Source organism: Chroococcus sp. FPU101, from assembly GCF_017312365.1.
Taxonomy (GTDB): Bacteria; Cyanobacteriota; Cyanobacteriia; order Cyanobacteriales; family Microcystaceae; genus Chroococcus.
Genome location: NZ_BLJI01000036.1, coordinates 1 through 43,488, shown reverse-complemented (window position 1 = coordinate 43,488; position 43,488 = coordinate 1). Strand labels below are relative to the sequence as shown.

Below are 43,488 nucleotides of genomic sequence, written 5' to 3'. Positions count from 1 at the left end.
GATTTAAAAGCTCAAAAGTTTAAGTCATTTGAAATTGTATTAATTAAATACCATGACGATAGATTGTTTCGGCTTTTAAACATAATTTTTGGCAAAAGCAAGCAACCTCATTTCAGATTAAAGATTGACCAATTTGCTTGATTAGTCAAGTTTCAAAGAGTTCTTTAAGGAGTCGCTGGCGCATAGTTTTATCTAAAGTACGCTCTCGATCATCTTTTACAATCGGACAATCAAGACCAATTCTCCTTACATTAAACGATATAACTTTTAAAAGTCATATTTGGGTTGAAGCACCTTGAACCAGTAATACATAGACGTAATCTATCGTATTACTTAGATGAATTACTAGAATGATACTAGAATTCTTTTCTTTAAAGGAGCTAAAACCTTTATAGAACAAACGTTAATACTCAATTAAGACGGGTACGGCAGGATTTGAACCTGCGACTCGCTGCTTAGAAGGCAGCTACTCTATCCACTGAGTTACGCACCCTTTTACACATGGAATTCTATCATATCATAGCAGACACGGAGTTGAGACGCGATCTCTAAAGCCGCGTCTTACTAATATTTAAGGTTTGCCAAATTGTCTTTGATAAACCATGTCTTCTTTGCCAGATTCTAGTTTAATATCCGAGAGAGGATAAGCCACACACAGCAGCGCGTAACCCTCTTGTTGTAATTCGGGTGAAAGTCCCATCCCATCACTTTGTTCAACGGTTCCTGCTAAAAGTTGTGCCGCGCAGGTTGTACAGACTCCAGCATTGCAAGAACTAGGTAAATCTACTCCCACATCATAAGCCGCTTGAAGAATCGTTTTATTTTCTGGAACTTGAATCGTATAACAATTGCCTTGATGGTTAATCTCAACTTGATAGCTATTGGACATAATTATTAAAAGCTCGTTACAGTTTGCACTCACTTGATTTAATTTACCTTGCTCTTGTCTGCTGTTCTAGCTTGATGTAACAAATTATTAAAAAAACAGAGCAAATCCCAATAAAATCGAATTATTCAACCGTGTCATTGTAAAGAAAAGTAGCCATATTTAAAGCTTCATTGCAATATCTTAGTTTTCTCTATCTTTATGAAGACGGGGGGTGATATGTTTGTGAAACGTCAAATTCGGGTAGTCTTTTAGCATCTATGTATAACAACAATTCTGAGAAAGATTTAGTGGGTGCAGCTTTAACGGCCGGTTTAGGTGCAGGAATCGTTACTTCTTTTGCTGTGGGACAGGGACAGCATCCAATGATAGCTCTAGGAATTACAGCTTTTGCGGCTGTGTGTGGTGTTATTTGTCGTCAGTTTGATTTAGTCTAAAATTCGTTATCTAATTTCAATTCACCTTTTTTGTAAAAGATAGGTGAATTTTGTTTTTGTAAAAAGGGTTTGGCGATCAAACCCTTAATTAAGAAATTAACGCTTAGCTAATTTCTTCGATGGCATTTTTCGTAAACGAACTGATTTCGGAGTCACTTCCACCAATTCATCAGAGCCAATGTATTCTAATGCCCGTTCTAAGGTCATTTCGATAGGAGTTTGTAACTGGTCTAATTCATCACCCGTTGCTGAACGGTGGTTTGTTAGCTGTTTAGTTTTACAAACATTAAGTTCTAAATCTTGAGGACGATTATTTTCACCGACAATCATTCCTTTATACACTTTGGTACTCGGAGTAATAAAGAATGCGCCTCGGTCTTCTGCGTTTTTGAGTGCGTAGAAAGTAGCAACACCTTCCTCAAAGGAAATAAGTACACCATTGCGACGAGTCTCGACATCTCCCGACAGTGGGCGATATTCTAAGAAACTATGATTCATGATGCCTTCACCACGAGTCAGACGAATAAACTCGCCTCGGAAACCAATTAACCCTCTTGCTGGAATAGTAAACTCTAACTGAGTCCGTCCATTATTACTAACTTGCATATCTTGCATTTCACCTTTACGTTGTCCAAGGCGTTCAATACAAGACCCCACCGATGCTTCAGGAACATCTAAAATGAGATATTCATACGGCTCACAAGGCTGGCCATTAACTTCACGATAAATGACCTGTGGCTGTGAAACCTGAAACTCATACCCTTCACGGCGCATGGTTTCGATTAAAATCCCTAAGTGTAATTCACCACGTCCTGAAACTAAAAACTTCTCCGCAGAGTCAGCTTCTTCAACACGTAAAGCGACATTAGTTTCTAATTCTCTCATTAAACGATCGCGGATTTGTCGAGAAGTAACAAACGTTCCCTCTTGTCCTGCAAATGGAGAGTCATTAACCGAAAAAGTCATCTGTAAGGTGGGTTCGTCTACCTTAATTAAAGGTAACGCTTGTGGGTCATCGGGAGAGGTTAAGGTTTCCCCAATATTAGCATCTGCAAAACCCGCTACCGCAACAATATAACCCGCGCTGGCTTCGGGTAACTCAACTCGTTTGAGTCCGTCAAAACCCAATAGTTTAGTAATTTTCGCCTTAACAATTTCGCCGTTTTCTCTGACTAAAGCCGCTTGTTGACCTGCTTTAATCGTACCGTTATGAATGCGACCAATAACAATACGACCTAAATACTCAGAATAATCTAGAGTTGTTACCTGTAGCTGTAACGGTTTAGTGGTATCGCCTGCTGGAGGTGGAACATGATGTAAAATCGCCTCAAACAAAGGCTGCATATCTGTTCCGTCGTCGTCTAATTCTTTTTTAGCAAAACCCGCTAAACCTGAAGCAAACAAGGTCGTAAAATCACATTGGTCATCATCGGCACCTAGTTCAATAAATAGGTCAAAAACCTTATCAATTGCGCTATAGGGTTCGGCATTGGGACGGTCAATCTTATTGATAACAACAATGGGTCTTAAACCCTTTTCTAAAGCTTTTTTTAGCACAAAACGGGTTTGGGGCATCGGGCCTTCATTGGCATCGACAATTAAAATACATCCATCAACCATCCCTAAAACCCGTTCTACTTCACCACCAAAGTCAGCGTGTCCAGGAGTATCAACGATATTAATTAATGTATCTTTATAGCGAACTGCGGTATTTTTAGCCAAAATAGTAATACCCCGTTCTCTTTCGAGATCATTGGAGTCCATCACACACTCTGGAACATCTTCACCTTCTCGGAAAATCCCAGACTGTTTGAGGAGAGCATCAACCAAGGTCGTTTTCCCGTGGTCAACGTGGGCAATGATGGCTACGTTACGAATCGGCAGCGACATAGAATTTAGGTACTAAGAATTATATATAAGAAGTAAAAATTTCTTAATACTTCTAGCCTAGCTTAATTCGTTCAGATTTAACAGTTTTTTTATTTTTGACGATTTTGCGGGTCTTAGAATGCTATCATAATCTAAAGAAAGATAAAGTTTTGTAAAGAACCTTGACTGCAACTCTTAGACCCCAAAACAGTTCTCGAATTACCCCGCAGTGGAACTCTCTTGACCCCTTATGGCAGGGAGGAGAAGATGTCGTTAAACAAGGATTACCGCATCAGCAACTTAGCCCACCTTGGCAAATGTTACTATTAGGGGATGGTTCACCCACCCGACATCTTCAGTTACTCACAGGCGAAAAAACTGAAGTAGACGTGATCGATATGTCTCTAGTCGGTTCAGAGGACGATGGCGCACCTCTTCAAGTTCAAGCGATTTCCGAACCGAGATTACGTCGTCAAGTGTGGCTAAGAACGGTTTCGGGTCAACGTTTAGCCTATGCGGCCTCGTGGTGGGATGCCGACCATGTAGACGAATATCTTCAAAATCGATCGTTACCTATTTGGGAAAGTTTAACGCGTTTACACACTGAATTATATCGAGATGTACAGGGTGTTTATTACGGTCATTCCCCCGAATTAGAAAAAGCATTTCAAGAAAAAGGGCCGTTCTGGGGTCGTCACTATCTGTTTTGGCATAATAGAAAACCCCTTACCCTAATTTATGAGGTTTTTTCGCCTTATTTGCGGAAATATCTTGGCCCGATGCAGAAAAACTAATAATTGGTTATTAGTTAAGATGCTCTGCTAGGGCGTTCTTATCATAAATATTACAGGAGGTTATATTGTCGTTTGACAAACCCTCCTGTTGATTGTTGCGTCTAAATAGGGATTTTTTGAATCATGATATTGCGATTAACTAACGAAAATATCTTCATTAGTTAAAGCTAAACCCGTATTGAGGGTAGCAAACTGTATCGCTGCTGCTGTACCAGTGCCATCCCTGTCAAATAACAAGGCACCCGTCGCATTATTATAGATAAAACGTTGAGTCGTAGTTGTAGCAGACGAACCGATGATAAATTGATTTGATTTCAAAACATCATTTGCAGTGAGTCCACCACCAAAACCAGAAGCTTTAACGACAATTAGGTCATCCCCTGCGGTAAAATCAGTAATGCGATCGATTCCTTCATTCGTTCTAGAGAAGGTGAATAAATCTGCATTTGCGCCTCCAGTTAGAATGTCATTCCCACCTCCACCAATAATGACATCATTTTTGTTTCTGCCCAAAATCACATCACTACCATTAGTAGCAATCTGACGACGAGTACCATCATCATTAATTATGGTTGCAGTAACAGCCGATGAAGTTCCAACACCATAACCTGTACCTGATGTCAACTGTAAAATCACGGATTCATTCGATTCAACTGTCGAATCAGAAACAGGATTAATCACAACATTAGCCGTAGAAGCACCCTTAGCAAAGGTTATAGTTTTTGTCGGACTGCTAAAATTAGCACCAGTCTGTAAATAATCAGTGCTAAAAGTTGCGTCACCAGACACATTAAAATTAACAACAAGAGAATTAGTGAGATTTCCAGTACGGGTAAAGGTATAAGTAAAATTGGTGGGACTATTTTCACTAATACCACTGTAGTTAAGAGCGAGTGTGACATTATTTGGAGTTGCCGTATCATCGTTAGTAATGGTTCCAGTGACTGCACCTGTTGTACCAATGGTATAAGCAGCATTACTGGCAAGGGTTAGGGCTACAGTTTCATTACTTTCTACTACTGTATCGGCTGTTGGATTAACAATAACTTGTGCTGTATTTGAGTTAGCCGCAAAAGTGACACTTGTACCGATGTTAGCGTAATCAGTTCCGTTAGTTGCAGTTCCCGTAATGCCATAGTTTACATTTAGAGATGAAGTAAGAACACCTGTACGGGTAAAAGTGTAAACTAGATTTGCTGTTCCATCTTCAGTAACAGAAGCAGGAGAAACCGCAAGAGTAACGGTAGGTAAAACATCATCATTAAGAATGGTTCCAATAACAGGTGAAGTAGTACCAATGGTGTAAGCTGCATTACTAGCAAGGGTTAAAGCTACGGTTTCATTCGGTTCAACTGTTGTATCAGGTGTCGGGTTAACAATTACTTGTGCGGTGCTAGAATTAGCTGCAAAAGTCACACTGGTTGCGATATTAGCGTAGTCAGTGCCTCTGGTTGCCGTTCCCGTAATACCATAATTAACGGTCAAGGGGGAGGTCAGAGAACCTGTACGAGTAAAAGTATAAATTAGATTGCCTGTGCCATCTTCAGTAACACTAGCAGGAGAAACCGCAAGAGTAATATTAGGTAGCGTAGTTGTACTCTGTCCAAAAATTACATAGCTCTGCCCTGAATAGGAACCATTAGGGTCGGCACCAATTGCCCCAATAATAATATCATCAAAACCATCACCATTGATATCACCTGCGCTGCTGACAGACCAGCCTAAACCGTCACCAGTATTAATCCCATTAACCGCAAAGCCGTTCGTCCCGTTAAGAGTCGAAAGGTCGAAACTAGCACTAAAGCCGCTATTTTTACCAAACACGACATAACTCTGTCCTGTATATGTGCTATTGGGGTTAGCATTATATGCACCGATAAGAATGTCATCAAAACCATCACCGTTGACATCTCCTGCACTGCTCACAGAATAGCCTGAAGCATCACCAAAATTAATCCCATTAATCGCAAAGCCGTTTGCCCCATTAAGAGTCGAAAGATTAATATTAGGATTAAAGCCGCCACTTTTACCAAACACAACATAACTCTGTCCTGAATAATTGCCATTGGGAGCGGCACCCCTTGCCCCGATAAGAATGTCATCAAAACCATCGCCGTTGACATCTCCCCCATTGCTGACAGACCAGCCTAAATAGTCACGCTCACTAATGCCATTAATCGCAAAGCCGTTTGTTCCGTTGAGAGTTGAGAGGTCAAAACTAGCACCAAAGCCGCCACTTTTACCAAAGACTACATAGCTTTGTCCTGAATAATAACCATTGAGGTCAACATTTGGTGCGCCGATAAGAATGTCATCAAAACCATCGCCATTGACATCTCCTGCACTGCTGACAGACCAACCTAAAGCATCACCCGAATTAAGGCCATTAATCGCAAAGCCGTTTGTTCCATTGAGCGTCGAGAGATTAATACTCGGACTAAAGTCGTCACTCTTACCAAAGACCACATAGCTTTGTCCTGTATTATAGCTGTAGCTGTAGCCATTGGGGTCTGCACGAAATGCGCCGATGATGAGGTCATCAAAACCATCGCCGTTGATATCCCCTGCACTGCTCACAGTCCTGCCTGAACCGTCACCAGAATTAATCCCATTGAGAGCAAAGCCGTTTGTTCCGTTGAGCGTCGTCGAGAGGTTAAGACTGGCACTAAAACCGCTACTCTTACCAAACACTACATAGCTTTGCCCTTCATCTCTTGTGCCGATAATGAGGTCATCAAAACCATCACCATTAACATCCCCTGCACTACTCACAGAAAAGCCTGAAATACCATAAGGAAAAATTCCATTGAGAGCAAAGCCATTTGTTCCGTTAAGAGTAGAGAGATTAAAACTGGCACTAAAACCACCACTTTTGCCAAACACCACATAGCTTTGTCCTGACAAAGAGCTATTAGGGTCGGCATATGGTGCGCCAATGATGAGATCATCAAAACCATCACCGTTGATATCCCCTGCATTGCTCACAGAACGGCCAGACTGGTCATAAGCATTAATCCCATTAATGGCAAAACCGTTCGTTCCGTTAAGACTTGAAAGGTTAAATACTGCTGGAAAAGGCATTACTATAATCTCCTATGTTTACAATAAATTAATTAATAGTGGAGTTTTCACCAATAGTTATTACCCGTCGAATTTCGTCACTCTTAAAACCAACCGCCATCGGACGACGAATTCTGGGTAAAGTAACTACATCGTAAAGTTCTTCGACTATTCCATCAATATTCAAAGAATGAACGATATCACCTCTGTTTAAATCAATGACGAATAGTCCACAACGTGCGCTTGCATTGAATGAGTTTAATTTTTCATTCAATAACAACCCTGAAAAGGTTTTGTTTTCCCTCGGTTTCGACAAACCAACAATGGCAAAATCCCCACTAAATGCCAGTCCCCGTAAATAGCCTGGACAAAACGCAACAGCGATAAACTTCCCTGCATCTATATCTATATATCCAAATTCTCCAGTTCCCGAATTGTGTAACCAGAGTTTATCTTGATAATATCTCGGTGAATGTGGCATCGATAAACCAGTGGCGATAATCTCGTTACTAATTACATCAATGACACAACCGCCCTGTTGTCTCTGTTCTCTCCACCCTTCAGCGAGATCACTTTGACTAACTGCGGTCACATAACGCGGTTTTCCATCTCGAATAGCCAGTCCATTGAGATGACATCTGTCTTCGGCCGCTATTTTAGAAATAAAGGGAGGTTGCCACAAAGGGATAAAACTATGAGTAGGTGAAACGGTGGCTAAACAGCTAAACAGAGTATTAACAAAAATTAATTTATTATTGACAAGTGTGACATCATGAATATCCAAGTCCCCAGTAACATAACTGATTTGCGGGACATAAAAAGCATCATAATCTTGATACACTTGTTCCTGTTCTAGAGTATTTTCAAACCGCCAAAGCTGATAGAGAGTGCTGATATATAATGAGTTACCTTGAGCATACAACCCCATACAGCGATCGAGAGTTCGTTCAAATACAGATAATTGCCCATTTGGTTGTAACCCAATAAAAAAGACCTTTCCTGCTTGATAGGTCGTAAAAGCAAGACTTAAATTTTGTTCGGCTAACCAAGAGGTAAACTGTCGCGAGCTATTGATTTCAAGCTTTTTCGGATTTTCTAACATTGTTGTGGTTGGCATTTTTATCCTTAGATTTTTCTAGCCACTGGTGTTGATAAAACTCTATGAAAATTCTCTTTCATCACAAGAGACGACTTTGTAGTTCAAGTAAGCCATCAGCTAAATAGATCTTTTAACAAATCAACTCTAAAATATAGTCGAATTAAATTTTAGTTTTTATGAAAATAAAAACTGAGTTGTTCAATAACGTAATATTTCTTCATATTGAACGAATTTGAAGCGATCGTTTTTCCGCTAATCTAATAAACAGTGTTAGAGAAGGTAACCACGCGCCGATTACCCCTAGAATACGGATTTACTTAATTTATCCCTCTTGGCGAACCACTCGACCATTTGTATCCGTTCGATAAACCCAAGTTTGTTTCCCTCTATTGATGACCACTCGCCAACCATCGATTAAAGCCTGACTACACATTTCTCCAGGTTTAGCCAGCCCTAGACAACCATCTGTCCAAGATTCATGGGTTGCATTGCCTAACTTAAATTCTTCAGCAGGTAAGTTCGTTTGTTTAGCTAAATCTTGTTGTACTGCTTTTAAAACAGAGTCAGGTAGTTGATGATTTTGCTTTTCAGTCATGGTATGTGATGAGTCAGACATGGCAAAAGCTGGAGAAACCATCACCAAAGGCAGTAGACAACTCAAAACCATCAATAATACCCAAATAAAGGAAAAGCTTGGCCTAACTATAGACGTTTTGCAAGATCTCATGATGAATATCACCTCATAAATGGGAACACTAAAAATGCAGTCTTTTTCAAACCGTAGCCTTTTAATATGTCCTCTTTGGAACCATCCTATCTTATTTCTCAACTCCCCTCCTCCACCTCTGGGGTTGAAAATCATTCTTTTAAAGACCAATACTGGATGTATAGTACCTTTACCTTATTAGCACTCCTCACGGCGGTGTTAGTATATAGCAAACTGAAACTGACTCAAGCTCAGAAAAATTTGCAATTTGAACAGTTCAAAAGCCAAGACCTCAAAAAGAAACTTAAACTGGCTTTACATACGATTAAAAAAATGGAAACGAATCCCGATTTAGTGCATTCTAGATCATTTAACTTAGATTATCTTCGGATGCGGATGGATGAAGAGGTTTTCCATTATGTCATTGTTAATCAAATCAAAATTAAAATTATACAACTGATTGGTGAAGCTTTACGACCGAGTACCGCGAAAAATGCAGTCGGTATCGTACCAGGCACCCGTCAGATTGAAGAAACTTTTGATGTGACCTATGAAATTGAAACCCAAGAAGGAACATGGAATAAAGGGATACTGTTTCGCATTCAGATTAAACTAACTAAATTACCGACACAAACATCAACAGCAACGGTTAATGAAATTATTGAATGTATTGAAATCTTTTTATCGGCAGCCGAAGAACAGGATAACTGGCAACCTGCTATACATGGTCATGTCGTTTTAATGAGTTGGGATCAAAAAGCGAAACCAACACCTTTAATGATTCTAGAACAATCCGAAGAAGGCGTTAATGTTAGTTTTCGTTCAACTCCCGTTAAATCACTCTCATCTGCACCCTCTAACTTTTCCGAATAAAATTTCAATCATGTTAAGTCTACCGATTTTTAGGTTTGTGAATTAATAACAAGTTGCTTCAACACAAATCAAAGCCATAATAGAATAAGTTTGAGCTTCAGATAGGAACTTAACGAGATATGTCCGATAACTATAGAAGTCGTGTTGTAACTCAAGGAAGACAACGCAGCCCAAATCGTGCGATGCTAAGGGCAGTAGGCTTTACAGATGAAGATTTTACTAAACCGATCGTCGGTGTGGCTAATGGATATAGTACCATTACCCCCTGTAATATGGGGATCAATGACCTTGCCTTACGTGCCACAACAGGAGTTAAAAAAGCGGGTGGAATGCCCCAGATGTTCGGAACCATTACCATTAGTGATGGGATTTCGATGGGAACTGAGGGGATGAAATATTCTTTAGTGTCCCGTGAAGTGATTGCCGATTCGATCGAAACCGCATGTAATGGTCAGTCAATGGATGGTGTTTTGGCGATTGGTGGTTGTGATAAAAATATGCCTGGTGCGATGATTGCAATGGCGCGGATGAATATCCCTGCAATCTTTGTTTATGGTGGTACGATTAAGCCAGGACATTATGACGGGAAAGATTTAACCGTTGTCAGTGCGTTTGAAGCAGTAGGACAGTACAGCGCGGGAAAAATTAGTGATGATTATCTCACAGCAATCGAACGCAATGCTTGTCCGGGGGCGGGATCTTGTGGTGGAATGTTTACAGCCAATACCATGTCGTCCGCATTTGAAGCAATGGGCATGAGTTTACCCTATTCTTCAACGATGTCCGCAGAAGATGACGAAAAAGCAGATAGTACAGAAAAATCGGCTTTTGTTTTAGTTGAAGCTATTCGTAAACAAATTTTACCCAGTCAAATTCTAACCCGACTCGCCTTTGAAAATGGAATTGCGGTGATTATGGCGATCGGTGGTTCGACCAATGCCGTGTTACATTTACTGGCGATCGCACATACAATGGGTGTTAAACTGACGATCGATGATTTTGAAGAAATTCGTCATCGAGTTCCCGTCCTGTGTGACCTCAAACCCTCTGGACGTTATGTAACAACAAATTTACATCAAGCGGGTGGTATTCCTCAAGTGATGAAATGCTGTTGGTTCACGGACTCTTACACGGTGATGCGTTAACCATTAGTGGTCAAACCGTAGCAGAAGTTCTTAAAGATGTTCCCGATACACCCCCCGCGAACCAAGATGTGATCCGAACTTGGGATCATCCAGTTTATCCTGAAGGACATTTAGCGATCCTCAAAGGTAATCTAGCAATAGAAGGTGCAGTAGCTAAAATTAGTGGGGTGAAAAAACCTTCTATTACTGGGACTGCCAGAGTTTTTGAATCCGAAGAAGAATGTCTAGCGGCTATCCTCGCCAAAAAAATTAACCCAGGGGATGTAATTATTGTCCGTTATGAAGGCCCCAGAGGTGGGCCAGGAATGCGAGAAATGTTAGCCCCCACTTCTGCAATTATTGGTGCAGGTTTAGGGGACTCGGTAGGATTAATTACTGATGGTCGTTTTTCGGGTGGTACATATGGACTGGTCGTCGGACACGTTGCCCCCGAAGCGGCAGTAGGTGGTACAATCGCATTAGTCGAAGAAGGTGATAGCATTACCATTGATGCCACACAACGGCTTTTACAGCTAAATATTTCAGAAGAAGAATTAAACCTTCGTCGAGTTAACTGGCAACCCCGCACCCCTCGTTATACCAAAGGGATTTTAGGGAAATATGCTAAATTAGTTTCATCGAGCAGTCTAGGAGCAGTTACCGATCGAGATTTATTCTAGAGAGATTTGAGTGAGTCAATCGGTGTTAAAACTGCTCAAAAACTATATACAATGAGTAACTGAGCATCTTTAAACGTACCAAAGGATTAAAACGATATGACACCCTCTTTAGCTAATTTCTTATGGAGTCTCTTGGCTGGAACCTTAATCGTTGTGATTCCCGCAACCGTCGGACTAATTTTTATCAGTCAAAAAGATAAAGTTAATCGCACATAGATATCATTCCCACCCTGTTGTTTAATGGGGTGGTTTTTTTGTGGGAATGTTAAATAAAATAAAAGTAAGAGAGCATTTCATTCTTAAAATCGGGAACATTAAAAAAAAGTTAGATTAAATATAAATTATAGATAGGCTCGGTGAATCAAAAACGGAGAATCAATAATGGTCAATTTTGGGCTGAACTCAGCCAGTATTTTAGGAATATTTTTAGCGGTTGCTGGCGCGGGCTTGTATTTCATGCGAACAATACGCCCAGAACTATCGAGAGATCATGATATCTTTTTTGCTGCCGTTGGTCTATTATGTGGCTTTATCTTACTTTTTCAAGGGTGGCGACTCGATCCGATCTTACAATTTGGTCAATTCCTTCTCACAGGTGCCGCCGTCTTTTTTGCTTTTGAAACTATTAAACTACGGGGTGTAGCCACTGAACAAGCACGACGCAATAGCCCTGTAGTCGATGATGAACGTCCAGTGAGTCGCGTTTATCGTGCAGAACTCGACCAACTCGAACCCTATGAAACAGACGAACCCTACGACAACAACCCCCGTCTAAGAGGGTATGATGAGCCGCGAAATACTCGCAGTTCTAAATACGACTCGGATGAACCCCGTTCTACTCGAACCCGTCCGACATCTGAACGTCCAAGCAAAGATACCCAAAAGCAACGTCGCACCCGTCCCAGTTCTCAAACGCAAAATTCTTCTTATAATGAATGGAATGATTCGTCGCCAACAGATTGGGAAGAACCGCCAACCCGAGAAACGCGCCGTCGTCGCCCCTCATCTGACGTAGGAGATCAACAACCCACCCGTCAAAGCAGTCGCAAACGCCCAAACCGTTCTTCAGAAAACCGATCGCTTTATCAAGATGAAGCCCCCGCACCCTATGTGGACTATGTAGACTATCAACCCGTTGATGAAGACAAAGAGGAGAATGGGGAACAAGCTACTAAACCGAAATCATCACCCGAACGAGATGAATCGAATGATGATAATTCAGTCCGCTATGATTATTAATTGACTAAAATGGCTCACCCTATACGCAGGTTCGGTTGGGGCTTTAGCTATAGTTTATTAGTCCTTCTTAGTGCTTGTAACTCCACCACGACATCTTCTGGGCCTGCTGAAATCAACAGCCGTTACAATGAGGAACAACCCGCAATTAGTGGCAATGGTCGCTGGTTAGCAATGGTGTCTAATCGTCGAGGCATGAGTGAAATTATGCTCTATGATCTCCAAGGACGACGCTTTGAGGGACTTTTGGGTTTTTATACGGGTGATGCGATCGCCGAAAGTCCCAGTCTGAGCCTCACAGGACGTTATCTCGTCTATCTTGTCACCTTGGATGGTCGCCCCGCTATAGCCCTCTATGACCGTATTACCAAGCGTTCTGACCTACTTTTCTCTGGCTATCGTCGTTGGATACAGCAACCACAAATTAGTCCCGATGGGCGTTATGTTGTCTTTCAGTCCGCCCGTAAAGGACAATGGGATATAGAGGTTCTTGATCGTGGCCCGAATATTGAATTAGATATTCCAGATGGAACGCCGATCCCTAATCCATAAACTGTGAAACGCTTTATTTTTGCATCTCTAATTGTTAGTAGTTTATTAGGTAGCTGTACGGGCTATCCGCGTCTTCTTAACTTGACGGGTTTAAATAGCTCCTATTTAGAAGCGAGTCCTCAAATTTCGTCGCGTTTTATTGTTTTTACTTCTGATCGTAATGGTTCCCAAGATGTCTATTTGTTTGATACACAAATTCGACGATTTGTCAATAACCCTGGGCTTAATTCATTAGATGAAATTGCCTCTCATCCTTCGATTACTGAAGATGGTAAATACATCGTTTTTGCAGGAAGTCGTCAAGGGCGCACTAATATTTACATTTACAATAGAGAAACCCAGCAAAAACGCAATTTAACCTCAAATTTACAAGCAGATGTGCGAAATCCTTCGATTAGTGCCGATGGATCTCGCGTGGTTTTTGAAGTGGCCAAAAATGGTCAATGGGATCTTGCCGTTTATGATATTGCCGAATCTAGACTCACCGAATAATTAGCCGTGAAGGTCTACCTGGATCTGTTTCAGGTGTTGTACTCGGTGGTGGAATCGGATTCGGATCGGGATCAGGAGGCGGTATAGGAGATGGCATCGGATCGGGATTTGGCTCAGGTATTGGCGGAGTCGGTAATGGACTTGGATCAGGAATCGGGGGTTTCGGAATTTCTGGAGGACTTTCAATAGCAATCATAATTATATTTATGCACTCGTACTTGTTGTTTTGTTATAATTCGCATCTAACCAGCATTGAGGTAAGCTTTCGCCTGAAGGAAAAATCAAATCTTTCTTCTCGAATGATTCGGGATCTTGTTCTTCTTGTCCTGCTTGGATTTGTCCAGAAACCGTATTTTCTAAAGGGCTAAATAAAGCTTCTACATTAAGGATTTCTACTAAAGTTCCAGATTCTTTATCTTGTAAAAACATAAAAACAATTTAATGGATAACGTATAGTCATTATTCTATCCATCTTTAGTCTAGCTACCATGACCCCTAAGAGAGAGGAAGTTTTATGTTTAGGAATAAATTTAAGGAAATAATTGGTTAGACTGAATCCAACTTCTGAAGGATGTCTATTGAGTGAGTTTTTTTTATGATTAAAAGTATAGGTTAAAGCTTATATATTTAACCTAATTAACTAACTATTTATTAATGCAATCGGAGTAAAATCATGAGTTTAGAAGAAAAAGCTAAAGCAACAGCTAAAAATATCGAAGGTAAAGCACAAGAAGCTTTAGGTAATGTGACTGGTGATCCTAAAGATCAAGTAGAAGGAAAGGCTAAACAAGTTGAGGGAGAAGCTCGTCACGCTAAAGAAGATGTTAAAGATGAAGTCAAGAAAAACCTTCACTAACATTAATTTAAAATAAATTGTGTAGAGACGTGCCATGGCAAGGGGCTGTCTAGGCGACCTGTGCGCCCAGTTAATAAGCCCCGTACGTCTTTACTGTTTTTTCTCTTCGGGATAAATCTCGGTTACAACGCGATCGTTAGTATTACCATTCAAGACTAAACTATTATTTTTAATAATTCCAACTGCTTTTTCACCCGTAAAATTCATTTTTGGTTGTTCTTGTTCATAAATTACATTGCCACTCGCTTCAACCATTTGAGTATCCATATTCCAAGCAAGTTGATTACTATAAAGTTTAGAGGGTTGTGATTGATTAATACTTTGAACACCCTCCGATAAAATCGTCATTTTTTGATTCAAATCAACATTAGCGCGATTTCCAGTTACAGTAATATTATCTTTGTAGTGAAGAATTTTAACTGGACTATTAGCGGCAAGTAAACGAGCTTTATAATTCCAACTAATTTGATTTGTTGCTATCTGTACAGGTGGGTCAAAAGATTTGTACTGTACATCATTTTGTAAAGTCGCCACACCATCTTTAAGATTAGCTAGAACTGATTTAGCTGATATTTGATCCGTAATCGTTTTGTCTTTAAAACGAACAATAGTAAGCGGTTGATCTCCACTAATAAATTGATTTTTAATATCCCAAGATAAAAAACTTGTTTTTAACTGTAATGCGGGTTCTTTCACCGTCGCTAAAATATCTCCAATCAATTCTAAACGTTGTTGTTTAGTATAGTATCTTCCTTCTTTTGCTGATGCTTGTAGTTTGGCATGAGTTCCCCTTAAATTTTTACGAATCATAAAAACATTTTCTTGGGGATGCCATTCTACCTCATCACTACGAATTACTACACCATTTCTGGGATCGGTTGCAGTAATATTTTCTCTTAAAAAAATCTTTTTCCCATCTTCTTGTATTAAACCCTTATCAGAACTAATATACAGAACCACTTTTCCATCTTGATAAAGATTTCCTTTAACTTTTTCTAATTGAGCCGTTTTTTTATCTTTACTATAATTAGCTTTGTTAACTTGTATTTTCCACAGCGTTTGACCTTGAGCGTTAGCCTGTTCTAAAGTTGCATTATTTAAGGTTAAACGACTATCTAATTCTTCTTTTGTCGGCGGTTCTGTATCTTTTTGAGTAACAGGATCAGGAGGTTGACAAGCCGAAAGATGAATCATTAAGTATAGAATAAACCCCTTTCCTAGCCATTGATTAGCCTGTCGAAAGGGGAGTAAATTTTTAAACCCGTTCATTCTAAAAATGTCAAAAAGTTAGTGGATGTTTTGAATAATATCACTTTTGTCATAAAGCGAATCTCAATTCAACGAGGACGATTATCCTCTAAAACAGTTCCTAAAGCTGGAAAAGGACTATAATTTAGATGAGATTTGGGGCTTTTTTGAATATCTTCTTTAATTTGATCTAAATCAATATAGCGATCCGATACATTAATTAAACTATCACTGGTCATTGAGCGCAAACTGACTACTTCCACTCTAGCACCTCGATAACTCACAGCATCGGCAGCATAGGCTAAGTCACCATCACCGCTAACAATGACGGCTGTATCATAAGAACCGACTAATGCCATTAAATCTACAGCAATTTCCACATCTAAATTGGCTTTCTTAGAGCCATCAGGCAATTGTACTAAATCTTTAGCAATCACTCGATAACCATTGCGTCGCATCCAGAGTAAAAAACCCTGTTGTTTTTCGTTGGTTCGATCCACTCCAGTATAGAAAAAGGCTCTTAAAAGACGTGAGCCACTGGTCAGACGAAAAAGGAGTTTAGTATAATCGATTTCAATGCCTAATTGTAAAGCCGCATAGAATAAATTAGAGCCATCAATAAAAATAGCAACTCTACCGCGATTTTCTAACACCTGTTCTGGTGTAAATATAGTATCACTCTCAAAATCTTCAAACATTTTAAATTCCTCATTTATTCTTATAAAAAATTAACTTTGATTAAATGATTTTCTGGCCTTGATAAAAATGATTAAAGTAACTGATTAAGTTCTAAAACCATTTCTATTTAGATAGCTCATGAATGATCATTCCGAAAGTTCTAATTTAGTAAAAATGGGTTCAGGTTGACTCAACTCTAAATTAGTAGAAAGTTTACCCCATTGGCTATGAGTAGCAAAGTCGGCAACTTCTTGAATTTGATTTAGATTATTAAAGTCAACTGAAAAACTTAATTGACGATATATTTTAGTACTCAAGTTCGGAATAATTGGAGACAAGAAATAAGCAGCAAGTCTAACGGATTCTAAAACGGCATATAATACCTGTTCAACTTCCGCCTGCTGACCTCGTTTAAATAAACTCCAAGGTGCGCTTTCGTCAATAAATTTATTACTGGCTCGAATTAGGCTTAGAATCTCTTCACAGACTAAGCTAAATCGTAACGCACTATATCCTTGAACTACTTTATTTTCTAATTCTAACCCAATAATCTTTAAAGGATGATCTAATGGTAAATCTACTCCTTTTAGCTGTGGCCCTTTTCCTTGACAATACTTTTTGACCATGCCTAGAGTACGATTTAAGAGATTACCTAAATCATTAGCTAAGTCAGCATTAATAATATTGACAAAACGTGCCTCATTAAAATCACCATCTTTACCTAATTCAATTTCTTTTATAAAATAGTAACGAACTGCGTCTGAGCCATAACGCTGCACTAAATCGAATGGATCTAGCGTATTACCTAAACTTTTCCCCATTTTCTGCCCATTTTTGGTTAGAAAACCGTGTCCAAAAACTTGTTTAGGTAATGAATATCCAGCCGACATCAACATTGCTGGCCAATAAACAGCATGAAACCGTAAAATGTCTTTGCCAATTAGATGTAAATTAATTGGCCACCAAGAAGCAAAAGCATTTTCTAATGTGGGTTCTTGGTCGGGTTCGAGTAAGGCAGTAACATAGGCTAGTAAGGCATCAAACCACACATAGATCGTATGTTTAGGATCATGGGGAATGGGAAAACCCCACTCAACATTAATCCGAGAGATGGAAAAATCTTGTAATCCTTGTTTGACAAAGTTCAAAACTTCATTACGCCGACTTTCGGGTTGGATAAAATTAGGCTGATCGGCGTACAATTGTTCTAGTTTATCTTGATATTTAGAAAGTCGAAAAAAGTAGTTTTCTTCGTCTCGCCATTCCGCTTTTAGGTTGGTGTGAATGGGACAAAAATGAGCACTGAGTAGTTCTCGTTCTTCTTTGAACTCCTCGCAAGCAACACAATACCATCCTTTTTGCTGGGCGGGATAAATGTCGCCTTTGTCCCAAACCTTTTTAAAAAATTCGTTGACTATCGCGTGATGACGGGGGGCAGTCGTGCGACTAAAGCGATCGTATTGTATATCTAGTTTATGCCACAAGGACTCAAAGCTAGTCACAATTTGGTCGCAGTGGGTTTGAGGATCAAGCCCTTTCGCTTTTGCAGTACGTTCGATTTTTTGCCCATGTTCATCGGTTCCTGTGATCAATAAAACGGAATAGCCTTCTAATCGTTTCCATCGGGCGATGACATCAGCGATTAAGGTTGTATAGGCACTTCCAACATGGGGAACATCGTTGACATAATAAAGAGGAGTTGTTAAAGCAAATTTTTGCTGATCGATATCAGGTGTCATGTAAAAGGGTTTTTAGTTATATAGGGAACTATTCTATGTTGATTTTATTTGATGGTTCTTTTGCTTTATCTTAATTTTTTCTTATTGTATCAACAAAAAGACTATTCAAGATAGGCTGGCTTCAAAACTCCTTTTTTTCTTTCAATTTCCTAAAAAGGAAGTTGATTAACTTTTCTTAACTCCTTTATTCATCTATCTAAAGGTACATCTATCATTGAATAAAATAACCTACAATGTCCTAAAAATCAAGCTTTACACACTGATTTTTGCTTTCAAATTTTAATAGTTAATCTAAAATTTTTGTGGAATTTATTCTAATATATCTTAAATTTTTGCTTCTCTAAAATATAAAGATTTAATAAAAAAAATTATTGTTTACAATAACTTCAATATTTCTTAACACACTTATAAGATTCTAATATATATTAAAAAAACACTAAAAGAATCACATAAATTAAAAATCAATTAATAAAATTACTTGAGAAAGTTATAAATCAATAAATATGCAAAAAATAGGATTATTAACGCCTTATTTGACTCAAGATGGCTCTTATACCTTTTTTTCTCAAGAATATGCAGAAACATTTCACTCTAGCTCTGGGGCTAAACAAGAAGCGGAAAAAAAATTTATTGACTCTTGCCGAATTGCTGAAAAAGCACAACAACAGCCATTGATCAAACTTTTAGATATCTGCTATGGGCTGGGTTACAATAGTGCGGCAGCGTTGGCAAAAATTTGGGAAATTAACCCTAACTGTCAGGTAGAATTAATTGCTTTAGAAATTGATGAACGAGTTCCGCAAACTGCGATCGCACTCAACTTACTAGAATCGTGGCTTCCTAGCGTTTCAGAAACCTTAACCACTTTTGTTCAGAACAAAAAAATAATAACACCTAAACTAAAAGCCAGTTTAATAATAGGAGATGCGAGGAAAACAATACAACAAATCTATCGGGATCAATTTCAAGCTGATGCAATTTTCTTAGATCCATTTTCGCCGACTAAATGCCCTCAACTATGGACAGTAGAATTTTTAGATTTAGTCTCAAAATATCTCAGCCCAACGGGGTATTTAGTAACCTATTCTTGTGCAGCTTCAGTGAGAACTGCGCTACAGATGGCAGGATTATTGATTGGTGCTACCGAAAGCGTAGGACGGCGATCGCCTGGAACGATTGCGACTTGGTCAAATAATTCTTTACCCCCTCTCTCCCAACCAGAAATAGAACATTTACAAACCAAAGCAGCCATCCCCTATCGAGATCCATTTCTGAGCGATTCTGATGTAATTATTCGTCAAAGACGGGAGCAAGAACAACAAGCTAGTCCCTTAGAAGCTACAAGTCATTGGAAAAAAAGATGGGAAAAAATCAGTAAAAAAACTGATCTTTTGCCAAGCAACCCCTAATATTGCTCAAGATCGAGTAACTTAGAATTAAATGCTAAATATTAGCGATAATTTTAAATAAAAATTAAGAGGTTTAGATTGTTTTGCAGACATTTAATATAATCAGCCGCCAAAATACAGTTATGACTCCCGTTGTTAATATTGAACGTGCCAAAGTTTTAATCATTGATAATAATCCCTTGAGCCGTATGACTGCTAAAGACATATTATCTTTAGATGGTTATGAGGTGATCGAAACTGATGAGTATTCAGAAATAACAACAGAAATTTTAGAACAAAAACCCGATCTGATTTTACTCGATGTCAGAAGTGGGCTAGAAACTTGTCAAAAACTCAAAAACGATGAACAAACCCGTTTCATTCCGATTATTTTAACAACGGTTGCCGATGAACAAGAAATGCGCCATCGTTGTCATCAGATCGGATGCGATGACTTATTGCTTAAACCCCTAAATCGTCTAGAATTGTCAAATCGGGCTAAATCTCTTATTGAACAGAAAAAACTCTATGAAGGACTGTGTCAGATTGAGCAGGTCTTATTTGCGATCGCCAAAGCCGTAGAAAATCGCTTTCCAGACAGTGATAATTCTTGTATGCGGATTGCCTCTTTAGTGCAGTCATTCGGTGAATATTTACAACTGCCTTTAGTAGACATTCAAAATCTGCGCTATGCTTCCTATTTGCATGATATCGGTACTGTCTCTATTCCAGATGAAATTATGCTCAAAAAAGGTGAATTAACGCCTGATGAGCGGGCGATTATCCAAAAACACGTATTAATCGGTGAAGAAATTTGTCAAGCTTTACCCAATCGGCGCGGCGTATTACCGATTATTCGTCATCATCATGAAAGATGGGATGGTAGTGGTTATCCTGATCGTCTTAGAGAAAATGAAATTCCTTGGTTAGCGCAAGTCTTTCAAATTATCGATATTTATGTGGCGTTGACGAGTAAACGCCCTTATAAAGAGTCTTGTTCATCTCAAGAAGCCTTAGAAATTATTAGACAAGAAACAGACAAAGCATGGCGCAATCCTGAGTTAGTTCAATCTTTTATAGAATTTCTTAATGGTTACATTTGAGCAATTTAACTTATATTATTTATTTTAGATAGTTTATCAATTGGCATATCTAAAAAAATATGAACTTTATGAATTGTCCATTTTCGCTCATAAACGTTATCATTTGCTTGTTCCGTAAGTTTTGAAGCAAGAATCATGGAACTTTTTTATCGTGGTTTAGCGAACTCGCGCTTATCTATTAGCCTTTTTATTCCTCAAGCTCAAAAAACTTGTAAATATCGAGGAGTGACTTACATCAAACCTCGTCCTTTAAATATACCTGTTCAGCCAACGTCAGTACTTAAGTATCGTGGAACTGTTTATTACAAACAGACTTTAAATCTTACTTCTCAATCGGTAAATTATAAGGAAAACGCAAACTATGACATCTATCTATAAAGTTAATCCGTTCTAGCTAAAATCTCTTTAAGTGTTTTAAAGTTTAAGCTTTTGGTGTAATATTGATAAAAATCGTCAATAATGAGAAGAAATAAAAGCATTGAGCAAAAGAATGACCTATAGTTTAGAGATCATTGCTATGCTTGATTTAAATTAATTCTCTTTCAAGGTAAAGATTAAATGAAAACATTTTGTATTTTAGAGCAAGGCGAATTTATTGATGATCCGCTAACCCTCAAGCATAAAAAGTTATTTACAACTGATTTTTCTGATTTTTATCGGCTCAACTGGAGGACTGAAAAAGATCAGAATGCTTTTTGGATCGAAAAAAATATTACTTGGAGTGAAGGTAGAAGTATCTTATTTGAGAAAGTACCGAAGAACTACGATTATTATATATTGATTGATGATGACGTAGAGTTTGATACGGACAACGATGTGGATATCGCACTTAAAATTAAGGAATTATTAATAAAATACCAACCTCTCGCAGGCACATTCTATGATCCTACTCGATGGTGCTTTCAAACAGAAATAGAAAGAGAGCGATATTTTGCTAAAGAGTGTTTTCCGATCGCAGGATATGATGCTCAGGTTCAAATATTTTCTAAATCATTTGCTGATGTTATGTTCCCAGCTATCTATCATGGCTCTGCTAAAGCATTTTGGTATACTTCTTGGGCTTGTTATAAATTATATCCTTTAAAACAGGTATGTTTTACAGATATTAGAGTAAAAAATACGCGACATATGCGAGGCGAAGGGGTTGATAAACAATATTTAACTTATAATGCACCTGAAAAAATTGTCGAACTTTTTAAGTTGCATATTAAGGATAATTCTTTTTTCTCCCATAGAGATGAAATAATCAAGATCAATACATCTCTATTTGAGCAACCTGTTGATTCTCAAAAAATTGATTTCACGCTTGAAGACTTTGGAAAAATTTATGACATCAATAATCATAATTTTAGAAATCGAAAATCGAAAATTGAGTTCTCGAAAATTCAATCAGAACTTAAAAAGTTGTCTCGAAAATTAGCTAAGTTATCTAACAATAGAGTCACCCGAAAATTAAAGCAGTTAAGTAAAAATTTTCTCGTTAAGAGCAATTAAAAAAAATAAATTGATTTTTAATGAAAAACAAATGATCATATCTCATAAACACAAATACATTTTTATTAAGACTCAAAAAACAGCAGGCTCAAGTATTGAAATTTTCCTGTCTAGGTTCTGTAGCGAAGATGATATTATTACTCCTCTAAGTTTAGCCGATGAAAAAATTCGTCAAGAATGGCAAGGATGTACTCCTAGAAATTATACTCGTCCTCTGAAGCTCATAGAGTATAGACTAGAGCATCTTAAAAAATTAATTATTCACCAAGAAAAAGGTACTAAAAATATATTTTGGCCTCATATGCCAGCCAAGTCTATTAAAGCAATCGTTGGTGAGGAGATCTGGAATAGCTACTTTAAATTTTGCTTTGTTAGAAATCCATGGGATGCTGTAATTTCTAGATATTATTGGTATATGAATAAATCAAATGAAACAACTAATCATGTAGAATTAGATGATTTTTTAAACAAATTTGATCCTCACAATAATTTTTATAAATACACGATTAATGATGAATTAGCTGTTGATTATGTAGGAAAGTACGAAGCATTAATTGAGAGCATGAGAGTAATTTGTCAAAAAATCGGCCTTCCTTTTGATGATTCTTTACCGAGAGCCAAAAGTCAAACGAGAAAAGATAAACGTCATTATTCTACTATTTTTAACGAAGTACAAGCTGATTATGTTAAACAAAAATGTCTCAAGGAAATAGAGCTTTTTGGTTATATTTACGAAAATAAATAGAAGATGACACTAGCTCAAATTTTCTACACTAATAGACTTTTATTAAAGCTTAGAAAATAGGTGGCTCAAGTATTAATTTTTTTTGTCTGAGTTCTGTCGAGGAAATAAGATCATTAATCCTTTAAGTTTAGCTATTTCTTTATTCGCCAAATTTATAGCCAAATTTCTTGATATCTTCTGCATACATTTCTGAGACAAACTCAACTAAAGATGGTGTGTAATATTCCCAGTATGGTAATTTGGTAATAGAATTTGTTTTTTTGACCTCATAAGGTTTTTCGCCAATCGTATTACATAAATTGCTAAAATCTTCATTAAAACTTTCTAGTTTTCCTACAAAATCCAATTGATCAGGTAAATAAAGGATTTGAGGTTGCCAATGATGATTTTTCATACTGGCTGCGAAATAAACAAAGTCTTCAAACTTTGAAACATCTTGACTCGTCATCGATTTTAGTTGTTCTATGCGAAATGACTGAGTTGTGAACATTTTCCAGTTAGACACTATTCTATTCCATGGATTTCTAACGAAAGAAAATTTAAAGTATTTTTGTAGATCTTTCTGAGGATTTTGTAGTGATAGCTGATGACTATTATTAAATAATACTTTTCTGATGGTTGAAGATGCACATTTTGGGACATCGTAATAGATCAAATTTCTTTTTTCGCAGATATAAACAAAGCTATAGCGCATTGTGTTGCGAGATGGACATCGACATAGTGGGCAGTCACACTGAATATTATCTTGAGCATACTTGTAATAGTATGGTTTGTTCAGTTTGTCATACTGCTTCTTTAAAGTTGATAAAACTGTCTTAACACTTTGTTTCATTTCTTTAACACCAAAATTAATATAATGCAAACTAACTAAGATTTTAGATTCTAAGCGAGTTAGATACATCCTATACGGAATAATTATATCTAGTCAATTAAATTAGGATAAAAAGACCAATTTTTCTGTCTTTTTATCCGATGAATAATGAACTAAAAAACTGGTTGTATTACCAAAAATCTGAGTTGTCCTCTAAGATTTAGCAAAAGCTTGCGTCTGTACCTTTAACCCGCTTTCGCTAAAATCGGATTCTCGGTTAAGAGTTGAATCGCGGCTTGATACTGTTGGTCTGATTCTGTCCCAAGTTGTTGATAGGTCATGGGATCTTGAGTCACCATTAGATCGGGTTGAATGCCTAATTTATGAATATCTTGGTGATTAGGAGTTTCATACTTAGCCACAGTAATCGCTAAACCTGCGCCATCGGGTAATTCAAAAAGAGATTGGATTAAGCCTTTACCAAACGTTTTATCCCCTAGTAGCGTCGCTCGACCGTTGTCATGTAAAGCACCTGCTAATATTTCACTAGCACTAGCTGTTCCTTTATTGACCAAGACAATTAAGGGATCGTCAGTTAAGGCGGGGCCAGAAGCAGTAAAGCTATCTGAAATTCCTTGACGGTTAACCGTATAAACGATCGTCCCCTCTTTAAGCCATAAACGCGCAATTTCAATACCTGATTGCAGTAAACCCCCTGGATTATTTCTCAAATCCAAAATATAAGCGGCGGCACCTTTTTTTTCTAAATCATGAATCGCATGAGCAACTTCTTTAGCTGCATTGGCACTAAATTGATTCAGTCTGACATAACCAATTGGAATTGAAGTCGAATGATCTAGAGTGGCATAAACGGGACTGAAAGAAATTCGCTGACGAACCAGATCTAGAGTACGGATATCTGGTGCATTACTGGATTGAATTTGAAGTGAAACACTTGTACCACTTGGGCCACGCATTCTAGAAGCAGCTTCATCTAAAGTTAGTGTTAAGGTATCCACTCCATCAATAAACAAAATACGATCGTGAGGAGCGATTCCCGCTTTTTCAGCAGGAGAACCCGCGAGAGGTGCGATGACTTCTAAATTACCTGTGTCAGGGTTGAGATTAATTTGTAAACCAACACCCGACAATTCACCCGCCGTAGTCACTTGTAAATTATGATATTGTTCGGGTCGCAGTAAACGAGTAAAAGGTTCATCTAGGGTCGCTAACATCGCTTCGATCGCTTTATAGGCATCTTCTCGAGTGGGTAGCGGTTGCTGAAGAAACTTTTGTCGGATCTGCCACCAATTTTGATTATTATAGGTTTCATCTAAATAAGATTGATTGACTAACCGCCAAGATTGTAGGAGTAATTTTTGTTCTTCAGTAAAAGCGGCAGCCACAGGTGACCAAACAAGAAAGGAAAAACATAGAGATACGCAAACGGCAAGAGTGACCCAAAACGCTCTTTTTCTCATAGGGTTAGTAACTTTACGAATATTATTTTAAGATTCTTTTCTTTTTAGTGTAAACTGCATCACCTTAAATGTAATTAACAAAATCCAAATTAAGGCGACCATTGCGGATGGAAGCCAACAAGCGGTAATTCTTCTAAATCAGGTTGAGTGACTTCGGTTCCTTCCCTAGTCGGTGGAATGAGTAACCAAAGACGACCCCCGATAATTGCTTCTCCTGCATCGGAAACTGGTGCATCATTAAGAGATGGGTTATTAGATGTCAGGATTTGATCGAATAGAATCGCTAGTCCATCAGGTGACAAACTAATATTAATGTCTCGATAGTTGGGGAGTTCTAATAAAGGTAAGACTTGAGCCGTTTTGATATCAATTTTGGCTAAATAGGGTTTTTCTTGATAGTCTTTGCTGGGGAGAAGTTCAGTTAGTAAACAATATAGGTGTGAGCCACTGGGATTAAACTTACAATCAAGAATCGAACCATCAATATTTAAAAGTTCTTTTTGGATGCCTTGATTGTTTACATAAAAAAGAGACTTAGTGTAACGTAATCGAGAATTTTCCATATTAAAATTCACCATCGCCGCCGCCGCACCATCAGCCGAAAAGTTTAAGACTCGCCCAAATTTAGGCAAAAAGTCTAAAACTTCAGTATCGGGTTTTAAAGGTACGATCGCTACCCCTTCCCCTTTCGTTACAGCCAAAGTTTGACCATCGGGTGTAATTAAAAATTCCCCTCCTGGTAAGTTTAAGCGTTTGGGTTGAGTGCCTGGTTTAATGATCCACAAATCAAAATCAGCAGGATTTGAGCGATTCAGTCTTTGTACAACAATGGTTTCACCATCGGATGAAAGATCAAATTGATTATTTTGATACTCTTTATTATCTAAAATTACTTCTATTTTGGGCTCGAAGGGTTTGGATAAATCTTGATCAAGACCTGTGGTGACTTGATAAAGCTGTAATTCTGTCAGTCCTTGAATTCCTCGATTTTTTGAAGCCGCAGAAAAAAGAATCTTATCTCCATTGGGATAGAATTTAAAATCAACAATATTTAGAGTCGGTGGAGTCAGTAAAAATTTTTTCTTTTGCGTTAGATTATAAAACACTAATTGACCTTGCTCGGCTTGATTTGTGCCAATATAAGCAAAAGCACGATCGCGGCTTTTAAAAGTTCCCACAAAAGGCTGCATTACCACACCCATTTGATCGCTTTGATGACTCCGCTCTCTCCCCCCTTGTAACTGAAGTTGATAGCTTTCGCCATAGGGAATAGGAACCGTTAAAGTATAGGCTAATCGTCTACCTGCCCAACTGATTTTACCTGGTAAAGTGGGGGAAATCTGTAAATTTTGTTCAATACTGGCGATTTCCATCGGTCGATTAAACGTTAAAACAAAAGCCCGATCTTCAATCCCGATTTGTTGATTTTGCCAGCTAAATTCTTTGACTTTGGGCTTTGAGACAAAAGAACAAGTTGTGCCACACCATTGCTCACCCCAAATTAAGCCACCAATCACAAGGCAAAATATCAATATTATAATTATTGCTGTTTTGTCAATAGTTTGTAATGATTTGTTATACATTTTGCTTTGATTTGGGTAAAAGTAAAACAGAAAAATTTCCCAATGTTAATAGCCATAAGGATCAGCAGGTGTGGGAATTTTTTGAACAGATTGAGCATTAATGACGAGTTGTCGTTGACTGGTGGCGGTTTCTTTGATCTGTTGAGGATCGACGGCTAAAGTATCGGTGATCATTTCGCCTTCTATTTCTAACCAAGTATCGGGGGGATATAAACTACGGTTTTGGGATAACTTTACAGGAAGACCGACAGGATAAGCATCGACAGCACAACAAGTCAGAATAAAACGACTTAAAAACAGATAGTTCTCTGGAAGTTCTGGCAAATGAACCACAAAGCCGCTAACCTTGACTTTTTTTCCCGCATAGGCATCAGGTTCAGGATAAACATTCAGTGTCCGAACCCAGTCAATGAGCGATCGTTCTTCGGGTTTAATCGTAGCGCGAAAAGCTTGCGGTTGTACGCGAGTATTCACAAAAAGAGCATCACTAACACCACGTTGTAAGGCGATGTGACTGGTTAGAGGAGTGGGAGGAATGATCCACCCTAGTAAAGCGGTGATCAATAGTAAACTACTACCTAGACCTGCGGGAAGCAAAGTAATATGTTTGATGGTTTCGTCGACTGGGGATAACTTATTTTTGCGCCATTGCTTGAAGAGTTGCCCTGTTTTAATGCCACCGATCACTAATAAAATGATACTGGTGACAAAGACTAAACCAAAATAATTAGGATGGATTAAAAGTTTTAATTGACCACTAAGAGAATATTTTAAGAGTAAGCTGCCCCATGCCAACAGAGCTAAACTTTCTATGCCAGAATAAACAAATTTATTAGAGAACTTAGCTTTTGCATTCATAAAGACTAGAAAAAATAACTATGAACTAGAGCAAGAATAAAGGTTAATTGTGCCGCTAAGATAAATAGATAGATCAAGATGCGGGGTCGGAAAATTGATAACATCAATCCCATACTTCTGAGATCGATCATCGGGCCAAAAACGAGAAAAGCTAGAATCGAACTGGTAGTAAAGCTAGAAGCAAAGGATAACGCAAAAAAAGCATCAACTGTAGAGCAAATCGAGACAATTCCCGCTAAAAGCATCATAGCCACAATCGAAGTCATCGGATCTTGCCCAAGATTCAAAATTACTTCACGAGGGATAAAGACTTGGATACAAGAAGCGATCGCACTTCCGATCACTAACATTCCGCCTAACTCACGCAATTCTTGAACAACGTTATCTAAAAAAGCTTGGAAACGTTTCGGTTCTCTCATTTTATTAGACAACAGAGCTAAATTATTGTCTAAACGAAGAGGTTTTTCGGTTTTGCCTAAAATATAAGTCCCTGACTGCAATAGCATTGATGTAGCACGTACAGGTTCAGGGGATAGTTTAGTAGGCGGCAATTGGTTGATCCGATTAGCTAAAAAGGGTTGTAAGATTGAAGCGAGATTAGTTTGAGTGCTAAAGATCCAGCTAATGATTGTAGCGATCATTAAAGAAAAAACCACTCGTAAAATAACAACTTCTGGCTGATCTCGAAAAGCTGTCCAAGTCGCCCAAATGACGATCGGATTAATGGTTGGGGCAGCTAATAAAAATCCAAGGGCTACAGATGTCGGCATCCCTTGTATTAGTAGTCGTCTTGCGACTGGAACATTGCCGCATTCACAAACGGGAAAAATAAAACCGATACAACTCCCAATGAGTGATCCTAGCAAAGGATGACGGGGCATCCCTTGGATTAATTTACGCTCATCGATCAATATTAGCAGCGCACTAGAGAGTAAAACCCCTAATAAAAGAAAGGGGATCGCTTCTACTAGCAAACTTAAAAATAAAGTGAAGGCATTTTGTATTTGAGCCATTATTGTTGCCTTCAAAGGCGAGAGTTTCATTAATTAACAGCAGACGTAAGCCAATCGTTAAAAGATTCGCTATTCACTCGTTATCTGATTGTAACTGTCTTTATTAATATTTTTTTAACAATTATCCGCGTTCTGATATTTGACCCGAATTTGGTCAATCTAGCATCCTATCAGATTAAGAGCTACAATAAAAGACTCTTAGTGTTTGCTCTCGTTGTCAAAAAGCTTTAATTGCTTGCTCAGAAGCATTTTTAAGTTAAATGACATAAGTTCCGTAGTCTGGTTTACTTTTTTTTACAAAAATCCCGATACAATGCTACATTATCGTCAATGGAAACAAAATCTGGCGATTAACTCAATTATAAAAGGTATCTGAAAATCCAAAAACCAAACTCAATAAAACAAAATCAAGTGTTAAAGGTAGGTTAACTATTGATAAAAAAAAGAGAACTTAGTAGAATAAACAGCTAAAATCCTATAATTGTTACATAATATTTACATATCTATAAACCCTAACCCCCCGCTCCGATAAACAAAATAAGTTACAAAAGGAGAAACAATGAGAAGTTTAACTATCCCCCCCCAGATCGTTACCATTGAACCTATAGGATATGTGACAGCCGCGAATGTCAATGATTTACAAGCTCAACTCACAGAAGCCGTTAAATCACCTAACTATTCGATGTATCTCATCGATATGGGAAAAGTAGAATTTCTAGACAGTGCGGGTTTAATGACTTTAGTGTCTTCCTATCGTTTAGCTCAAAGTCTCGGCAAACGTTTAAATATCTGTTCGATCACTCCTTCGGTGCGGATCATTTTTGAACTGACTCAGCTAGACAGAGTTTTACCCATTTTTGATGATCGCTTTGCTTTTGAAGCCTCATTAAACGAAGAAGTACAAATGACAGCCTAACCAACCAAAAAAGGGTTAAACATTCGGTATAGTAGAAAAGCTAAGAATATGTCATTTGAGTGACCAGAGGTTGAATGGCGGCAGTAATTTTAGAAGATATTCTGACTCCCGACATTACGAAACCCGCTCGCTATCTCGGTAATGAGTTAGGTTCTAAACATAAACAGTGGCAAAGCGCAAACGTTAGATGGGTTTTGACCTATCCTGAAGTTTATGAAGTAGGGGCTTCTAATCTAGGTCATATCATCCTCTATAACATTCTAAATGCTCAACCTCGCCAACTCTGCGATCGCACTTATCTACCTGCACCCGATCTCGCTGCTAAACTTAGAGCTACAAGTACACCTCTTTTTGCCCTAGAGTCCCGCCGTTCCCTAACCGATTTTGATATCTTAGGATTTAGCTTAAGCTACGAATTAGGTGCCACAAATATCCTAGAAATGCTTGATCTAGCAGGCATTCCCAAAAGATGGCAAGACCGATCCTTAGAACACTATCCTTTAATTTTTGCAGGTGGTCAAACCGCCACATCTAACCCAGAACCCTACGCCGATTTCTTTGATTTTATTGCCCTTGGTGACGGAGAACACCTATTACCCGAAATTGGGTTAATCATCGAGGAAGCAAAATTAGCCAATCTCAGTAAAGAAGAATTATTACTCGATCTCGCTCAAGTTCCAGGGGTTTATGTGCCTCGGTTCTATGATACAGCAGACGATGGCTCAGTTCACCCCAACCGCCCCGATGTACCGAAAAGAATTTTAAGACGAGTAGCAACCCCAATACCAGCCTATTCGATCGGTTTAGTCCCTTATGTTGAAACAGTACACGATCGCCTTGTTATTGAAATTCGTCGCGGCTGTACCAGAGGATGTCGTTTTTGTCAACCAGGAATGCTAACACGTCCTGCTAGAGATGTCGAACCAACAGACGTGATAGAAACCATCGAAAAAGGCATGAGAGCGACTGGACATAACGAATTTTCCCTACTTTCCTTGAGTTGCTCCGATTATTTGGCACTTCCCGCCGTTGGGATGGAACTGAAAAACCGTCTCAAAGATGAAAATATTACTTTATCTCTACCCAGTCAGAGAGTCGATCGCTTTGATGAAAACATTGCTAATATCTTGGGTGGAACACGCCAAGGAGGGTTAACGTTTGCCCCCGAAGCAGGTACCCAACGACTGCGTGATGTCGTCAATAAAGGTTTAACCAATGAAGAACTACTCAGAGGCATTAAAACCGCCGTTGAACAGGGATGGGATCGCGTTAAACTCTATTTTATGATTGGTTTGCCTGGGGAAACCGATGAAGATGTGATTGGTATTGCTGATACAGTACGATGGCTCAGACAAGAATGTCGGATGCCGAAACGAAAAGCCTTAGAATTTAATATCACCATTTCTAACTTTACTCCAAAACCCCATACCCCCTTCCAATGGCACTCGGTTTCAACGGCAGAATTTAGCCGCAAACAGGGGTTACTAAAACAAGAATTTAAAACGATTAAAAATGCCAAGGTTAACTATACTGATGTCCGGATTTCTGCAATGGAAGATTTTATCGGGCGCGGTGATCGAAAATTATCTGCTGTTGTACAACGAGCGTGGGAACTCGGCGCGGGGATGGATGCTTGGTGGGAAAGCCTCGATCAAGCTTATGGAGCATGGTCACAAGCCATTGATGAAGCGGATCTTAGCTGGAAATATCGCCAAGTAGAAGCGGGTGAATGGAATGTATTTCATTTCAATTCTAAAACACTTTTAGATGCACCTTTACCCTGGGATCACATCGATAGCGGAGTAGATAAAAAATGGCTCAAAGAGGACTTAAATCGGGCTTTAGAGGCGGCAATTGTCCCTGATTGTTCTTTTGAAGGGTGTTCGCATTGCGGAGTCTGTGGCGTTGATTTTGGTCATAATGTGGTGATCCCTGCTATGGAAGTTCCTCCCTTTGCAGGACAGTTTCAACCCAATACAGAGCGATCGCAACGGCTACGGGTTTGGTTTGGCAAACTAGGCGAAATGGCTCAAATCAGTCATTTAGACATGATTCGCTTATTTGATCGTGTGATTCGACGTGCGGCTATTCCCATTTCTTTTACAGGGGGTTTTCATCCAGGCCCCAGAATATCGATCGCCAATGCGTTACCATTAGGGGCGACAGGGGCTGGGGAAATTGTCGATTTTGAACTGACGCAACGCCTCGAAGTCGAAGCATTTCAAGAAAAATTAGTCGCGCAACTCCCTTTAGAACTGCCAGTCTATCGGGTAGAGGAAGTATATGTAAATTCTCCTGCTGCAACTCAATTACTCGAAAAAGCCGAGTATCACATTACCATAGCAACCGATGATACCCTTGAGCAGTGGCAACATTGGATCGAACAGCTATTACAGGAGACTGAAATACTGTGGCACAAAAAAACGAAGTCAGGGAAAAAAGTAACACTCAATTTATGCGAGCGTTTGTATGAATTATCTCTAAACTCACTGAATTCAGGCTCAGTAGTTTTACGGTATGTGGGAAGTTGTCGTAATGATGGCACCTTGCTCCAACCCGAACAAGTGATCTATATGTTAGAACAAGTGACGCAAAAAGAATTTGATTTATTGCGGGTACATCGTCAGAGGCTTTTTTTAGAACAACCTTCTAAAGAACATTTAGAAAAATGATATTTTTCTTTAATATTCTTGCTCAAGAATTTTTCTAATAGGATGTGTTGTAAATACTCACGCGCTGATGGGGACATATTCAACCTCGCTAAGAATACGTTGACCAATGTAAGGACTTAAAGACTCAATTGTTACTAAATCAACTGAGCGACCTAACAAATCTTCTAAAAAAAATGATAGATGTATAAAATTATAAAATCTTTTTCGCTCTGGCTGAAAAACGACAAGAATATCAACATCACTGTGAGCGTGAATTGCATCCCGTACGAAAGAGCTAAAAATTCCACAACGTTCAACCCCAAAATCTTGAATTTCTTGCCTATGCTTGTTTAGTAATGATAGTAGTTGTGTTTTATTTTGTACTAGCATAACTTTAATGATTTTGTTAGATAATTTATTCTGAGAGAATACTTAATCTAACTTGTTCACCATCTTTTAAAGGCTTGCTACTTTTAGCTACAAAGCGTTCCCCTGCTTGAATACCTTCAAGAATTTCTACTTTACCGTTATTGCGTTGTCCTACTTCTACGACTTGTTGTATAACTTGGGGTGTTTCTTGTTCAGTGGCACGAACTACATAAATAACTGTTTTTCCGTCTTCTTCAATCAAAGCAGATTCTGGGACAATAACTTGTTTTGAATTGTTGTTTTGAAAACTGACTCTTGCTAACAAACCGCCATTGATTTGTGTATCTGGATTATCAATAATAATCTCAATTGGAACATTGCGCGTGATAGACTGAGCGACTGGACTAATACGGCTGACATATCCTGTAAAAGTCTGTTGAGGAAAAGCATCTAATTTAATGCTTACAGGTTGCCCGACACGAATTTGAGCCAGTTCTAATTCAGATACAGGAATAATCACTTTAACTTGACTAAAATCACCTATTCTAACGATTTCTCCCCCCGTTGTAATTAAGTCTCCAGGTTGACTCACTTTTTCGAGAACCACACCTGTTAGAGGTGAGCTAATTTGAGCATAGGCTTGTCGTTGCTGTTCTTGAGCGAGAACTGATTTTTGGGCTGCAATTCTACCTATCGTATTAGCGACGGCTTTTTCGGCAATACGGATATCTTCTTGTGCGCTGAGAATCGCTTTTTGGGCAAGTTGAGCCGTTGTTACAGCGACTTCGGCTTGTTGTTTAGGTATCGCCCCCTCTTTCGCTAAGAGGGTAAATCGATCAGCATCGTTTTTCGCCTGTTGATATTCAATTTTTAAGCGATCTACCTGAATTCGTGCGTTATTAACTTCTATCCTCGCTCTAGAAAGTTCCGCATCAAGGGCAGCGAGTTGGGCTTGTTGTTCTAAAACTTGAGTTGCTAGAATTCGATCATCAACTTGTCCTAATTGTTGACCGCGCCGTACTTGATCGCCAATATCAACCGTAAGATTGAGTAAACGTCCTTCAACTTGCGATCGCACTGAAACTTCTTTAATCGGTCGTGTGCTACCTGTATAATCTAGTTTAGGAGATAAATTCCCCGCTTTGGCAATTGCTACATCAACGGCGGCAATGGTGTTTCTTTGGGAGACAGTCGAAGATGATTGCTCAGATGGTGTCCCGCAGCCAGCTAAAGAAACTACAATGATAATTAGTAAATGACCTAACCTAATCTTGAAAAAAGTTGCAGCATTCATTGATTTTTCTCGATTAATTTTAAAGAAACGAATATAAAGATTGTGAAAGCGCGTCCCTCACCAAAAAAATCATCATCTTGGGTACCTAAGCTTTTACTCATTGCATCATTGCTGATAGCTTTACCCTTTGGTTTGCTCTATGGGCTTTATACAGTGTATCGAATTCAAGGCGAACAGTTGACCACCCAAGGAGAGAATAAAAAAGCGATCGTTGCTTATCAATCTGCATTACAATTCAATCATCACTCGGCGACAACTTATTTTAAATTAGCTCAAGTTCAGCAACAAGAGGGTCTATTTACTGAAGCTAAGAGCAGCTACCAGCAAGCATTTAAGATTAATCCAGATCTTAAATCTAATACTGATGTGGCGGTCTCTCTCAAAGCATTAGGTGATACTTTCATTCAAAAAAGTTCCTTTGAATCGGCGATTTTTGCTTATGAGAAAGCGATTCAATTAGAACCTTTCTATATTGAAGCTTATACAAGTTTAGGAAATATTTTTTTTAAACAGCAAAAATGGGATGAAGCCCAAGAAAACTATTTAAAAGTCATTGAAATTGATTCAAAAAACTTAGAAGCTTATACCGCATTAGGAAATATATATCGTCAACAACAAGAATGGCAAAAAGCGGAAGAAATGTATCTAAAAGCTTTAGCCATCAAGCCTGATGATGCTCGAATCGCTCAAAATTTGGGAGAAACTTATCAAAAATTAGAACAACTTCAAAAAGCCATTGAAATGTATTTACAGGCTATTACAATAGAACCGAGAAATGGAAACTTATATAACTTATTGGGCGAAGCATTTTATGATCAAAAAGACTTAGATAGTGCTTATATAGCTTATAAAAAAGCTAGTGAATTGAGTCCTAAAAATGCCAAAATCTATAAAAACCTTTGTTTAACTCAAATTCATCAAAAACAATTTGAAGAAGCTTTAAAAGACTGTCAACAAGCCTCTAAACTCGATCCAGAATTAGTCGAGGCTAAAGTTTATGCGGCTGAATTAGAAAGAGGTTTAGCGATTCGGAACAATTCAAATCTACTAGAAATGCCCGAACAAATCCCTAGTATTAGGATAGATCCTTTGGCTCCCACTAAACGCTCAATTGTCAAAATTTTTGCTCTGGGTAAAACCTTTAATGGCATTGGTACAGGTTGGATTGTTAAACGAAAAGATAATAAAATATGGATTGTCACTAACCGTCATGTTGTGATTGACTCAAGTAAAACCTTGAAAAAAGCTGATCGTATCACAGTAGAATTTTATAGTACGCCTAATACGGGACAAATTCGCCGCCGTCAAACCGCCAAAATTGTTAAAGTTGCGCCACAAGATGACTGGATAGATTTAGCAGTCATAGAAGTCACAAACCCACCAAAAGATATTAAACCTTTTTCCCTCGCTTCTGCCGTTGGTATCATTGATTTACCGATTAAAGTAATTGGAAATCCAGTGATCAAAGGTGATTGGGTTTTAGCGAAAGGTACGGTACGTCAAGTCACTGAACAACAAATCATGATGAGTATCGCCATCGGGTCTGGTTTTTCGGGAGGGCCAGTTCTAACATCAGATAATCAAGTAGTGGGAGTCGTGTCGCAAGCTGGTTTATATTGCTCTAATGCACCTCTACCAGACAGCTTTGATACTTCCTCGCTTCAACTCGGTTGCGGTCTTGCCGTTCCCATTGAAGCAGTCAAACAAAGATTAAAAGATTGGGGCATTCTTAACTAATTACCCCAAAATATCTAACGACGTTGCTGCTCATTCATTAACATCGGTAAAGGCTGACGGGAGGTATTTGGAGGAAGATAATATCTAGGTGTTTCTTCTGTCGCAATCTCTTTAGCTTTCTGGATTTGTAGCCATCGCATCACTAAAGCGGTTATCACAACCATCATCCCAAACGATAATAAAGTCCAGCGTTGACCAACGCCACCCATCACCACATCAACTGCACCCGCAATCAAAATAAAGCCAGATATCGGCTCTTTACGATAGGCAGCTTTGAGGAAACGAGGAAAATTAACGTTCATGCGTTCGTTAGCTCTACAAAATAATGGATACACTTAACTTCAGATTATCGCAATTGTTAAAAATGCGTAGTTAAATTACAGTTCCCACTCCTACAAAACGGGGAAAAATACTATTGTAATCCTAGCCAACTTAACAATCCCTGACCTGAAAAATACTCAATTGCTAAGGTTAAAACAAAACCAATCATAGCAGCGCGACCGTTAAGGCGTTCTGAGTATTCATTAAAGCCAAACTTAGGTTCTTCTAGTTTAGGGGTTTGAGTTGGTTCTAGATTAGCCATGATCAATAGTCCTTTTGTTATAGATTTACTTTACATTTCTTTACTATACTATTCTATCTTAAACAGTAGAGACGCAATAGATCGCGTCTCCACCAATTAATTAAAGTTCAAAGCCATCATCTAATCACGTCCATTAATCGCAATCAAAAGACGCAGAATAAAGATGAAAAGATTGATATAAGTCAGATACATCGACAGAGCAACAGGGAGATACTGGTCATCGCGGTAAGTACGGGGCAGAATGTAAAAATCTACAACCGCAGAACCCGTAAATAGCAGAACTCCTAATCCAGAAATCGCAATTTCTAGCCAAGTCGGTGTAAAAACTCCAAAGAAAGACAAGCCAAACTGAATCAATACCACCACTAGCAGGGCAATTATACCTAAACTAATGGTTTGAGTTAAAGCCATGCCGTCTTTATCGGAAAGATTAGAACCAACACTACGACCTAAAACAAAAGCAATACCACAACCAAGAGCCGCGATCCCAACACCCGTTAGTCCGACTCCAGAATTTCTTAGAGCCACAGAAACTATACCACTAAGGGTATAGCCAGATACTAAACTGTAAAGTGCTAATAAAGGTAGAGCGGTTCCTTTATTGCCGCTTTCCGCGACATTACGAGCAACAAAGTACAAAATTAAAGAAACGACGATAGCAGCGAAGAAACTCGGCATAAATAAAGCTGGAGCCGATCTCATCACCCCTAAACCGCCGTAAGTCCCTACAGCAGTCAAAATTAAGCCACCACCCAAAAAGGGAAGCGCATTAGAAATGACATTCGGGCCGACGAGAGGTTGTCCTCTCAATTCACGCATTGCTTGACGAAAATTACTGGTATTACTCATACAATTTTTTTTGTTATGGAATCCCTCAATAATCTTTATAGCGAAAATTTCAGTAAGTCAGCTAGTGCAGAATACCGTAATAGGTTATGGCTGGAGCGTATTTTTTTTTTGTTAAGTAAAGCAAATATTAACTTCAAAGCATGATTAGGTAAAAAACTTGAGTAGATTTACGGAGATACGCATTACTGAGCCAAGAGAATTCCGTAAATCGAGCGTAGTATCAAAATTTCCCGATACCGAAAATAGAGAAAAGAAAAAAACTTTCAATCTTAGTTGACTTTTTAAATAACCGAAGAAGGGAAGTAAAAATTATGACCACTCAAGCTCTAGGCCTTCATAGTATGGAACTCTTAATCAACTACGCTCGTAATCCTTCTCTGGAACTTCGTAATAAGTTAGTTGAGATTAATTCAGGTTTAGTTCGCCAAGTCGCTCACCGAATTAGTCGCCAATGTGCCGAACCTTATGAAGATCTAGAGCAAATTGGTTACTTAGGTTTAATCAGAGCGATCGAACGATTTAACCCTCATCAAGGATGTGCGTTTAGTTCCTTTGCTATTCCCTATATTAGAGGAGAAATGTTACACTATCTACGCGATCGCGGTAGCATTATGAGAATTCCCAGACGCTGGCAAGAACTCTACGCCAAAGGAAAAAAACTTAAAAAACAATTAGCACTTTCTCTAGGTTATCCTCCCAGAGATAAAGAAGTAGCTAAAGCATTAGGGGTACCGCTACAAGAGTGGAACGAATGCCAACTTGCCCTCCAAAACCGTTTATTAGTTAGCCTAGATGCCACAGTTGTTCAAGTCAATGACGGCTGTCTAACCTTTGGTGAAACCCTGCCAGACCCTCGTTGTCAAACTCAACGCTATTGGGAAGAAGAACGAATGCAGCTACAAAAAGCCATGAGTCAGTTGGAAGATAAAACTAAAGCTGCTATTGAATGCGTTTTCCTCAAAGATTTACCTCGTAAAGAAGCAGCCATTGAAATTGGTATTAGTCCCATGACTGTCACCCGTCATCTACAAAAAGGAATTGAACAACTCGGCACATTAATGAATCCTCAAGCGGCTTAAATAAATTTTCTAACTTCACCATAGCGTCTGTAAAGTTTTCCTCTGAACCTCTAACCCAAAACCTTAGAGGTTTTTTTCTGTTTAATAACAGAAGCTTTTCTTGGTATCTTAAAAAATAAACGATCAATCATGGACATTAAAGACGGTTTTCTTAGTACAGTTGGTAATACACCTCTCATTCGTCTTAACAGCTTCAGTGAAGAAACCAGATGCGAAATCTTAGGAAAAGCAGAATTTCTCAATCCAGGTGGTTCAGTAAAAGACCGAGCCGCATTGTATATTATCAATGATGCAGAAACAAAAGGCTTACTCAAACCAGGTGGTACAGTTGTTGAAGGAACAGCAGGCAATACAGGCATCGGACTCGCTCATATCTGTAATGCCAAAGGTTATAAGTGTCTGATTATTATCCCAGATACCCAATCACAAGAAAAAATCGATCTCCTCAGAACGCTTGGGGCTGAAGTTCGTGTCGTTCCTGCGGTTCCCTATCGAGATCCCAATAATTATGTTAGGCTTTCTGGTCGAATTGCCGAAGAAATGGATAACGCCATCTGGGCTAATCAATTCGATAATTTAGCTAACCGACTCGCACATTATGAAACAACGGGGCCTGAAATTTGGACACAAACCAATGGCAAAATCGATGTTTGGGTAGCAGCAACGGGAACAGGTGGAACTTATGCGGGTGTTTCTCTCTATCTCAAGGAAAAAAATCCTAATATTAAATGTATTGTTGCTGACCCGATGGGAAGTGGTTTATTTAGTTATGTTAAAACGGGTGAAATTAATCCCGAAGGAAGTTCTATTACAGAAGGCATTGGCAACAGTCGAATTACCGCTAATATGCAGGATGTTCCAATTGATGATGCGATACAAATAGATGATCCTGAAGCTATCCGCGTTGTTTATCAACTCTTAGAAAAAGACGGTTTATTTATGGGAGGTTCTGTTGGTATTAATGTTGGTGCTGCCTTCGCCCTTGCTAAATCAATGGGGCCAGGTCATACGATCGTAACTGTTTTGTGTGATGGTGGGGCGCGTTATCAGTCTCGTCTATATAATTCCCAATGGTTAGCATCGAAAGGATTATTACTTAAATAATCCGTTGAATTTAGTAATAACAGTTTATTATAAAACAATCCATGCCAAGCTTGAAGGTGTATCATGCGAGCTTTACTTATTTATCCAGTGTTTCCACCAACGTTTTGGTCATATGACAAAATACTAAAACTCGTCAACCGTAAAGTCTTGTTGCCCCCCTTGGGTTTAATTACTGTCGCGGGAATTCTACCTCAAAATTGGGAATATAAACTCGTAGATCGTAATATTCGTTCTGTGACTGAGGAGGAATGGGCGTGGGCAGATTTAGTAATTCTTTCTGGAATGATTGTTCAAAAAAATGATTTATTAGACCAAATAAAAGAAGCCAAGCGACGCGGTAAATTAGTTGCAGTTGGCGGGCCTTATGCGACTTCTGTTCCGTCTGAAATCGAAAATGCAGCAGCCGACTTTCTAATTTTAGATGAAGGGGAAATTACATTACCGATGTTCGTTGAAGCGATTAATCGAGGTGAAACAAGCGGTATTTTTCGGACGACTGAAAAACCGAGTGTCACTGAAACACCAGTCCCACGCTACGATCTACTAGAGTTAGATGCTTATGATTCGATGTCGGTGCAGTTTTCGCGGGGTTGTCCGTTTCAGTGCGAATTCTGCGATATTATTGTTCTTTATGGTCGTAAACCACGAACTAAAAATCCGACACAACTTCTGAAAGAGTTAGATTACTTATACGAATTGGGATGGCGACGCGGTGTCTTTATGGTCGATGATAATTTCATTGGCAATAAACGCAACGTTAAGTTATTACTTCAAGAATTAAAACTCTGGCAAAAAGCACATCATTATCCTTTCCGCTTTAATACTGAAGCATCGATTGATTTAGCGACTGACCCCGAATTGATGGAATTGATGGTTGAATGCTATTTTGATGCAGTCTTTATCGGTATTGAAACGCCAGACGAAGAAAGCTTACAACTCACTAAAAAATTCCAAAATACCCGTAATTCACTACAAGAGTCGGTAGAAGCCATTATTCACGCTGGATTACGCCCAATGGCAGGGTTTATCATTGGATTTGATGGCGAAAAAAAAGGAGCAGGCGATCGCATTGTCCGTTTTGCCGAACAAGCAGCCATTCCAACTACTATGTTTGGGATGTTACAAGTTCTACCGAATACCGCGCTTTGGCATCGTTTAGAAAAAGAAGGACGTTTACGCGATAGTAATAACGGAAACATCAATCAAACGACTCTGCTGAATTTTGTTCCCACTCGTCCCATCGAAGATATCGCCAGAGAATACATTGATGCTTTTTGGGTATTATATGATCCTGAAAACTATCTTGATCGGACTTATCGTTGTTTTCTCATGTTAGGCGAACCGAAAGCGAAAACTGCCTTTAAATTACCGACATGGATCGATCTAAAAGCATTAGGAATTGTCATTTGGCGACAAGGTTTTAAACGCAGCACACGATGGAAATTTTGGCATCATCTTTTTAGTATTCTTAAACAAAATCCAAAAGTATTTGAACATTATTTAACCGTTTGCGCTCACAATGAGCATTTTCTCGAATATCGTGAAATTGTCCGTAATAACATAGAACAACAATTACAAGAATCTCAAAAACAAACCGAAAAAGTATTAGTTTAAGCCAACAACGCTTTTAATTTTTCTGTAAGAGCTTTTTGACCAAAACTGATTAATGTTTGCTCTCGTAACCATTGACCATTACAACGGGGATCATCACCTGCTAAAATTTCAAGACAAGCTTGAGCGACTGCTTCAGGGTCTCGATGGGGAACACGCCACCCCCTACGACCATCTTGTAAAGGATCAGCCGAACCATCATCATCCCCCGATAACACTGGAATACCACACGCCATGGCCTCTAGATAAACAATGCCGAAGCCTTCTTGAGACGGCATAATATAAGCATCAGCCACGCGATAATGATCCACGAGAGCCTCATCGGGGACAAAACCAGCAAAGATCACCTGTTCTTTAACCCCTAAATCTTCGGCTAATTTTGCTAAACGAGGTTGATCATCACCACGTCCAATGACTAAATACTTGACATTCGGATAAACTTGTGTAATCTTCGGTAAAGCTCGGATGGTCACATCAACCCCTTTATAAATATCACCTGACCATAAACGAGCAACCGTCATCAAAACCTTAGCATCTCCTAAGCCATATTTTTGTATTAATGCTGTGGGTTTAGCTTGGGGTGTAAAATGTTCACCATTAACGACACAAGGTAGGATTTCAACTCGTTTAGGGTCAATATCATTCGCTTGACACAATTGATCTCGACTATAACGGCTAATTGTCCAAATTGCTGAGGCTTGTTGTAGGGATTTGCGTTCTAGAGTCGGTAAAGGTTTCCAGACTTCCTTCCCATAAGTTAGTACAGTATAGGGAATACCAAGAGGCTGACACAAAAATCGTATGAGAGAAGCAAGTTTAATATGTCCACAATAAACCTGTGAGGGTCGATTTAGTAGCAATATTTTTAATAAAGACCCTGCCATCTTTAATCTACCCTGCCAAGCTGATGAGGTTTTAAGATAATGGAATCTTACAGAATCCCTCACCAAAGGGTTTGTACAGTTAGCATCATCTCTGAGTAAGAAAATCTCAGTTTGTGGGGAATTGGGTAAAGATAAATAAGCTTTTAAGACATCTTTAACATAAGATTGTATTCCTCCTTCTTGGGAAAAGACAGTGAGAAATGCAAAAACAGTATTTGATGAATGAGTCATAGATGATCACAAACGATAAATTGCACTTTCTTAGTTTAGCCCAAGTCATTAATTCAACCGAAAAAATCTAGCTATAATACTACTGCTTTAATTACAAACTATAGCTAAAATCTTAAGAATTTAGACTTGTTCAACAATTTTAGTTTAGGTTTTTGAGTAATCAAAAGACGTAATTTACTTAAGGAAACTGCTCATGTACATCTCAAAGATGTATAAGATACAAAATATCATTCTTTCCATGAAAATCTGGCACTACCACTTAAGATCAAACATAGTAATAAGTCAAAAATAGTATAAGATAATTTCTCCTCGCTTGTCAAACTGTTATTCAACCATGTGAAAAGTGTAACAACCACAATTAAACCTACGAATCCATAAAGTAAAACTGATGTAAACTTTAGCAAAACCTTAAAAAAAATTGGAGTTGGGGATGCAGAAACAGGAGGAGTAACAGGGATTTTAAGAATGATTATCTCTCCAAAAAAACAAAACTTTCTACCTTTAATTTTTTCTAATGTTCCTCCAATAGATAAACTTGGTGCTAGTCCGCCCAACATTCTAAAATCCATCCCTCCTAATAGACCTCGGCTATAAATTTCTTCTATTTCAACAGAATGAGAATGTACTATTCGATACGCAAGTACCTGTTCTACTAAACCTGTTTTTAGTAAATCATGTCTATTGCTGTAAGCTTCATAACATTTAGGAGTTATACCCTCAAATCGAAATTTTCTAGCTATTATTTTCTTATTTGAAGCATTAACTGATAAAGGGATTATTACTCCAGAAGCTAAAGTCGAACCAGTTACTTTAGTTTCTGTTCCATCTGAATAGATTTCAAACACTTTCACTTTCAGGGAAGATAATATTCTCCAGTTGATTGCCTTTTGCTCTTCTAAAGTAAGGTTAGTATCTTTACTATCACTCACAAATTCTCTTGGTTTCACTAAAACATTTTAGGTTTTCAATGAATAAGTTTTGGCGTTATTAGATAAATTATTTTCTGGCTGCATAACTATTCAAATAAGTTAGTAAATTATCTCTTTCTGTTGATTTATATTTTTCCAGGATGGAAGGTTATGTAGAATTCTCAAAAAATCTTAAAGTTAAAAACTACATAACATTAAAGCGATTAGAAAGTATTGTTAACTGAACAGTTGCAAACGTTCATATTGAGAATTAAATTAGAATTTTTATACAACTAATCAATCAGTCATACCGCTTATCAAAATTAATTTAATTCTTAATAAAAACTCGTTTTGAAATTCAGTTATCTGATCGTCACTGCTAGAAGCCAATGTTTTTCCATCTTGACTAAAGGCAACACTGGAAACAACAGAGGTATGACCATTTAAAGTAGCTAGAGTTGTTCCAT

Annotated in this window: 41 protein-coding genes, 1 tRNA gene and 2 pseudogenes; 20 read left to right on the top strand and 24 right to left on the bottom strand. The window is 38.5% G+C overall.

All coding sequences use genetic code 11. From position 1 onward, the window contains the following. Positions 1 to 420 precede the first annotated feature (420 nt). Together CFPU101_RS21105 and CFPU101_RS21100 are read right to left on the bottom strand one after the other, a co-directional pair. Positions 421 to 493: transfer RNA gene (locus CFPU101_RS21105), tRNA-Arg, on the bottom strand. A 78-nt stretch (positions 494 to 571) separates the two neighbouring features. Beyond that, entirely contained in the window at positions 572 to 889 is a 318-nt protein-coding gene (locus tag CFPU101_RS21100) for a 2Fe-2S iron-sulfur cluster-binding protein (RefSeq protein WP_206817316.1), read from the bottom strand. Between the two features lie 257 nt (positions 890 to 1,146). Between CFPU101_RS21100 and CFPU101_RS21095 the strand changes: the two genes are divergently transcribed. Next, entirely contained in the window at positions 1,147 to 1,323 is a 177-nt protein-coding gene (locus CFPU101_RS21095) for a hypothetical protein (RefSeq protein WP_206817314.1), read from the top strand. Positions 1,324 to 1,419: 96 nt separating this feature from the next. On the opposite strand, the gene typA is transcribed toward CFPU101_RS21095, so the two are convergent. Next, the gene (gene typA, locus CFPU101_RS21090; protein ID WP_206817312.1) at positions 1,420 to 3,213 is read right to left on the bottom strand and encodes a translational GTPase TypA; all 1,794 of its coding nucleotides are present in this window, start codon (positions 3,211 to 3,213) and stop codon (positions 1,420 to 1,422) included. A 161-nt stretch (positions 3,214 to 3,374) separates the two neighbouring features. Between typA and CFPU101_RS21085 the strand changes: the two genes are divergently transcribed. Further along, entirely contained in the window at positions 3,375 to 3,986 is a 612-nt protein-coding gene (locus tag CFPU101_RS21085; protein WP_206817310.1) for a chorismate lyase, read from the top strand. A 135-nt stretch (positions 3,987 to 4,121) separates the two neighbouring features. Here CFPU101_RS21085 and CFPU101_RS21080 read toward each other — a convergent pair whose 3' ends face one another. The 3 genes from CFPU101_RS21080 to CFPU101_RS21070 form a co-directional block, all read right to left on the bottom strand. Continuing rightward, on the bottom strand, positions 4,122 to 7,067 hold the full coding sequence (locus CFPU101_RS21080) for a Calx-beta domain-containing protein (RefSeq protein WP_206817308.1): 2,946 nt from the start codon (positions 7,065 to 7,067) through the stop codon (positions 4,122 to 4,124). A gap of 28 nt (positions 7,068 to 7,095) precedes the next feature. Then, positions 7,096 to 8,163: a TIGR03032 family protein gene (locus tag CFPU101_RS21075; RefSeq protein ID WP_242578145.1), complete on the bottom strand. Its 1,068-nt coding sequence runs from the start codon at positions 8,161 to 8,163 to the stop codon at positions 7,096 to 7,098. Between the two features lie 304 nt (positions 8,164 to 8,467). Further along, a complete protein-coding gene (locus CFPU101_RS21070; protein WP_206817306.1) occupies positions 8,468 to 8,872 on the bottom strand; it encodes a hypothetical protein in 405 nt (134 codons plus the stop codon). A 66-nt stretch (positions 8,873 to 8,938) separates the two neighbouring features. On the opposite strand from CFPU101_RS21070, the gene CFPU101_RS25725 reads away from it, so the two are divergent. From CFPU101_RS25725 to CFPU101_RS21040, 6 genes and pseudogenes are all read left to right on the top strand, one after another. After that, complete coding sequence (locus CFPU101_RS25725) at positions 8,939 to 9,724, top strand: hypothetical protein (RefSeq protein ID WP_242578144.1); 786 nt, start codon at positions 8,939 to 8,941, stop codon at positions 9,722 to 9,724. Positions 9,725 to 9,843: 119 nt separating this feature from the next. Continuing rightward, positions 9,844 to 11,528 (top strand): annotated as a pseudogene (gene ilvD, locus CFPU101_RS21060) (dihydroxy-acid dehydratase). A 96-nt stretch (positions 11,529 to 11,624) separates the two neighbouring features. Further along, on the top strand, positions 11,625 to 11,744 hold the full coding sequence (gene psbX, locus CFPU101_RS21055) for a photosystem II reaction center X protein (protein WP_206817304.1): 120 nt from the start codon (positions 11,625 to 11,627) through the stop codon (positions 11,742 to 11,744). Between the two features lie 165 nt (positions 11,745 to 11,909). Then, positions 11,910 to 12,767 (top strand): Ycf66 family protein, encoded by an 858-nt coding sequence (locus CFPU101_RS21050; RefSeq protein ID WP_206817302.1) that lies wholly within the window; start codon positions 11,910 to 11,912, stop codon positions 12,765 to 12,767. A 9-nt stretch (positions 12,768 to 12,776) separates the two neighbouring features. Next, complete coding sequence (locus tag CFPU101_RS21045) at positions 12,777 to 13,316, top strand: PD40 domain-containing protein (RefSeq protein ID WP_206817301.1); 540 nt, start codon at positions 12,777 to 12,779, stop codon at positions 13,314 to 13,316. 3 nt (positions 13,317 to 13,319) lie between these two features. After that, complete coding sequence (locus CFPU101_RS21040) at positions 13,320 to 13,808, top strand: PD40 domain-containing protein (RefSeq protein ID WP_206817300.1); 489 nt, start codon at positions 13,320 to 13,322, stop codon at positions 13,806 to 13,808. On the opposite strand, the gene CFPU101_RS21035 is transcribed toward CFPU101_RS21040, so the two are convergent. Together CFPU101_RS21035 and CFPU101_RS21030 are read right to left on the bottom strand one after the other, a co-directional pair. Next, the gene (locus CFPU101_RS21035; RefSeq protein WP_206817299.1) at positions 13,798 to 14,004 is read right to left on the bottom strand and encodes a hypothetical protein; all 207 of its coding nucleotides are present in this window, start codon (positions 14,002 to 14,004) and stop codon (positions 13,798 to 13,800) included. The genes CFPU101_RS21040 and CFPU101_RS21035 overlap by 11 nt on opposite strands. A gap of 8 nt (positions 14,005 to 14,012) precedes the next feature. Next, a complete protein-coding gene (locus tag CFPU101_RS21030) occupies positions 14,013 to 14,237 on the bottom strand; it encodes an acetyltransferase (RefSeq protein ID WP_206817298.1) in 225 nt (74 codons plus the stop codon). Between the two features lie 244 nt (positions 14,238 to 14,481). On the opposite strand from CFPU101_RS21030, the gene CFPU101_RS21025 reads away from it, so the two are divergent. Further along, positions 14,482 to 14,664, top strand: coding sequence for a CsbD family protein (locus tag CFPU101_RS21025; protein ID WP_206817297.1), 183 nt, complete (start codon positions 14,482 to 14,484; stop codon positions 14,662 to 14,664). Positions 14,665 to 14,754: 90 nt separating this feature from the next. On the opposite strand, the gene lptC is transcribed toward CFPU101_RS21025, so the two are convergent. The 3 genes from lptC to metG form a co-directional block, all read right to left on the bottom strand. Beyond that, positions 14,755 to 15,933, bottom strand: coding sequence for an LPS export ABC transporter periplasmic protein LptC (lptC, locus tag CFPU101_RS21020; RefSeq protein WP_206817296.1), 1,179 nt, complete (start codon positions 15,931 to 15,933; stop codon positions 14,755 to 14,757). A gap of 68 nt (positions 15,934 to 16,001) precedes the next feature. Next, positions 16,002 to 16,610 carry an NYN domain-containing protein gene (locus CFPU101_RS21015; protein WP_206817295.1) on the bottom strand — a complete coding sequence of 203 codons (609 nt, stop codon included), beginning with the start codon at positions 16,608 to 16,610 and terminating at the stop codon, positions 16,002 to 16,004. 126 nt (positions 16,611 to 16,736) lie between these two features. Next, complete coding sequence (gene metG / locus CFPU101_RS21010; protein ID WP_206817294.1) at positions 16,737 to 18,329, bottom strand: methionine--tRNA ligase; 1,593 nt, start codon at positions 18,327 to 18,329, stop codon at positions 16,737 to 16,739. A gap of 503 nt (positions 18,330 to 18,832) precedes the next feature. On the opposite strand from metG, the gene CFPU101_RS21005 reads away from it, so the two are divergent. From CFPU101_RS21005 to CFPU101_RS20985, 5 genes are all read left to right on the top strand, one after another. Beyond that, positions 18,833 to 19,738, top strand: a complete 906-nt coding sequence (locus tag CFPU101_RS21005; protein ID WP_206817291.1) for a tRNA (5-methylaminomethyl-2-thiouridine)(34)-methyltransferase MnmD — start codon at positions 18,833 to 18,835, stop codon at positions 19,736 to 19,738. A 122-nt stretch (positions 19,739 to 19,860) separates the two neighbouring features. After that, positions 19,861 to 20,820, top strand: a complete 960-nt coding sequence (locus CFPU101_RS21000; protein WP_206817290.1) for an HD domain-containing phosphohydrolase — start codon at positions 19,861 to 19,863, stop codon at positions 20,818 to 20,820. Positions 20,821 to 20,955: 135 nt separating this feature from the next. Further along, a complete protein-coding gene (locus CFPU101_RS20995) occupies positions 20,956 to 21,198 on the top strand; it encodes a DUF4278 domain-containing protein (protein ID WP_206817288.1) in 243 nt (80 codons plus the stop codon). Between the two features lie 180 nt (positions 21,199 to 21,378). After that, positions 21,379 to 22,314, top strand: a complete 936-nt coding sequence (locus CFPU101_RS20990; RefSeq protein WP_206817286.1) for a hypothetical protein — start codon at positions 21,379 to 21,381, stop codon at positions 22,312 to 22,314. Between the two features lie 31 nt (positions 22,315 to 22,345). Further along, a complete protein-coding gene (locus tag CFPU101_RS20985; protein WP_206817284.1) occupies positions 22,346 to 23,059 on the top strand; it encodes a sulfotransferase family 2 domain-containing protein in 714 nt (237 codons plus the stop codon). 139 nt (positions 23,060 to 23,198) lie between these two features. Here the strand turns inward: CFPU101_RS20985 and CFPU101_RS20980 are convergent, their stop codons facing one another. The 5 genes from CFPU101_RS20980 to CFPU101_RS20960 form a co-directional block, all read right to left on the bottom strand. Further along, the gene (locus CFPU101_RS20980) at positions 23,199 to 23,753 is read right to left on the bottom strand and encodes a sulfotransferase family 2 domain-containing protein (protein ID WP_242578147.1); all 555 of its coding nucleotides are present in this window, start codon (positions 23,751 to 23,753) and stop codon (positions 23,199 to 23,201) included. A 362-nt stretch (positions 23,754 to 24,115) separates the two neighbouring features. Then, complete coding sequence (ctpA, locus tag CFPU101_RS20975) at positions 24,116 to 25,351, bottom strand: carboxyl-terminal processing protease CtpA (protein ID WP_206817280.1); 1,236 nt, start codon at positions 25,349 to 25,351, stop codon at positions 24,116 to 24,118. Positions 25,352 to 25,440: 89 nt separating this feature from the next. Beyond that, positions 25,441 to 26,934, bottom strand: coding sequence for a hypothetical protein (locus CFPU101_RS20970; protein WP_206817279.1), 1,494 nt, complete (start codon positions 26,932 to 26,934; stop codon positions 25,441 to 25,443). Between the two features lie 45 nt (positions 26,935 to 26,979). Beyond that, on the bottom strand, positions 26,980 to 27,792 hold the full coding sequence (locus CFPU101_RS20965) for a TIGR03943 family protein (protein WP_206817278.1): 813 nt from the start codon (positions 27,790 to 27,792) through the stop codon (positions 26,980 to 26,982). A 5-nt stretch (positions 27,793 to 27,797) separates the two neighbouring features. Beyond that, complete coding sequence (locus CFPU101_RS20960) at positions 27,798 to 28,805, bottom strand: permease (protein ID WP_206817277.1); 1,008 nt, start codon at positions 28,803 to 28,805, stop codon at positions 27,798 to 27,800. 559 nt (positions 28,806 to 29,364) lie between these two features. Between CFPU101_RS20960 and CFPU101_RS20955 the strand changes: the two genes are divergently transcribed. Both CFPU101_RS20955 and CFPU101_RS20950 read left to right on the top strand, forming a co-directional pair. Further along, positions 29,365 to 29,721, top strand: a complete 357-nt coding sequence (locus CFPU101_RS20955; RefSeq protein WP_206817276.1) for an STAS domain-containing protein — start codon at positions 29,365 to 29,367, stop codon at positions 29,719 to 29,721. 74 nt (positions 29,722 to 29,795) lie between these two features. Next, on the top strand, positions 29,796 to 32,393 hold the full coding sequence (locus tag CFPU101_RS20950; RefSeq protein WP_206817275.1) for a TIGR03960 family B12-binding radical SAM protein: 2,598 nt from the start codon (positions 29,796 to 29,798) through the stop codon (positions 32,391 to 32,393). 57 nt (positions 32,394 to 32,450) lie between these two features. Here CFPU101_RS20950 and CFPU101_RS20945 read toward each other — a convergent pair whose 3' ends face one another. Together CFPU101_RS20945 and CFPU101_RS20940 are read right to left on the bottom strand one after the other, a co-directional pair. Continuing rightward, the gene (locus CFPU101_RS20945; RefSeq protein ID WP_206817274.1) at positions 32,451 to 32,762 is read right to left on the bottom strand and encodes a nucleotidyltransferase family protein; all 312 of its coding nucleotides are present in this window, start codon (positions 32,760 to 32,762) and stop codon (positions 32,451 to 32,453) included. A 25-nt stretch (positions 32,763 to 32,787) separates the two neighbouring features. Beyond that, complete coding sequence (locus CFPU101_RS20940; protein ID WP_206817273.1) at positions 32,788 to 34,035, bottom strand: efflux RND transporter periplasmic adaptor subunit; 1,248 nt, start codon at positions 34,033 to 34,035, stop codon at positions 32,788 to 32,790. 42 nt (positions 34,036 to 34,077) lie between these two features. Here CFPU101_RS20940 and CFPU101_RS20935 point away from each other — a divergent pair, with 42 nt between their 5' ends. After that, positions 34,078 to 35,772: a serine protease gene (locus tag CFPU101_RS20935; RefSeq protein ID WP_206817272.1), complete on the top strand. Its 1,695-nt coding sequence runs from the start codon at positions 34,078 to 34,080 to the stop codon at positions 35,770 to 35,772. Positions 35,773 to 35,786: 14 nt separating this feature from the next. Here CFPU101_RS20935 and CFPU101_RS20930 read toward each other — a convergent pair whose 3' ends face one another. The 3 genes from CFPU101_RS20930 to CFPU101_RS20920 form a co-directional block, all read right to left on the bottom strand. After that, positions 35,787 to 36,074, bottom strand: coding sequence for a hypothetical protein (locus CFPU101_RS20930; protein WP_206817271.1), 288 nt, complete (start codon positions 36,072 to 36,074; stop codon positions 35,787 to 35,789). 110 nt (positions 36,075 to 36,184) lie between these two features. Beyond that, on the bottom strand, positions 36,185 to 36,355 hold the full coding sequence (locus CFPU101_RS20925) for a hypothetical protein (RefSeq protein WP_206817269.1): 171 nt from the start codon (positions 36,353 to 36,355) through the stop codon (positions 36,185 to 36,187). Positions 36,356 to 36,475: 120 nt separating this feature from the next. Then, positions 36,476 to 37,204, bottom strand: coding sequence for a Bax inhibitor-1 family protein (locus CFPU101_RS20920; protein WP_206817268.1), 729 nt, complete (start codon positions 37,202 to 37,204; stop codon positions 36,476 to 36,478). Between the two features lie 311 nt (positions 37,205 to 37,515). Between CFPU101_RS20920 and CFPU101_RS20915 the strand changes: the two genes are divergently transcribed. The 3 genes from CFPU101_RS20915 to CFPU101_RS20905 all read left to right on the top strand — a co-directional run bounded on the left by CFPU101_RS20915 (position 37,516) and on the right by CFPU101_RS20905 (position 41,001). Continuing rightward, complete coding sequence (locus CFPU101_RS20915; RefSeq protein ID WP_206817266.1) at positions 37,516 to 38,283, top strand: RNA polymerase sigma factor SigF; 768 nt, start codon at positions 37,516 to 37,518, stop codon at positions 38,281 to 38,283. A gap of 129 nt (positions 38,284 to 38,412) precedes the next feature. Beyond that, a complete protein-coding gene (locus tag CFPU101_RS20910; RefSeq protein ID WP_206817265.1) occupies positions 38,413 to 39,387 on the top strand; it encodes a cysteine synthase A in 975 nt (324 codons plus the stop codon). A gap of 63 nt (positions 39,388 to 39,450) precedes the next feature. Further along, on the top strand, positions 39,451 to 41,001 hold the full coding sequence (locus tag CFPU101_RS20905; protein ID WP_206817264.1) for a B12-binding domain-containing radical SAM protein: 1,551 nt from the start codon (positions 39,451 to 39,453) through the stop codon (positions 40,999 to 41,001). On the opposite strand, the gene CFPU101_RS20900 is transcribed toward CFPU101_RS20905, so the two are convergent. The 3 genes and pseudogenes from CFPU101_RS20900 to CFPU101_RS20890 all read right to left on the bottom strand — a co-directional run. Next, positions 40,998 to 42,113 (bottom strand): glycosyltransferase family 4 protein, encoded by a 1,116-nt coding sequence (locus CFPU101_RS20900; RefSeq protein WP_206817263.1) that lies wholly within the window; start codon positions 42,111 to 42,113, stop codon positions 40,998 to 41,000. The genes CFPU101_RS20905 and CFPU101_RS20900 overlap by 4 nt on opposite strands. A 227-nt stretch (positions 42,114 to 42,340) precedes the next feature. Next, positions 42,341 to 43,060 (bottom strand): hypothetical protein, encoded by a 720-nt coding sequence (locus CFPU101_RS20895; RefSeq protein WP_206817262.1) that lies wholly within the window; start codon positions 43,058 to 43,060, stop codon positions 42,341 to 42,343. A 258-nt stretch (positions 43,061 to 43,318) separates the two neighbouring features. Then, positions 43,319 to 43,488 (bottom strand): annotated as a pseudogene (locus CFPU101_RS20890) (WD40 repeat domain-containing protein); the annotation flags it as partial.

What these genes read in the sequence shown, in the direction of transcription:
- CFPU101_RS21100 (WP_206817316.1), bottom strand. Translation starts at nt 889, where the DNA reads ATGTCCAATAGCTATCAAGTTGAGATTAACCATCAAGGCAATTGTTAT.
- CFPU101_RS21095 (WP_206817314.1), top strand. Translation starts at nt 1,147, where the DNA reads ATGTATAACAACAATTCTGAGAAAGATTTAGTGGGTGCAGCTTTAACG.
- typA (WP_206817312.1), bottom strand. Translation starts at nt 3,213, where the DNA reads ATGTCGCTGCCGATTCGTAACGTAGCCATCATTGCCCACGTTGACCAC.
- CFPU101_RS21080 (WP_206817308.1), bottom strand. Translation starts at nt 7,067, where the DNA reads ATGCCTTTTCCAGCAGTATTTAACCTTTCAAGTCTTAACGGAACGAAC.
- CFPU101_RS21075 (WP_242578145.1), bottom strand. Translation starts at nt 8,163, where the DNA reads ATGCCAACCACAACAATGTTAGAAAATCCGAAAAAGCTTGAAATCAAT.
- CFPU101_RS21070 (WP_206817306.1), bottom strand. Translation starts at nt 8,872, where the DNA reads ATGAGATCTTGCAAAACGTCTATAGTTAGGCCAAGCTTTTCCTTTATT.
- CFPU101_RS25725 (WP_242578144.1), top strand. Translation starts at nt 8,939, where the DNA reads ATGTCCTCTTTGGAACCATCCTATCTTATTTCTCAACTCCCCTCCTCC.
- psbX (WP_206817304.1), top strand. Translation starts at nt 11,625, where the DNA reads ATGACACCCTCTTTAGCTAATTTCTTATGGAGTCTCTTGGCTGGAACC.
- CFPU101_RS21050 (WP_206817302.1), top strand. Translation starts at nt 11,910, where the DNA reads ATGGTCAATTTTGGGCTGAACTCAGCCAGTATTTTAGGAATATTTTTA.
- CFPU101_RS21045 (WP_206817301.1), top strand. Translation starts at nt 12,777, where the DNA reads ATGGCTCACCCTATACGCAGGTTCGGTTGGGGCTTTAGCTATAGTTTA.
- CFPU101_RS21035 (WP_206817299.1), bottom strand. Translation starts at nt 14,004, where the DNA reads ATGATTGCTATTGAAAGTCCTCCAGAAATTCCGAAACCCCCGATTCCT.
- CFPU101_RS21030 (WP_206817298.1), bottom strand. Translation starts at nt 14,237, where the DNA reads ATGTTTTTACAAGATAAAGAATCTGGAACTTTAGTAGAAATCCTTAAT.
- CFPU101_RS21025 (WP_206817297.1), top strand. Translation starts at nt 14,482, where the DNA reads ATGAGTTTAGAAGAAAAAGCTAAAGCAACAGCTAAAAATATCGAAGGT.
- lptC (WP_206817296.1), bottom strand. Translation starts at nt 15,933, where the DNA reads ATGAACGGGTTTAAAAATTTACTCCCCTTTCGACAGGCTAATCAATGG.
- CFPU101_RS21015 (WP_206817295.1), bottom strand. Translation starts at nt 16,610, where the DNA reads ATGTTTGAAGATTTTGAGAGTGATACTATATTTACACCAGAACAGGTG.
- metG (WP_206817294.1), bottom strand. Translation starts at nt 18,329, where the DNA reads ATGACACCTGATATCGATCAGCAAAAATTTGCTTTAACAACTCCTCTT.
- CFPU101_RS21005 (WP_206817291.1), top strand. Translation starts at nt 18,833, where the DNA reads ATGCAAAAAATAGGATTATTAACGCCTTATTTGACTCAAGATGGCTCT.
- CFPU101_RS21000 (WP_206817290.1), top strand. Translation starts at nt 19,861, where the DNA reads ATGACTCCCGTTGTTAATATTGAACGTGCCAAAGTTTTAATCATTGAT.
- CFPU101_RS20995 (WP_206817288.1), top strand. Translation starts at nt 20,956, where the DNA reads ATGGAACTTTTTTATCGTGGTTTAGCGAACTCGCGCTTATCTATTAGC.
- CFPU101_RS20990 (WP_206817286.1), top strand. Translation starts at nt 21,379, where the DNA reads ATGAAAACATTTTGTATTTTAGAGCAAGGCGAATTTATTGATGATCCG.
- CFPU101_RS20985 (WP_206817284.1), top strand. Translation starts at nt 22,346, where the DNA reads ATGATCATATCTCATAAACACAAATACATTTTTATTAAGACTCAAAAA.
- CFPU101_RS20980 (WP_242578147.1), bottom strand. Translation starts at nt 23,753, where the DNA reads ATGCGCTATAGCTTTGTTTATATCTGCGAAAAAAGAAATTTGATCTAT.
- ctpA (WP_206817280.1), bottom strand. Translation starts at nt 25,351, where the DNA reads ATGAGAAAAAGAGCGTTTTGGGTCACTCTTGCCGTTTGCGTATCTCTA.
- CFPU101_RS20970 (WP_206817279.1), bottom strand. Translation starts at nt 26,934, where the DNA reads ATGTATAACAAATCATTACAAACTATTGACAAAACAGCAATAATTATA.
- CFPU101_RS20965 (WP_206817278.1), bottom strand. Translation starts at nt 27,792, where the DNA reads ATGAATGCAAAAGCTAAGTTCTCTAATAAATTTGTTTATTCTGGCATA.
- CFPU101_RS20960 (WP_206817277.1), bottom strand. Translation starts at nt 28,805, where the DNA reads ATGGCTCAAATACAAAATGCCTTCACTTTATTTTTAAGTTTGCTAGTA.
- CFPU101_RS20955 (WP_206817276.1), top strand. Translation starts at nt 29,365, where the DNA reads ATGAGAAGTTTAACTATCCCCCCCCAGATCGTTACCATTGAACCTATA.
- CFPU101_RS20950 (WP_206817275.1), top strand. Translation starts at nt 29,796, where the DNA reads ATGGCGGCAGTAATTTTAGAAGATATTCTGACTCCCGACATTACGAAA.
- CFPU101_RS20945 (WP_206817274.1), bottom strand. Translation starts at nt 32,762, where the DNA reads ATGCTAGTACAAAATAAAACACAACTACTATCATTACTAAACAAGCAT.
- CFPU101_RS20940 (WP_206817273.1), bottom strand. Translation starts at nt 34,035, where the DNA reads ATGAATGCTGCAACTTTTTTCAAGATTAGGTTAGGTCATTTACTAATT.
- CFPU101_RS20930 (WP_206817271.1), bottom strand. Translation starts at nt 36,074, where the DNA reads ATGAACGTTAATTTTCCTCGTTTCCTCAAAGCTGCCTATCGTAAAGAG.
- CFPU101_RS20925 (WP_206817269.1), bottom strand. Translation starts at nt 36,355, where the DNA reads ATGGCTAATCTAGAACCAACTCAAACCCCTAAACTAGAAGAACCTAAG.
- CFPU101_RS20920 (WP_206817268.1), bottom strand. Translation starts at nt 37,204, where the DNA reads ATGAGTAATACCAGTAATTTTCGTCAAGCAATGCGTGAATTGAGAGGA.
- CFPU101_RS20915 (WP_206817266.1), top strand. Translation starts at nt 37,516, where the DNA reads ATGACCACTCAAGCTCTAGGCCTTCATAGTATGGAACTCTTAATCAAC.
- CFPU101_RS20910 (WP_206817265.1), top strand. Translation starts at nt 38,413, where the DNA reads ATGGACATTAAAGACGGTTTTCTTAGTACAGTTGGTAATACACCTCTC.
- CFPU101_RS20905 (WP_206817264.1), top strand. Translation starts at nt 39,451, where the DNA reads ATGCGAGCTTTACTTATTTATCCAGTGTTTCCACCAACGTTTTGGTCA.
- CFPU101_RS20900 (WP_206817263.1), bottom strand. Translation starts at nt 42,113, where the DNA reads ATGACTCATTCATCAAATACTGTTTTTGCATTTCTCACTGTCTTTTCC.